Raw genomic sequence first — 54994 nt, forward strand, 5'->3', positions numbered from 1 at the left:
TCAGCTCGTGGGGGATCTGGGAGGTGACGGACTGCGTCTTGGAGACCTTCTTGGACTCCAGGCGCTCGCGCTCCAACATGTTCTTGAAGTCCATGTTGCCGCCGAAGTTGAGCTGGTAGGTCCGGTCGACGATGACGCCGCGGTCCTCGAACAGCTTGGACAGGACGCGGTGGGTGATGGTGGCTCCGATCTGCGACTTGATGTCGTCGCCGACGATCGGCACACCCGCGTCGGTGAACTTCTGTGCCCACTCGGGGTCGGAGGCGATGAACACCGGTAGCGCGTTGACGAAGGCCACACCCGCGTCGATCGCGCACTGGGCGTAGAACTTGTCGGCCTCCTCCGAGCCCACCGGCAGGTAGGACACCAGGACGTCGGCCTTGCTGGCCTTGAGTGCCGCGACCACGTCCACGGCGTCCTCGGGGGACTCCTGGACCATCTCGCGGTAGTACTTGCCCAGACCGTCGTAGGTCGGCCCGCGCAGGACGGACACGCCGGTCAACGGGACATCGCAGATCTTGACGGTGTTGTTCTCGCTCGCCGTGATGGCGTCGGCCAGGTCGTGCCCGACCTTCTTCGCGTCCACGTCGAAGGCCGCGACGAACTCGATGTCGCGCACGTGGTACGGGCCGAACCGGACGTGCATGAGGCCGGGCACCCGGGACTCCGGGTCGGCGTCCTTGTAGTAGTGCACGCCCTGAACGAGTGAGGCGGCGCAGTTGCCGACGCCCACGACGGCTACACGTACCGAACCCATTGGTCCTTGCTCCTTCTTCTCCGCGAACATGGATCCCACAGCGCACGACGGCGGGACCTCCCCGGCCGCGGCCCGGGCACCTCGCCCCGCGTTCGTTATCCGTATGTGGTCAGCAGCACACGCGGCGGTTCTGTTCCCGACCGCAGCTCACAGTCCCGGGGGGAACATGCCTGTCTGGCTGGTTTATCAACCAATGACTCTATCCCCGCACTTCAGCGGAACGGCATGTCGCCGGTCGGGAGGCGGGTCGGGGGAGCGGGCGGCGGCGGGAACCGCCCCCGCGCGCGCGGCCGGAGTAAATTTCGTGGGAGTACACAGAGCCCAATGTCACAGGGTTCTCGAACTGGGGCGATACCGGATTCCCTTGTGCCGCTGGAGGAGCCGGACGCGTGCCCGGCTCGTGTGCGGAAAGCTCTGATCTGCCCCTTCGGTGTGTTCCACATGCGGTGTGTCCATGTGTTCGGTCACACGCGTTACCCTCACTCGTGGGTTGTGCTATACGGTTCCCGCGCTCTACCGTGACCTGTGATTTGCGTGAGCGGTCGGTGGAACCCCCGAAAGGCCGCCCTGCCACGGTGGTGACCGCGCCACGGTGGGGCAGGGGCGTCGGGCCGCGCTCCCGCAGGCCAACGATCAGGAGGAAGTAGCGGCCAACGTCTTCGCGACCCGGTGAAAACCGGCGCCCGGTTTCGGGCGTCTTGTCTACAAGCCTTCAACGAACAGGTGTATCGGTCCGGTCGGTCCCCTCCGTCCTCCAGCCGGTCACCGCGGACGGGTCGCGGATCACCGATCCCCCAGGGGGAGCAACCCCCGTTTCCACCACGGAATCGTCAGGCCGACCGGCCGTGAGAGGCAATCGAGGACCACGTGAGTACCGAACGACGACGGAATGCCGGCGGCGGCCGTCGCAGGGCCCAGGGCCCGGGCGACGGTTCCCGCGGCGGTGGACGACGCAGGGCGGACGGCCCCCCTCCGGGCCAGCGTCGGCGTCCCCCGGAGAGCGAGGGCGGTTTCTTCGGCGGTCCCCCGGAGGAGTTCCGCAGGCGGCCCCGGCCCCAGGACGACCGCGACCCCCTGCGCCCCGAGGGCGGCAGGCGGGCCGAGGGTCCGCCCCCGGGTCAGCGCCGGCGCCCGGAGGACGGGGGTCGGCCGCGTCGCCGTCCCGAGGACGCTCCGCGCCGTCGTCCCGACGACATGCAGCGCCGACGCCCGGAGAGCGCCGCCGCGGCGGGCGGCCGCCGCCGCGCCGACGGCCCCCGGGCGTCCCGTGACCCCCGCGACCCGTACGGGCGTGATCCCCGCGACCCCAGAGACCCCCGCGACCCGTACGGGCGGGGTCCGCGCGACCCCAGAGACCCCAGGGGGCGCGGCCCCCGTGACCCCCGCGACCGGGAGCACGCCGCGCGGGTCGAGGGCCGCCGCGGCCCCGGACGCGGTGCGGGCGGCGGCGGTGGCGACGGGTACGGTCCCGACATCGACGAGGACGACTGGGACGACCGGCCCTGGTGGCAGCGGTTCCTGTCCAAGGCCTGGAAGCCCGCCCTGGCCGTCTGCGGCCTGATGATCATCGGCGGCGTGGCCGCGTTCGCCATCCTGTACGCGATGGCGCCGGACCCGAACGAACTCGACGACAGGGCCGAACAGCAGGCATCCGCCTCCCAGATCCTCTGGGAGGGCGGGGACGTCGCGATGACCACCGGCGAGGTCCAGCGCATCGAGGTCACCCGGGAGGAGATCCCGCAGTCCGTGGTCAACGGGGTGCTCGCCGCCGAGCAGCGCACCTTCTACGAGGACCCGGGCATCAACATCGTGGGTATCGGGCGCGCGGTCCTCTCCGGCGGCCAGTCCGGCGGCGGCTCCACCATCACCCAGCAGATGGCCCGCAACTACTACGGCGACCTCAACAACGAGAACCGCTACATACGCAAGGTCCAGGAGATCTTCATCTCCATCAAGCTCGGCCAGCAGATGGAGCACGACGAGATCCTCACCCGGTACCTCAACACGATCTACTTCGGCCGGGGCGCCTCGGGCATCGAGATGGCCTCCCAGCGCTACTTCGACAAGTCGGTGGGCGAGCTCAACGACGCCGAGGGCGCGTTCCTGGGCATGATCATCCAGTTGCCCAGCACGTTCGAGAACCCCACCGAGAACGACGAGTGGACCCAGAACTACCTGGTCGAGCGCTGGACGTACATGCAGGACCAGTTGGCCCTGATGCATGAGGAGACCGACGGCGAGCGCGGGCTGCCCGAGGCCGAGGCCGAGGCGCTGGAGATCCCCGAGCGCATCCCCTACCAGATCGGTGAGGAGGCGGAGAGCGACCCGTCCATCCCCTACATCCACCAGGCGATCATGGACGAGATCGCCGACCGCTACAACGACTCCGACATCACCGCCGGGGACATCGCCACCCAGGGCTACCGGATCCAGACCTCGCTCAACCCGGACCTGATGGACGCCGCGGCGGAGGCCTTCGCCGCCCTTCCCGAGGGGCCGCCGGAGGACCTCATGCGGGGCCTGACCGCGGTCCGGCCCGGAACCGGTGAGATCGTCGCCTTCTACGGCGGGGCCAACTACACCGAGGAGACCAACCACTCGCTGACCCACCGCACACAGGCCGGTTCGTCGTACAAGCCCTACGTGCTGGCCACGGCGCTCTCCCAGGGCATCGGCCTGCGGACCACGCTCGACGGCTCCAACGCGCGTGAGTTCCCCGGCCTGGCCAGCCCGGTCAACAACGCGGGCAACGGCGACTACGGCGAGGTCAACCTCATCGAGGCGACCGCCAACTCCTACAACACCCCCTACGTGGACCTGGCCACACGGGTCGGCGAGGTGGCCGTCGACGACATGGCGGTGCGGCTCGGGGTGGGGCCGGAGCAGATCGAGACCTCCGCCCGCGGTCCACTCATCGCGCTGGGCACCCACCTGGTGAGCTCGCTGGACCAGGCCACGGCCTACTCCACCTTCGCCAACCAGGGCGTCCACATGCCGGCGCACATGATCGTCGAACTGACCGACGCCGAGGGCGACGTGGTGCCACCGGACGACGCGGGCGAACTGGAGACCGGTACCGAGGTCATCAGCCCCGACATCGCCGCCGACGTCACCTACGCCCTCACCCAGGTGGTGGAGAACGGCGGTGGAAGCAGTGCCGCCCTGCCCGACCGCAGGGTGGCGGGCAAGACCGGTACCTCCTCGAACGCGGTCTCGGCCTGGTTCGTGGGGTACACCCCGCAGTTGACCACGGCCGTGGGGATCAGCCGCAGCAGCGGTGAACCGCTGGCGTTCGACACCCTGGGCAACGCCTCGGTCTTCGGTGGCTCCACCTCCGCGCTGGTGTGGAAGGAGTTCATGACCCGGGCCATGGAGGGCCAGGAGGTCCTGGACTTCCCGCCGCCCGCCTACACCGGTGAGGACCAGAAGTTCTACAGCCCGAGCCCGAGCGAGAGCCCGAGCGAGAGTCCTTCCGCGGACGACTGCGAGGGGGACCAGCGGCCGGGCAACGGCAACGGCAACGATCGGGACTGCCCGGACGACGAGGAGACCCCCGAGTGCGAGATGCCCCAGGACTGGAACAACCCCGACTGTGAGGGCGAGTTCGGCCAGGAGGTGTGCGACGAGTACGGCTGGGTCGAGTGGTGCCAGGACGGGGACCCGTCCGAGCAGCCGACCGACGAGGACTGCGGCGGACTCTTCCAACCCCAGTGCCCGGACCCGACGACGGACCCGACGGACCCCACGACGAGTCCGAGTGACGGCACAGGACAGCCGGGACGGCCGCAGAACAACGCCAGCGTGGTGCTTCTCCGGGAGGACTGACCCGGCCGGGTGAGCCCGAGGGGCCGGTACGCGCCGTGAGGTGCGTACCGGCCCCTCGCCGTCCGCCCCTCGTCCACAGACCAGCCGACACGGTGCGCGGCTGCTGGTAATCTTGGCTTCCGTATGGCTCAGAGCCCGACCGGCACCCTGTGGGGAACGTCCCGGGCTCCTGCCCTCCTGCCATGGAGATTCCATGGCCGCAACAGTCCAGAGGAGGAACGTACGCCTATGCGTCGTTACGAAATCATGGTCATCCTCGACCCCAGCCTCGACGAGCGCACCGTGGCCCCGTCGCTGGAGAACTTCCTCGGTGTCGTCCGCAACGAGGGCGGCTCCGTCGAGAAGGTCGACATCTGGGGCAAGCGCCGTCTGGCCTACGACATCAACAAGAACTCCGAGGGCATCTACGCGGTCATCGACCTGTCCGCGCAGCCCGCCACGGTCAAGGAGCTGGACCGCCAGCTCGGCATCGCCGAGTCGGTCCTGCGCACCAAGGTCCTGCGGCCCGAGGTCCACTAGGCGCCCACCGGAGCCCCCGCCCCCCTCCCGCCGGTCGAGTGTCGGTACCGACACCGATGATCGGGGGGAACAGGCGACCTGCGCCTGAACCGTCTATCTCGAACCGGAGCCGATCCATGGCAGGCGAAACCCAGATCACGATCGTCGGCAACCTCGTCGACGACCCTGAACTGCACTTCACCCAGAGCGGGGTCGCGGTCGCCAACTTCCGTGTGGCCTCCACGCCCCGTACCTTCGACCGGCAGGCAGGTGAGTGGAAGGACGGCGAGTCCATGTTCCTCACCTGCACCGTGTGGCGCCAGTACGCGGAGAACGTGGCCGAGAGCCTTCAGCGCGGCACGCGCGTCGTCGTGCAGGGCCGACTGAAGCAGCGCTCGTTCGAGACCCGCGAGGGCGAGAAGCGCACCGTGTTCGAGGTCGATGTCGAAGAGGTCGGTCCGGCCCTGCGCTACGCCACCGCCAAGGTGACCAAGACGCAGCGCCAGGGCGGCGGCTTCGGCGGCGGTGGCGGTTTCGGTGGCGGCCCGCAGGGGGGCGGACAGCCCCAGGGCGGCGGCTACGGGAACCAGGGCGGCGGCTTCGGCGGCGGCCAGCAGGGCGGCCAGCGCAGCGGTCCTCCGGCCGACGACCCGTGGGCCAACAACAGCGGCGGCGGATTCGGTGGCGGCGGCGGAGGCTTCTCCGACGAGCCGCCGTTCTAGGCGGCCGCACCCGTACACGGCCACGGCGCCAGCCAAGGCGCCGGGCCACCATTCCTGTGTCATAGACCATCCCCGGGAGGACCCCGGGGCTCTTGCGAAGGAGCACCACGATGGCGAAGCCGGCAGCGCGCAAGCCCAAGAAGAAGGTTTGCCTCTTCTGCCAGGAGAAGCAGTCCTACATCGACTACAAGGACACCACGCTTCTCCGTAAGTTCATCTCCGAGCGCGGCAAGATCCGCGCCCGCCGCGTCACGGGTAACTGCACCCAGCACCAGCGCGACGTCGCCACCGCGATCAAGAACGCGCGCGAGGTCGCCCTGCTGCCCTACACCAGCACCGCTCGCTAGCGGGGATTTGTCCGAGGGAGGTTTTTGTCGTGAAGCTGATCCTGACCCACGAGGTCAACGGTCTCGGAGCCCCCGGCGATGTCGTCGAGGTGAAGAACGGCTACGGCCGCAACTACCTGCTGCCCCGCGGGTTCGCCATCCGGTGGACGCGCGGCGGTCAGAAGCAGATCGACCTGATCCAGCGCGCCCGCAAGTCGCGTGACATCCGCAGCCTGGACGAGGCCCGCCAGGTCGCCGGCCAGGTCGGCGCGCTCACCGTGCGCATGAAGCAGCGCGCGGGCGAGGGCGGCCGCCTGTTCGGTTCGGTCACGCCCGCGGACATCGCCGATGCCGTCAAGGCGTCCGGCGGTCCCGAGCTGGACAAGCGCCGGATCGAGATCAAGAGCCCGATCAAGTCCGTGGGTGCCTACAAGGTGCAGGTCCGCCTGCACCCCGAGGTCTCCGCGCAGATCAAGCTGGACATCACCGGGGCCTGAGGCCCGGCGTCCACTGGCCCCGTCCTTCCCCGGGCGGGGCCTTCGTGTGTTCGGGGCCCGTCTTCCGTAGCGTCTGCATGACACGCCCGGGTGGGACGCCTGATCGTTGATTACGCTATGTAATTTATCGTGTTCTCTGTGTCGGTATCGCATATAGCGGTACCCCGCACAGAGAGGACGACCAACGATGTCCGTGCGAAGAGGACCGAACCATCCGCCCCGAATGGGACGCAGGACGATGCTGCGCGGATCCGCACTGGCGGCCGGGGGGGCACTGCTCGGCGGAGCGGTGGGCGCGCTCACGATGGACGCGGCGTTCGCGGCGGGGGCGCCGAAGGTGTACTCAAGGTCGGACTGGCGGGCACGGTCCCCCAAGGTGGCCATCCAGGTCCTGGACCGGGCCCCGACCCACATCGTCGTGCACCACACGGCCACCTCGAACACCTCCGACACGTCGAAGTCGCACGCGGCGGCGCTGTCGCGTGCGATCCAGCGCCACCACATGGACACCAACGGCTGGTCCGACACCGGCCAGCAGCTCACGATCAGCCGCGGCGGCCACGTCATGGAGGGGCGGGACCGCTCACTGGCGGCGATTCGGGACGGCCGGCACGTGCTGGGGGCGCACACCGCGAACCACAACAGCCACACCATCGGGATCGAGAACGAGGGCCTGTACACGTCGGAGGAGCCGCCGGAGGTGTTGTTCGACGCCCTGGCCGACACGTGTGCCTGGCTGTGCTCGGTCTACGGTCTGGACCCCTCGGAGGCGATCGTCGGGCACCGGGACTACAACGCCACGGCCTGTCCCGGCGACGAGCTGTACGCGATGCTGCCCCGGCTGCGCCGCAAGGTGCGGTACCGGCTGGACGGCGCGCTGATCAGGCTCAGCTACTTCGAGCGCCGTGTCGTGGCACCCGAGGAGCTGCCCGGCTATCCGCCCGTTCCCGAGGAGGAGCGCCGGGCGCTGTTCTACCACGGCCCGGCCTGGGGGAGGGGTGACGTGCCCTCCTGACGGTTCGAGGACGCCGTGCCCCCGGAGCACCCGCTACTCCGGGGTCTTGCGCTGCCGTTCCCCTGGCACCCCTCCTCGCGGCGGACGGTGTGCGGGAGGACCGCCCGGTCGGTCCGGGGGACGAGGAAGCGCCCTTGGCGCGGGTTCATCGAGTCGCGGAGAGCGGCGGTGCCACCGGGCACGTCCGCGACCTCGGCGCAGTGGTCGCCGCTGTCGCTGTAGCTGCTCCCGTGGAAGGTGAGCTCGGTGGTGGAGTGGTGATGGTGTCTCCCCGGTCGGTGAGCGTGCCGCGCCTGATCGCTCCGTGGAGCGGTCAGGGACCGTCTTCCACTCTCGGACACCGGACACGTCCCCTGAGAGCACAGGAGCACTGGCTACCGGTTGGTAGTCCTCTCGGAAGGTCCGCTCAGCAGCGGATGAGTACGTGGACGGCCCCGGAGAGATCTCTCCGGGGCCTGTCTGCTGTTCGGCTACACGTCGTCGCCTCGCACGGAGCCCAGGAGTGCCGCCCATTCCGTACCGGGGATGAGGAAGTGGCCGTACTGAGGGTTCATCGAGTCACGTACGGCCGCGTTTCCACCGGGCACGTTCGCGACCTCGACGCAGTTCGACGGGTTGCTGTAGCTGCTCTTGCGGAAGGTGAGTTCGTCGGTGGATGAGTACATGGTTGTGACTTTCTAGGCGGTGAGCGATCGCAGGTAGTCAGGGACCGCATCTGGGTCAAGCGCTTTGGCCAGCAGACGGTCGAAACACCTGCGGTACCGGGTTATCTCTGGCGGCTTCTCCAGATACAGCCCGTCCGTGTTGGTCTCCAAGAAGACCAGAGACGGTGCGGCGTCATAGTCGAGGACGGAGAACGGTCCACCCATGCCAGCGTGTAGGCCAGCTGACACGGGCAGCACCTGGAGAGTGACCGAGTTCGGCGACTCGGCCAGTTGAAGGAGTCGTTCCACCTGGGGCCTGAAGAGATCTGGTGATGCTTTGAGCATCAAGAGTGAACTCTCGTGGATGATCGCCCAGACGTCCGGCGGATCTTCTTTGGTCAAGATCTCCTGCCGCCGTATACGTGCCTCGACGGTCCGCTGGATGTCGTTCGGATCACGGATGAGCGTTGCTTGGGCGATGGCCTCGGCATACTCCGGTGTTTGGAACAGGCCGGGGATGTACTGAGGCTCGAACAAGCGGACGTTCTTCGCTCCGGCCTCCAGAGAGGCGTAAGCACCTCCGAGTACGTCGTCGTAGCGGTTCCACCATCCGCGTTCACGTGACTGCCGTGTGAGGGCGAGGATCGAGTCGCGTTCGCGTGTGTCTGACACCCCATACAGGTCGAGCAGTGCGCGGATGTCGGTCACAGCAGGTTTCTTTGACCGGCCTGTCTCGATGTTCGAGATCTTCGTACTCGACCACTCGATCTCATCGGCTACCTGCTCGATGGTCATGCCCGCATCGAGCCGTTTTGCGCGCATCTGTGCTGACAGTTGGCGCCTGGCTACGGACGGACTGCTCACTTCGGCCTCCTCGCGCGACGTCGCCGATCGTATCGCCGTTGAGCCGGAACCAGACATTTCGCAACTCCTTAATGTGATGATACGAAACACCGTATCGCGACTAGGGTCTTGCTAATTAAAAGTTTCGGATACATGATGGGGCTGTACTCATCCGAGCCGCCTTCATCCAGCGGCACCCTGACGAAGGAGGCGCCCTGTGCGCTGCCTGGAGTTGACCACTGCGGCCTCACGGCCACCCGCCCGTGCCCCGCGCCGCCGGTACGCCCGGAACGTGCGCCCCGCAGTCCCCGCGCTGCCCGGCCTGACCGTCCTGCCCACAGCGCCCACCATGCCCATGGCGCCCGCCCCGACCGACCGCGCGGGGCGGGCGCCCGGTGCCCGCCCCGGGCGGCGGACCGGCGCCCCGCCCGGTGCCCACGGGCGCGCCCTCCCCGAACCGGTGGGCGCCCGGCGACCGCCCAGGCACCCGCACCGGGCGCCACCGGCGCCCCGGGCACGGGTACACCGCCCCCGGGCGGGATGGCCTGTGGGGGGTGGCGGTGTGAGCACCGAGGCACGGGCGCGCACCCTGGACGAGCTGATCGCGGGCCGCTGGATCGTCTCCTTCGATGTCGATGCCCAGGGAGAACGCACCTACTTCGCGGTCCGCCCGGTGGGCTGGAACGGCCCCGGCGACCCCTTCGAGCGCGTGGAGGCGCCCACCCACGCGGGGCTGTACGCCGCACTCGCCCGCCGGTGCGCACGGGCAGGGGGCGCCCGGTGATCCCCCGCCCGCGCACCGTCTGCGACATCCGCACCCTGCCCACCAAGGACGCCCTGCGCGCGTGGGCGCGCGAGCACGGCGCCCGCGTCCGCTGGATGGGCGCCACCCTCGACGGCGGCGAGGTGTGGGGCGCTACCCGGGGCGTGGTGACCCGGGTGTGCGTCACGGCACCGGACGGGCGCCCGCACCCGGCGGTGTGGCGGTCGCCGCTCGAACCCTGACCGCCCGCCCCGACCAAGGGCGCCCGCCCAGGGGGCGGGCGCCCACCGAGAGGACCGCCATGACCAGACGTCCACGGGCGCGGCGGCGCCCCGAGGAAGAGGACGCCCACGACCGCCCGCTCACCGCCGAGGAGGAGCGCGCCGTCGCGCGCCAGGGCGAGACGATCCGCCGCGAACTGGAGTGGGAGGCCCGCCTCCGGGCGCGCGGCGAGCGGCTCCCCGGACCGTTCGAGCGCGCCGAATGGGGCGACCGTGGCTGAGCCCGGTGCCCGCGCGTGCCGGGGACACCGGGGACCCCCGGGCAGGGCGCGGGCACCGCCCGCACACCCCCGCGCCCGGGGGCGCGCCTACGGGCGGCGGGCGCCCGTCACCAGCCAGGCGGTGCCGCGCGCCCGCGCGCCGAGGGTGACGGCGCGGGCCAGGATCCACACCGCGAACGCGCACCACAGCCCGACCAGCCCCCACATCGGTGTGTCCGCCGCCGCGGGCAGCACCAGGGCGAAGGGAAGGAAGGCCAGCATCGTCCACAGCGACGCCCACGCCAGGTACCGCTGGTCCCCGGCGCCCATGAGGACGCCGTCCAGCACCATCGTCACCCCGCTGAGTGGTTGCAGCAGCGCGGCGACCACCAGGGTCGCCGTGATGAGCGCGCGCACCTGCGGATCGGAGGTGAACGGCACAGGGATCCAGGGCAGCAGGACGAACACCAGGGCCAGGAACGCCACGCCCAGCAGGACGCCCCACTCCACCATGCGCCGGGTGGCCTCCCGCGTCCCCCGGACGTCGCCCGCCCCCAGGTACCGGCCGACGATCGACTGCCCGGCGATCGCGATCGCGTCCATGGCGAACACCAGCAGTGCCCAGACGTTGTAGGTGACCTGGTGGGCGGCGATCGACGCGTCGCCCAGGCGCGCGGCCACCGCCGTGGTCACCAGCGCGACCACGCGCATCGACACACTGCGCAGGAACAGGGCGAACCCCGCCGAGGCCGAGGCCCCGACCCCCCGCCGGGTCGGCGCGAGGGGCACCCCCTCCAGCCGGGCCGCGCGGCCGATCGCCGCCACGTACCAGAAGGCCCCGGCCGCCTGTGCGAGCACCGTCGCCCACGCCGAGCCCGCGATCCCCCAGTCGAGGACGAACACGAACACCGCGCACAGCGCCGCGTTGGCCGTGTAGGAGGCGACCGCCACCACCAGCGGGGTTCGAGCGTCCTGGAGCCCGCGCAGCACCCCGGTTCCGGCCATCACGATCAGCAGGAACGGGGTGCTCAGCAGGCTGATCCGCAGATAGGTGAGCGCGAAGGGCCGGATCCGCTCCGACGCTCCCAGGAGGTCGACCAGTACCGGGCCCAGCGGCCAGCCGACCGCGATCGCGGCGACGCCGAGCAGGGCCGCCAGCCACAGTCCGTCGACGCCGTCCCGGATCCCGCCGGACACGTCTCCCGCCCCGAACCGGCGGGCGACCGCCGCCGTGGTGCCGTAGGCGAGGAAGATGCACACCGAGGCGAGGGTCAGCAGCACCTGCCCGGCCACGCCCAGGGCCCCGAGTTCGCGGACACCGAGGGTGCCGACGATCGCCGTGTCGGTGAGGAGGAAGAGCGGTTCGGCCACGAGGGCGAAGAACGTGGGGACCGCCAGGGCGAAGATCTCGCGATCGTGACGGTGGCGGAACGGCGCCGCCGAGAGGAGTTTCGGCATGACAGCGCCACGCTACCGGGCAGACCTCGCAAGTCCGCTGAGAGAAGGCTCGCCCACCGGTGTGATCCTGTGGATAACTTGTGGAAAGGTTGCGCGCCAGAGATCTTTACCCACGTCTTTTCAGGGTGGGTTTCCGCAGATCAGAGGCTATATCCACAGGTGCGCCCCAAGTTATCCACAGGTGATGTGCACAACGTGTGCGGCATTGCCCTGCACAGCACCCCGGACGGGTGTTACGGGCGGGTCCACAACCCGTGGCGCGGCGTCCGTGGCGCGGTGTCCGCAGCGCCCGGCATGGGGCATCCTGGAGGGGTCGGTCCGCACCCGGAGCCGACCCGGAAGCGGTCCCAGGGAGAGTGAGTTCGTGAGTGTTGCCGAGCCACCGCCCGACGTCGGCGGATACGATCGCACGCCTCCGCACGACATCCAGGCGGAGCAGAGCGTTCTCGGCGGCATGCTCCTCTCCAAGGACGCCATCTCCCAGGTCGTGGAGATCATCCGTTCCGCCGATTTCTACCGCCCGGCGCACCAGATCATCTACGACTGCGTCGTCGACCTCTTCTCGCGCGGCGAGCCCGTCGACGCGGTCTCCGTCAACGCCGAACTCACCAAGCGCGGCGAGGGCACCCGGTCCGGCGGCGCCACGTACCTGCACACGCTGACCGAGGCCATCCCCACCGCCGCCAACGCCGGCTACTACGCCAAGATCGTCTCCGACCGCGCCATCCTGCGCCGCCTGGTCGAGGTGGGAACACGGATCGCCCAGATCGGGTACGCGGGTGACGGTGAGGTGGACGACCTCGTCGACCACGCCCAGGCCGAGGTCTTCAAGGTCGCGGAGAAGCGCACGGGCGAGGACTACGTCGTCCTCGGCGACATCATGCCCGGCGCCCTCGACGAGATCGAGGCGATCAGCTCCCAGGACGGCACGCTCACCGGTGTGCCCACCGGGTTCGCCGACTTCGACGCCCTCACCAACGGCCTCCACCCCGGGCAGTTGGTCGTCATCGCCGCCAGGCCCGCCATGGGCAAGGCACTGGCGCTGGACACCCCGGTGCCGACCCCTCAGGGGTGGACCACGATGGGTGGGATCGAGGTCGGCGACGAGGTGCTGGCCGCCGACGGCACCCCCACCCGTGTGGTCGCCGACAGCGGCGTGATGGCTGACAGGCCGTGCTACGAGATCACCTTCGACGACGGCACGAAGGTCGTCGCTGACGCCCGGCACCAGTGGTTGACGGACACGCGCGCCTCAAGGCGGGCCGCCCAGGAGGCACGGAGCCGGGGAGCGGCGCGACCGCGTCTGCTCCCCGCCGTGCGCACGACCGAGGAAATCGCGAGGACGCTGCGCCTGGAGACGGCCGGTGGGCCGAACCACTCGGTGGCCAACGCCCGGGCACTGGAGCTTCCGGACCGGGACCTTCCGCTTCCGCCCTACTTCCTGGGCGTGTGGCTGGCCGGCGGCACTTCGGACGCGGCACGCGTCACCACCGTCGACCCCGAGGTCCTCGTCAACATCGAGGCCGAGGGCCTGGTCACCAAGCCGGTGGGGTCCGGTCGTTCCACTCACGGAGTCTTCCTCCCCAGGGAGGATGCCCGTTCCACCGACCACGGCGGTGTCACCGCACTGCTCCGCTCGATCGGTGTCCTCGGTGACAGGCACATCCCCGACCTCTACCTGCGTGCTTCGGAGCGGCAGCGCCGAGCGCTCCTCGCCGGACTCCTCGACAGTGGCGGCAGGGTCGGTATCGACGGCTCGGTCCAGTTCGCGGTCACCGGCGAACGGCTGGCACAGGGGTTCCGCGAACTCGCGCACAGCCTCGGCTACCGGACGGGGATGTCCGCCGAGCGCGTCCCCAGACGCGACGCGCGGCCATCCGTCCGCCACACGATCACGTTTGGTTCGCGAAGCGGGGTCTTCGGCATCGAACGCAAGCGTGCGGCGCACCGAGAGCGGTCGGAGGGCCGTCACCACCGGCGGATCGGCTCCAGGTTCATCACCGACGTGCGCCGGGTGGACAGTGTTCCGGTCCGCTGTATCCAGGTGGACCACCCGGACCACCTGTTCCTGGTGACCGGGTCCATGATCCCCACCCACAACTCCACTCTGGCCCTGGACTTCGCGCGCTCGGCGTCGATCAAGCACGAGATGACCTCGGTCTTCTTCAGCCTGGAGATGGGGCGCAACGAGATCGTCATGCGCCTGCTCGCTGCCGAGGCGCGCGTGGCCCTGCACACCATGCGCTCGGGCCAGATGACCGACGAGGACTGGACTCGGCTGGCCAGGCGTATGGGCGAGGTGGCCAGCGCCCCGCTGTTCATCGACGACTCCCCGAACATGTCGATGATGGAGATCCGGGCCAAGTGCCGCAGGCTCAAGCAGCAGCACGACCTCAAGCTGGTCGTCGTCGACTACCTCCAGTTGATGAGCTCCCCCGGCAGGGTGGAGAGCCGTCAGCAGGAGGTCTCGGAGATGTCCCGGTCCCTCAAGCTCCTGGCCAAGGAGCTTGAGGTCCCGGTGATCGCGCTCTCCCAGCTCAACCGAGGTCCCGAGCAGCGGACGGACAAGCGGCCCCAGGTGTCCGATTTGCGGGAATCTGGGTCGATTGAGCAGGATGCGGACATGGTGATCCTCCTGTACCGAGAGGACGCCTACGACCAGGAGTCCCCGCGGGCCGGGGAGGCGGACATCATCCTGGCCAAGAACCGCAACGGCCCCACCTCCGACGTGATCGTGGCCTTCCAGGGGCACTACAGCCGGTTCGTCGACATGGCCCCGGGCTGATCCGACCGCGTCTCCATATATCGGACCATCCTTTATTGGCTTTAAGTGCTAGCCGATTTATCGACATAGCGTCAAGTCGACATAGCGTCACCAGCCACCGTGCCCTCCCGCAGTTCCAGGTGCCGCCCCGTGAAACGTGATCTCGTCCTGCGGTCGTGTGTGACGGTCACCAGCGCTCCGGTGTAGTGCGACAGCGCCTCCTCCAACTCCTCCACCAGGCCGGGGGAGAGGTGGTTGGTGGGCTCGTCCAGCAGCAGCAGGTCGTGGGCGCCCGAGGCCAGGCGGGCCACCTCGACCCGTCGGCGCTGCCCGACGGAGAGCAGGGCCAGGGGCCGGTCCAGTTCCTTTGGGCGGAAGAGCCCGAGTGCGGCCAGCGCGTCGCGGTGCTCGTCCGGGTGGCCGGGAAGCCCCGCCGCGAAGGCCTCCAGGACGGTTCGCCCGTCGCCGGGTGCTCCGTCCTCCTGGCGTAGGTGCCCCACACGCCCGGAGACGGACACCGAACCGGAGTCCGGTACCAGCGCGCCGGAGAGCACGTGCAGCAGCGTGCTCTTGCCCGCGCCGTTCGGCCCGGTGACGAGCACGCGCTCGCCCCGGGCGATCTCCAGGCGGGGCACGTGGAGGCGCCGGCCGACGCCGACCCCGTCGAGCACGGCGAGGGGCCCGGCGGCGGTGCCGACACCGGGGCCGGGCGCGGAGAAGTCGGCGCTCATCCGCAGCGGCACCGGCGGGGGCGGTACGGGATCGTCCGTCAGCCGCTGGAACCGTTCCTTGGCGATGCGGATCCGGCTCCGCGCGCCGTGGTCGCGGCCCCGCAGTCTGAACCCGCCGTGCCCGAACGCGGCCTTGGCCATCTTGCGGGGGATGCCGTCGAGCCGCTGGGCGTTGGCGTCGGCGAGTCTGCGCTGCCGTGCCACCTCCCGCTTCCACTCCTCGTACTCGCGGATCCATCGGTTCCGGGCGGCGGCCTTCGCCGCGAGGAACCCGTCGTATCCGTCGCCGTACCGGTGAATCCGGCGGGCGTCGTGGTCCACCTCCAGGACACCGGTGGCCACACGGGAGAGGAAGGCCCGGTCGTGGGTGACGGCTACGACCGTGCCCCGGTGTTCGAGCAGTCGCTCCTCCAGCCATGCGACGGCACGGTCGTCGAGGTCGTTGGTGGGTTCGTCGAGTAGGAGGAGTTCGGGTGAGGCGGCCAGGACGGCGGCCAGGGCCAGGCGTGAGCGCTCCCCACCGGAGAGCGTCCGCAACGGGCGGTCGCGGTCCAGTCCGGGCAGGCCGAGGGCGTGGAGCCCGACGTCGACGCGGAGGTCCGCACCGTAGCCTCCCCGTGCCTCGAACTCGGTGAGCAGATCGCCGTAGGCGGCCAGTTGTTCCGGGCCCGCGGCGTCGAGCCGCTGTTCGGCGGCGCGGATGCGTGTTTCCAGAGCCCGTAGGACCGCGAGGGCGGTGTCGATCGCGTCACGGACCGTTCCGGACGGAACCCCGCCGGGGACCCCCTCCATGGTCTGCGGCAGGTAGCCGACGCCTCCGGGGGCACGGACCACCACTTCTCCGTTGTCCGGTTCCTCCGCTCCGGCCAGGAGCCGCAACAGTGTGCTCTTCCCGGAGCCGTTGTCCCCGATGACGCCGACGCGCTCGCCGGGGCCGACGGCGGCGTCGGCCCGGTCGAGGACGGTGTGGTCCCCGTACCGCTTGGTGACGCGGGTGAGGGTGGTCTGGGACGTGGCTGGGCGTGGGGCGGTGGTCATGAGGGCCTCCCGGTCTGTCGTGCGGCGGTGTGTGCCCGCAGCTCGCCGGAAGCTCTTGTACCGGTGGTTTCCGGACCGCGTGCGCGGAGTGCTCGGGTCCGGGGCGTGGTGATGAGACCTTCCTGGGCGGCCGCGGATGGACGCCCGGCGGAGACGCGCCGCCGTGCGGGGCGCGTGTCCTCGTGAACGCGGGGCGTCCTGTCGCGGTGCTAGAGGAAGAGCAGTCTCATGTGTGGGACGGTACGCCTCGTTCTCTGTCCGGACAACGTGTTTTCGGGTCACGCGCAGTGTGAGACGCGGATCACTTTGTGTGGATGGCGGGGTGGCCCGATGCGGGGCTACTGATTCCCCGGTAACGGATATGCCGATTCCTCGGGGTGAAGGGGCCGGCATAGAGGAGGGCCGCTCCCCTGGAGGGAGCGGCCCTGGTGTCTTGTCCGTCGCGGGACACGGGTCCCGCCGCGGTGGGATGTCCCCGGGACGCGGGTCAGAGCCAGCGTGCCTCGGGGCGGATGCGTCCGCCCTTGTCGACGAGCACCCAGTGCGTGATCGGGTGCTCGGACCGCGTGTTGTCCACGGCCTCGCGCGGCTGCGGGGCCCGGAGGGGCTTGCGCGCAGTCTTGGAGAGTCGGCGGGTCCGGGCCGAAGTGCGCGTGCGGTCTGTGGCGGAGCGAGCTGGGCGCCGTGCACGTTCTGTCTTGCGTGCCATGAGACCCTCCTCGTTTCCGTATCAGATGATCATAGTTAACCGTCCATTCATCAAAAAGTCAAGCTTTGTCCGCTTGTTGGGGTGAGTCCTCCGGAGGGTGGTCTCGCCTTCCCCCAGTTCGGAGGGTTTTTCGTGCGTGCGTCTCAGGTGTGCTCGACGGGGGCCGAGGGGTGTCAGGGCGAGTAAAGGTGAACGGAAGGTGAACAAAGAGGGTTGGGGTGGTGTGCGAACGCGAGAGCGGCACCCGCGATCGTTGCGGGTGCCGCTCGCACACAGATCCCTGTCGGAGTGGGTCACTCCTTGAAGATGAGCCCCACGACCTCCAGGTAGAGCTGTTCCGGATAGGGAATGAAGTTGATCTTGCTCAGCGCCTGGTCCTGGCCGGCGGATTCCATCACGAACGTGCCGTACCCCAGGAAGCGCCCCATCAGAGTCCGCTCGAACCGCATGTCGGTGACCTTGCCCAACGGCATCATGTTCACCTGTCGGGTGATCAGTCCCTGGGTCAGCAGCAGCCGGGCCGACGTGATGACGAAGTAGTCCACGGACCAGTCGGCGATGCGCCAGACGAACCACACCAGCACCAGTAGCCACAACCACCAGACGATCGCCAGGGTGGCGCCGGTCTGGCCGATCTCGGTGTTGCTGAGGATGCCCGCGGCGACGAGTGCGCCGAGGACGGACGCGGCAGGGCCGATCAGCACCGCCGGGTGCTTGCGAATGGTCACCACGTCCTGCTCATGGGGCAGGAGATAGCGGTTGACCGACGCTGGAGCGTTGTTGCTCGACGCTACGAGCCGCATGGCCACGGACCCACCTCCGTTACGGCAGGAGCGCGTTGACGAAGCGGGACAGTGATTCGGCACCGCCCATCAGGCCGCCCAAGGCGCCCTGGATCACTCCGGCTGCGCTTTCGGGTTGCGTGAGCAGATAAAAAGCCACGAAACCGATGAGCGCGTAGCCGCCCCATTTTTTCAACTTCGCCACGACTGGCTCCTTTGGGAATCCGCCTGACCCACCAACCCAGGAGTGATTGTCCCACCGACGACCATGCCCGTAAAGCCTGGGGGTCCTCATCGGCGTGGCGGTTATGCCGGACCTCGGACGGTTGTGGCCTCTGTCCGGTTTCGGTGGTGTAAGTATTGCTGGAGAAGGTGGCCCGGAATGCGTTTCGCCCCCGCTGGGAAGCGGAGGCGAAACAGGGCGGGTCGGAGGAACGGGGACCCCTCCCGCCCGGGTGCGGACCGGCGGCTTCGGCCGGAGGCCGTTCGGGAGCGGGTGTCAGCGTCGTTCGGAGTAGGCCATGGCCAGGACCTGGAGGTGCTGGCGGGCGATCCGCTCCACCAGGTCGGGCGTGGCCCTCCCCGTGACGTCCTCGGCACCGTGTCTGGCGGCGTTCACGCAGCGGGTGACGGTGGAGGTGTGGTGGACGCCCGAGAACTCACCTTCCAGTCGGCTGATGACCGGGGTGAAGTGCGGGTCGTGGGCGTGGCGGGTGGATGCGGGGGTCGTAGGCATCTCGCTCCTCGAAGGCCGTTGGGATCGCTGCACAGGGTACTCAACCCGGGGCTTTGAGTAGTCGTCGGAGAGTTGTCGGAAGCCCCTGTCGGAATGCGGTGGAGTCGGACGCGTCGTGGACGCCCGGCCTCGCTGTGGCGGTTTCGGTGTGGTGGGTCGCCCCGGTTACGGGTGGTCAGTAACCATGATCACTCTCGTCTGTTACGTTCCCGTCTCGAAATGAATTCGGCTAATGCAGCACCGCGCCGAGTCGCCGGACTCGCTGCCAGCAGGGACGACACTGGTGCCTAGGAGGGTGGATGCCCGATTTTCGGGCTTTCATTCACACATGGCCGAAAAGAACCCAAAAAGCGCCCAACCGGGCGTTCCGGTGGGCGCTGGTGCCGGTGAGGCGGGTGCGACGAGTCAGACGGTGCCGTACAGGCGGTCGCCCGCGTCGCCCAGGCCGGGCAGGATGAAGCCCTGGTCGTTCAGACGCTCGTCCACGGCGGCCGTCACCACGTTCAGCCTCGCCCCGTGGTCCGGGGCGAGGCTCTCCTCCAGCGTGCGCTCCACCGCGGTCAGCCCCTCGGGGGCGGCGAGCAGGCAGATCGCCGTGATGCGGTCGGCACCCCGCTCCACGAGGAGCGTGAGCGCCGCGGCCAGGGTGCCGCCGGTCGCGAGCATCGGGTCGAGCACGTAGCACTGGCGGCCCGACAGGTCCCGCGGCAGACGGTCGGCGTAGGTGGCGGGCCGGAGGGTCTCCTCGTCGCGGGCCATGCCCAGGAAACCCACCTCCGCCGTCGGCAGCAGACGGGTCATCCCGTCGAGCATCCCCAGACCCGCGCGCAGGATCGGAACCACGAGGGGGGTCGGGCGGGACAAGTGTGTCCCTCCCGTCTCCATGAGCGGCGTTTCAATGGTGACGTCCGTCACCCGCACGTCGCGCGTCGCCTCGTAGGCGAGGAGGGTCACCAACTCGTCGGTCAGGCGCCGGAAGGTCGGGGAGTCGGTCCGCACGTCGCGCAGGGCGGTCAGCTTGTGCGCGACCAAGGGGTGGTCGACGACCAGGGTTTCCAAGGCGTACTCCGAGTGAGCTGGGACGACGGGTCGTGGCCGGGGGAGGTTTCGGCCAGGCCGAGTGTAACCGTGCGCCCCGTCCGGACCGGCGCCGCGACCGCACCGCTCCGGCCGGAGGGGGACGCGCAGTGCGCGTGGGGAGGGGGCGCGGAGTCGACGACTCGTGAGAGCGTGGGGCACAGTGATGCGCGACAAGGGCGGCGCCCGAAGGACGGTGGTCGTTACCATGGCTGACGCACGGGCGATCGGCGCCGCCTCGTCCGGACCTACTGCACCGCCGGGTTGGAGTGACGATGACAGTGATTGATCATGGTGACGACGACTCGGGCGACTTCGCGGCCGTCGCCTACCGGGAAGAGGAGTACTGGGAGGTCGACCTGCTCCCGGTGGCGCTGACCCATGACATCAAGGGCCTCATCCACGCCCTCCGGCAGCAGCCGAGCATCAGCGGCTCCCTCGGGCTGGTGGCGGTCGGGGACGACTTCTTCATCATCGTCCGGGTGTACGGCGAGGAGGTCTCCCTCTTCCTCTCGGACGTGACCGCCTCCGTGGACTGGCAGGTGGCCCGCGACGTCCTCGACCACCTCGACATCGACGTTCCCGACGACGACGACCTCGACCAGGTGCTGCCCGCCGGGGACCTGTCCATCGTCGCCGACCTCGGCCTGGACGAGATGGAGCTCGGTGCCCTCGCGGGAGACCTCGACCTCTACCCCGACGAGGTGCTGGCCAGCGTGTCCGAGCGGCTGGGATTCGCCCAGTCGTTCCAGCGTGTCCTGGACGGCATGGGGTAGGGAGAGGCTCGAAAGCCACCCCTGGAGAACAGGAGAGCGCGTGGTGTCGACCTTCGCAGCCGTCTTCGCCCCCGACGGGAAGGCGTGGCGGGGAACCGAGGCCGAGCTCGGGGACGTGGAGGCGGTCGACGACGTCGCCGACGTCATGATCGACTTCGCGGCCGAGCGGGGAAGCGATCTCTGCCTGCTCCTCGTCGAGGCCGACGACGAGTGGTTCGCGATCGTGCGGACCGAGGAGAGCGGTGAGCCGCGGATCTACCTTTCCGACGTGCGGGTGGCCGACGACCACCCGCTGGCCCGGGTGCTCTCCGAAGCGAGCGGCCTCTCCGTTCCCGAGCAGCCCGAGAGCGCCGGAGCCCGGCCGGCACCGGCCCCGGAGGGGGACGCCGACCTGCTCACGGACCTCGGTATGACCGGGGACGAGCTGCGCTCCCTGTCGACCGGGGGCGGGGTTCTGCCCGGTGACGCGCTGGCGGCCGTGGCGGAGCGGGCGGGTTTCGGTGAACTCCTCGACGACATGAGGCTGTGACCGGGTGGCCGACCGGGAAGCCCTGGACGCCGCTCTGCGCCTGGCCGTCGACGAGGGCGTGCTGGCACTGGAGACCGGGGACGTCCCGGTGGGTGCCGTGGTCCTCGACCCCGCGGGTGCCGTCATCGGCAGGGGCCGCAACGAGCGTGAGGCGACCGGAGACCCTACGGCGCACGCCGAGGTGCTCGCCCTGCGGGCGGCGGCCAGGGAACGCGGTGAGTGGCGGCTGAGCGGCTGCACGCTCGCCGTGACCCTCGAACCCTGCACGATGTGCGCGGGCGCGCTCGTCCTGGCGCGCGTGGACCGGGTGGTGTACGGGGCCCGGGACCCGAAGGCGGGTGCGGCCGGGTCGCTGTGGGACGCGGTGCGCGACCCGCGTCTGAACCACCGTCCGGAGGTCGTTCCGCCGGACCTGGTCGGAGCGGAGGTCGCGGAGCGGTGCGCCGGTCTCCTCAAAGAGTTTTTCGCACACCGCCGCATCCGGTAGGGTGGCTCGCGGTGGAGTCGCCTAGTGGCCGATGGCGCCCGCCTCGAAAGCGGGTAAGGGGCAACCCTTCGAGGGTTCGAATCCCTCCTCCACCGCCGCAGGCCGGTGTCCACCCAGGTGGACGCGGGGCCTTAGAGGTAGCGAGGGCCGGTTGCTCCGAGCCGGTGCACATATGGTGCACACGGTGAGGAGCGACCGGCCTTCTGCGTGTTCGGGACCGTCTCACGGATCCGGGGTCACGCGGCGGGGGCGAGCGCCAGGACCCGGGCGGCGTCCATGGCTTCGGCGACCTCGTCCAGGCGATCGGGGAAGAGGTGCCCGTACCGGTCCAGGGTCATCGTCGCGGTGGCGTGTCCCAGCATGGCTTGCACGACCTTCACGTCCGCCCCGGCCGCGATGGCCAGGGACGCGGCGGTGTGCCGGAGCTTGTGCGGCGTCAGTCCCAAGCCGTCCAGATCGGCATCCTTCACCGCCTTGTCGAACTCCCTCCGACGCCAGTTGCGCAGACGTAGGGCCGCATCCCGCTTGGTGGCGAATACCAGGGCATCATCCGGTCGTTCGTCGACCAGGGGCCGCAGTTCGGCTACCAGGGACGGAGAAATGGGAACGGTACGACTCTTGCCCGTCTTGGGCGACTGTTCCACGAGTTTGCCCTCGACTTCAGCGAAAGCGGTCGTAACCCGGATCCGGCGTCCCTGGAGATCCACTCTCCCGACGCGGAGCGCGGCGGCCTCGTTGAAGCGTAGGCCGGTATAGGCGAGCAGGAGAATAAGCGCCCGGTTGATCCGAGCGCCCGCCGCCACCTGGTCATACTTGGTGCGCAGTGAACCGGCGGCGGTCGCGAGCGCCTCCACCTGGACGTGATCGAGGTAGACGTGTTCGGCCTCACTCGGCTTGGGTAGCGGCACACCCTTGGCCGGGTTGAAGGGGATCCGGCGCGGCACGCACCAACCCAGGACCATGGATAGAACGCTGTGCACATGCCGGGTCTGGGAGGCCCCGAGGTTCGCCCCGCCCTCGTCCCGCGGCTTCTGCATCTCCGCGATCCACACGGCGATGTCCTCGGTGTGGATTGCCGAAAGGGGAAGTTCACCCCAGCGAGGAAGGAGGTAGAGGTCGAGTAGACCCCGGTATTTCCACCAAGTGGAGCGCTTGATATCGGTCCGGGTGATCAGCCACTTCTCGGCCTGTTCCCCGAATGTGGCCCTCCCGTCGTTGGGGTTGCGGTAGGAGCCCTCGTGGAGGCTGTTCTCGATCTCGGTCTGCTTCTTCTCCGCGTCCGGCTTCCTCTTGAAGGTGCCGCCGCTCTTGATCTTCCCGGTGGGGTCGTAGTAGCGGACCATCCATCGGGCGGGCGGGGTGCGGCGGGCAGCCTTGGCCTTCTTCACAGCCTCGTTGTAGGACTTCTCTTTCGTGCGGTCGTAGACCCACGCGCGAGCCATGGGGTTGTGTTCCTTCCAGGAGTAAAGGGGGGCGAGGGTTCAGCGGGAGCGGACCCAGGCGTGGACCTCGTCAGGCAGGTAGCGCACGTACCGACCCACACGGTGGGAGGGAGGGCCGTCGCCCTTGTAGCGCCACTCGTAGAGGGTCTTGGGCGGTACGCGCAGGTAGGCGGCGGTGTCCTTGACCGACCACAGTTCGGCGCGCGGGTGGGGAGAGGGCGAGGTCGTGGCGGTGGCGGTCATGCGGCCCTCGTCTCGTGGATTGCCGAACGTTCGGGAGTCCGGGCGGCGTCGAGTTGTGCGCGGCGTTTGAGGGACTCGCCGACCGCGCGCAGGAGGCGGCGTTCGCGGGGTGCCACGTCCGGATCGGTGGGACGGGCCAGCTCCCAGGCAAAGGAGCCGCGAGCCGTGGAGAGCAGGGCGAGGGGCCGGTGGTCGCCCTCGCCCTGGTCCTCGTCGGCGGGGTCGATGCCCAGGGTGTCCAGGACCCAGGCGAGCCGGTCCGCCTTGTGATCGGCCAGGGTCTTACCCGACCACTTGCGCGAGACCAGCACCCGGCGTCCGGCGTAGCCCAGGTGTTCGCGGCGGTGGGCCTTGGAGCGGCAGAACCCGGGGCGGAGCCCGGCTTTGGGGTCCTTGGGTTGGAGGCCGTAGCGCAGCCAGTTCGCGCAGCGGGGCGAGCACGGTTCGAACCGCAGCGCGTCCAACAGGCGGTCCACGTGCTGTTCCTGCGACACCGTCTCGACTTGGTGGCAGTCGGCGAGGTCCTTCGTCAGGTACTTGGCCAGGTAGCGCACGCACCGGTCGGCGTCCGCCGAGCCCGCGACGACCCCTTTGGCATCGAGTTGGCGTCCGAACCGCGCCACGTGGTGCGGTTGCGCGTTGGGGTCCTCGTCCAGGGCATCGAGCGCCTCGTCCCAGGTGGGCAGGACCTCGCCCGTGGCGGGGTCGAGGTAGGTGGCGGTGTCCTCGTCCCACACCGGGAGGCGGTCGCCCTCGTAGACGACGCGGTCGGCGTTGGGCCACCACACCTGGTGGTAGGTGGCGGCGGCGATCTGTCGGAGTTCGGCCCGGGGCAGGGTGCCCCGGGTGGCCATGTGCAGGTGCGGGGCCAGACGCCGTTGCGGTTCGACGGAGGCGAAATACTGCACGTCGAACCCGGCCACCCGGCGCAGGTTCTGCACGAACCGGTCGATGAGCTTGGAGAAGTGCAGGGCGTCCCGCGCGGCCCGCCGGTAGTCGTAGGCGGCGGGGTCGACCGGGGTGCCGTCCGACTTCACACGGCCGTAGGAGTCCAGCGTCAGGGTGAGGAACAGCGAGGGCCGGAACGTCCGGCCCGTGTGGGGGTCGGTGTAGGAGCGTCCGACCGTGGTGGGGCGCATCGCGCGCTTGGGCAGGTCCGGCACGTCCTGACGCCGCCTGGTGGAGCGCACCCGACGCGGCGTGGCCCCGGACGGGGAGGATCCCGAACGGGTCACCGATCCCCGCAGGCCGGAGGCGGTGATCTCCTCGTCCAGGTCGGCGATGGCAGCGTCCAGGCGGAACAGGTCCTCGTCCGAGGCGTCCCCGGCAGCGGCGATACGGTCGCGCTGGGCGGTCACTATGGCGCGCTGTTGCACCCAGTCCCGTTGCGTCTGGGTGGGCGGGTCGGGGTCCACGACGGGGTCCTCTGCCAGGTGCCAGCCCTCTTCACACTGGGACCGGCGCAGCGAGCGTTTGCGTTTGGCGCAGGCCGGACAGCGCGATTCCAGCGTGGACCCGCACGGCACGTCCACGATCTCGCTGGTACCGGTGGCCAGGTCGGTGCGTCGGAGGGAGACGGGGCGGATGCACACCCCGTGGTCCGCGGCCACCTGTTCGGCGACCTCACGGGCCAGGGGTTGCGCCAGCCGTTCGGCCCGAGTGGACTTACCGGTCAGAGTCGGCATCAGCCCACCCCGCCGCCCGACGAGGAGGGGTCAGAGCCGTAGACCTGGACCATCGCGGTGATGTTCGCGTCTGAGACGTAGGCGGCCCGCACCCGCACCGGGGCCGGTGAGCCCTCCACCCGCACGAACCCCACCCCCGGAAGGCCGGGGTCGATCAGGTGCGCGTTCGCGCCCCGGTCGCGTGCCCCTTCGCCGAGGACCATGTCCACCTGCGACGCCTCGTCCAACCGCAGAGCCACCTTGTCCGGGAACAGGTTGCGCAGGTTCATCACCTCCTTGCGCGGATCCTGCAACGCCGCCAGCACGCAGAAGCCCACCGACCGGCCCTGTGAGGTGAGGGTGGCGATCGCGTTCTCCGCCCGGCGCCGCACGTCCCGGTCGGGATGGTAGGCGGTCAGGAACGCCACCTCGTCCAGCACCACCACCACGAACGGATCCGCCACCGTGGGCGTGTGCGCCCGCTGCCTGCCCGCGTAGCGTCGGGCGCGTTCCTGCATGGTGCCCACCGCCCGCTCCAACAGGGCCACCGCCGCGCCCGCCTCGTCGGCGTAGTGGGCGAACAACGCCCGCCCATAGGACAGTTCCATGCGTTTGGGGTCGACCGCCCACACCTGCGCCGTCCCCGCATCGATCGCGGGCAGCATCGCGCGCACCGCTGACCAGATCACCGAGCCCTTCCCTGAGCCGGTCACGCCCGCCACTAGGACGTGTGTGCCGTGCAGGCGCAGCGCCCACCGCGCGCCGTCCTCGCGCACACCCACGCCCAGAGCGCCCAGATCCGCCCACTCGCCCACGTCCAGGGCGGGCACGGTGCGGGCGAGGGTGTCCCGGCGCGGGAACTCCAGCGTGATCTTGCGCGGGCCTTCCACCAGCACGCGGCAGGAGGGCGCGCCGAAGCCGTGGGCGAGTTCGGCCACGCGCGTCTCGAAGTGGGCGGGTGAGGTGCCCGCCACGAGGGTGATGCGCACTCGGTCCGCCCACTCCGTGCAGAGGACGCGGCGGATGCGCGGGAGGTAGCGGCGCTCCTGGTAGGACTCGGCCAGTCCGGAGATGACCAGGACGGGTTGCCAGTGGCGGCGGTAGACCATCACGTGCCGCCACCACGCCAACAAGCGCAGGGTGACCCAGGCCCGGAAAGAGGAAGGCCGGATGCGCCACCACACCAGAGAGGCCACGGCCGCCGAGCCCCACAGTCCGGCGAGGCCGGGCCAGTCCAGCCACCACCACGCCCCGCCCGAGAGGACGGCGGAGGCGACCATGACCGGGAAACGGAACGGCAGCGTGACCAGGAACCGCACCAGCCGCCAGATCCAGGATGCCAGGACCACGATCCCGGGGGTCTCCACGATCGGGGTCGTCCAGCGCACCCCCTGGGCCGGAGAGGGCAGGGTCGGGGGCGTCTGCGCGGCCCCCACCTTCGCTGAGCGCATCAGAGCACACCCCCGCCCCGGTTCACACGGTTCTCGTTCTGGTCCAGGGCGCGGGAGCGCATCAGGCGGGCACGGTCGGCGACCTCGACCGCGTCCTGGGTGCCCGCATCGGCCAGGGCATCGAACACCCGCGCCTTGAAGGCGTAGAAGTCCGCCCACTCACCAGGCGAGGTACGGGGGGCCTCGACCGCGTCGAGGTAGGCGTGCACCAGGGCGGTGCCGGTCAGAGTGGACAGGTCATCGGGGTAGGGGGACATACTGGAAACACCTCTTGTGAGAGTTGGGAAGCTTCCGAGGGGTGACAGGGGCGGCTCAGGTGTTGGCGCACCAGGCCGCCCCGCTTACATGTCAGGAGGCCATCAGGCCGCGTCCTTGGCCGGAGAACGACGGGTGCCGCCAGCGGCACCGGCGGTCGGGGGCTTCACACCCCGGGCGCGGAGCGAGTAGGCCACCCGGGGGCGACGGCCGTTGTCGTCCACATAGGGCATGACCGCCATGGATTCGAACTCCACTGGCCGGAACGGCAGCCCGGGAACCTCGTCCGGGAGGGTGGGGCACACTTTCGCGGGGATCTTGACCTTCACACTCTTGGCCTTGCCCCGCGCATCGGGGTCGGCGTCGATCACGTCCACCGCCCACAGCGGCAGGCCCGTGTCCTTGTCGAGCTGGGGCCGCTTGGTCTCGAAGTCGGTGATCGCCTCCACCCCGAGCGCGAACGCGCCGTGGGGGAACACGGCGGCGAACTCCACCGGCAACGCACCCTGAATCGCCATATCGGCAGTCCTTTCTTCTGTGTTCATGCTGGTCACGACTCCTGGAGCGATCGGCGAGCGATCAACCGAACCAGAGAATCGATACATGTATAGCATGTATCGAACTTGGCTTCCAGTCATCAGAGCCGAAGACTTCACCGGGAGCGGTCGGAACCTCGGAGCCGTGGGCGGTGTGGACGGTTACCACCCTGACCGAGGAGGGCCGGACGAGATCACTACATGGCTGGACGTGTTCAGGACGTCTCGATACTGTGAGCGCGTCCTTAGCCATCCTGCGGAGCCCGGGGGACATGCCGAACGAGAGGCTGCGAGCCGCACTACTCCAGCGCGGGGTCACACCGTCCGACCTGGCCGACACCATCGGTGTGGACGCCAAGAGCGTTGAACGCTGGATCACCCAGGGACGCACGCCCTACCGGCGGCACCGCTACGCCACCGCGGCCTACCTCGAAGTCGACGAGGTCTACCTCTGGCCGGACGCCCTACCGCCGGAGCAGGCCAAGGCCGCCTCGCAGAGCGAGATCGTGGAGATCCACCCCCACCGCTGGAGCGTCCCGCCGGACCTGTGGAAGCGCCTGTTCGAGGACGCGCGGGAAGAGATCGCGATCCTGGTCTACAGCGGGTTCTTCATCGCCGACGACCCCGGCATGCTCCGACTGCTCGCCGACAAGGCCCGGGACGGGGTCCGCGTGCGCGTGCTGTTGGGCGACCCCGACAGTGAGGCCGTCGCCCAGCGCGGCAGGGACGAGGGCATCAACGAGTTCATGGCCGCCAAGGTCAGGAACGTGATCCTGATGCACCGGGAGCTGCGCGCCGTGGAGGGTACCGAGTTCCGCTTGCACGGGACCACCCTGTACAACTCGCTCTACCGCGCCGATGACCAACTCCTGGTCAACACGCACGTGTACGGGGTGATGGCCGCCCAGGCGCCCGTCTTCCACCTGCGCAAGGTGCCCGGCGGTGCCATGATGAACACCTACCTGGAGAGCTTCGAGAAGGTGTGGAACCAGGCGACCCCGCTCGACGGAGAGTAGGCCCATGGGCAGGCGGATCGACTACTACGACGACCCCGAGGCACCGGCGGCGAACAGCCTCGTGCCGTCCGTGAACGTGTTCGTGGTCAACGACCGCGACGAAGTCCTGATGATCCGCCGCACCGACAACGACAACTGGGCCGTCCCCGGCGGAGCCGTCGACCTGGGCGAGTCCGTCCCCCAGGCGGCGATCCGCGAGACGCTGGAGGAGACCGGGGTGACGTGCGAGATCACCGCGACCGTGGGCATCTACAGCGACCCCAAGCACATCATCTACTACACCAGCGACGGCGAGGCCCGCCAGGAGTTCTCGATCGCCTTCACCGCCCGGCCGGTATCCGGCCAGCCCAGGCCCAGCAGCGAGTCCAAGGAAGTGGTCTGGATCCCCAAAGGCGAGTTGGCGACCTACCGCATGGACCGGTCCATGCGTCTTCGCGTCGGACACTTCCTCGCAGGCGGACCGATGCACATCGGGTGAGGTCAGCCCACTTCGGCGAGTCTCTGTTCGGTGACGCGCACCGAGGCGGTCAGCAGCGGTGAGGAGCGGGTGATGGAGCGGTGCACGACGTGGTCGGGCTGGTAGCGCTTCAGGATCTCCGCGAGACGGCGTTCGACCGGCAGGTGCACCCCGTCGGGGCCGGTGGTCATGTCCGAGTAGGTCAGCGCGTCCAGCAGCCCGTCCCCGGGGTGGGCGAACTCCCCTTCCAGGAGGCCGGGCATCCCGCGTTCGGCGGCTTCGACCACGGCGCAGGAGTGGTAGGCCACCAGGGACACCAGGGCCGGATCCGCGCCCTGGACGTCGCGCAGGTACCGGGCGCCGTCCAGTGGATGAAAGCCGGTAAGCGCCAGCTCCGGCGAATAGCCGATGTCGTGCAGCCAGGCGGAGGCTTCGACCAGGTCGGCGTCCGCACCGAGCACGCCTTTCAGGGTGCGGGCCTGTTCGGCCACGCCCTGTGTGTGCGCCCACCTTCGGGGCAACGGCTGTTCGAGCAGTTCTCGCGCGAGTTCCCGCGCCCAGTGAACATGTCCCACATGCGCAAGGCTAACCCGTAGCCGTTTCCCCGCCCTTGACGAACCTTCCCTTGCCGCGGACGACGCTGATCAGGCCGGTGCCCTCCAGTTCGGAGAGGGCTTGACGGGCCGTCCCCCGGGAGACCCCGTACCGGTCCACGATCGCGGCCTCACTGGGCAGGGGGTCACCGGGACCGAGTCGGCCGCTGGTGATCTCCTCCCTCAGTTCGGCCGCGATGCGGCGGTACTGGACCGGGGGGCGGCCGTCGTCAGGCCCTTCGCGTTCCTCGACGCTGCACACGATGCGCCCGGTGCCTTGGAGCGCGCGGATCAGCCGTTCCTTCTCCAGAGCCGCCAGAGCCCGCCGGACCGTGGTCCGCGAGACACCGAACTCGGCGCTGAGCGCGGATTCGGAGGGCAGCACATCACCCGGGGCGAACTCCCCGCTGTCGATACGGGTCTTCAACGACGCCGCGATCTGGTGGTAGGTCCCCCATGGGGTGCGCGGGCTCACGTGGGCTCCTCCAGGCAGGACAGCAGACGACAAACGGTGCGTGGCAAGGATAGGCACCGGCCGGTGCCCGGTGGCGAAGGTCAGTCGCCGTAGACGTAGGTGGACTCGGTCAGGGGCGAGGCATCCAGCGCCAGTTGCCAGGCGATCACGTCGCCTTGGCGCACGACGGCCCGGTGTTCCTCGTCGGTGAGATCGTCCGGGACGGGGTCGGCCTCACCGGCCCGAAGGTCGCCGATCACCCTCGTTCCTCCTTCGCCGGGAAGACCGGAGGAACACCGCGTTTACGTAGGCGCTCTTCCAACTGGTCGGGGGTGTACTCAATCTCGGTACGCCAACTGGCACGGCTGTCGTGGGCGGTGGCCACCCACAGGCGACCGGTCCACACGATGCGGTGCGAGCGCCCCCAGCGCTCACGGAACCGCTCCAGGACCACGCGCGGCGGTTCCCAGCGTGCACCGTGGGCATCCATGTGGTCGCCGTCATGGCCGGTTTCGCGTTCGCAGGTGCGCGGGAGTCCCGAGGGGTTCAGGCTGGTCTCACCGCAAGGCGGGGATGTTGTGCTCATGCGGCGACCGCCTCCGGTCGGGACAGCTCCAGAAGCAGGTCCAGGCCGCGGTTGGGTCGCGTGAGGGGACGTGCGAGGGGCCGGACCTTCGGTGTGGTGTGCAGGACGTAGGGGCGGACGATGTCCGCCGAGGCGTGGACCGGGTAGGCCGGCGGCGACGGCGTGAACGGGATCGGCGCCCGGGGGCGAAGGGTGGCCGGCCTACGCGGGGTCGGTTCCCGTGTCCGGAGGTAGGCGAGCAGGTTCCGCATGGGTCCCCCTGGAGAGGTTCGGATGCAGGCCCCGGCGGGATCGACGGTGTGCGCCGGAGCCCTCGTACATGCGGAAACGATGCTCTGAGTAAGCGGACATGTGTACCACGTATCGGACAAGTTCAGGGACGTCTAGGGACGTCTTCTGTTATCGTCGGGTTCCCGACCCCCGAAGGGCACCGCGACGTGAACGCTGCACTGCACCAGGCACTGACCGCGTCCCACCTCACCGAGACCGACGTGGCCGCACACCTGGCCGTCGACCCCAAGACCGTCCGCCGATGGCTGTCCGGACAGCGGCCCTACCCCCGCCACCGCTGGGCACTCGCACAACTCCTCCAGGCCGAGGAGGAAACCCTGTGGCCGCCACAGGAGCCGCCCCGCGACGAGAAGGCCCCCCTGTCCGAGCACGCCCACCGCGTCTACGCCCACCGGTGGCAGGTCTCGCGGGAGGTCTGGCACCGCCTGTTCGAGGAAGCGGAGCAGGAGATCGGGATCCTCGTCTACAGCGGCTTGTTCCTCGCAGACGACGCCGGAATCCTGGACGTCCTCACAGCACGTGCCCGCGCGGGGGTAAGCGTGCGGATCCTGCTCGGAGATCCCGACTCACCCGAACTCCAGCGCCGGGGCCAGGACGAGGGAATCAGGGACGCCCTGTCGGCCAGGGCACGGAACGCGATACTGCTGTTCCACCCACTGGCGGAGGTCGACGGCGTCGAGATCCGGACACACGCGACCGTGCTGTACAACTCCATCTACCTGACGGAGAAGCGGTTGCTGGTCAACCAGCACATCTACGGCCTGCCAGCGGCCAAGTCCCCCGTGGTCGAGATCGACCGCACCACGTCCCCCGAGATGGCCGAGACCTACATGCAGAGTTTCCATTTGGCATGGACGTCCGGGAAGCCCGTCACCGAGTAGTCCCGGCCCTGTGGTTGCCGAGTTGGGCTGTATGGGATCAAGGCGACGGCGCAAGCGCCGTCGCAGCGGCCTACGGCCACTGCTCGGGCTGCGGGCTGCCGCCCGGTCCCGAGCGCGGCCGATGGCCGTACTACTTGGCATCATGACGCGACCCAGGGACGAACGGTTGCCGTTCGAGAGAAATTGGCTTCTGACGTGCTCAGACCCCGAGGCACCCGGTAGCGGAGTGCGACTGTCATGGGTAGCTGACACCAGCGCTACCGGGCACCTCGGACCGGCTGAATCGCAACCCACTGTTGTGGTTACTCAGGGCAGCGCCCCGAGTGCGTGAACGCTCTACCTCGCAGTGGGTACGATTCCCTTCCAACCACAGGAGGCGACGCCTATGTCACTGGTTCGCAAAGGGTCCCGCCATATCACCGTGGACGGCACCGGCTACCGGTGGCGCGTCCGACGTCGGCCGACCTACGCACAGGCCCTCTGCGAGTTCCCCATGACCTTCGCCGTGGAACTGGCGGAGGAGCCAGGGCAGACCCTCGTAGTCGCCACCCAACACCCGCATCCCGGATCCTGGCTGTCGGACGCACCTCCCGTTCCCGTGACGCCGGGTATCGTCTCCACCGCCATCCGAAGCGCTCTCGCGCAGGGGTGGTCCCCGGCCTGCCCCGGATCGGCCCACCACATGAAGCTCTAGCCACCGAAAGTCCGTGCCCGTTGCGTGCCCGTTCGGATGGCGACAGACGGGGACTCACGGTCATTCAGACGGCAACCTTCCACGAAGTGGCAGGTCAGGGGTGCGCAGATCAGCGGGATTCCACGGCCTCGAATTCCCAAGCTGATGACGTGCTCGGATCCCGAGATACCCGACAGCGGAGGCGTCTGTCTTGGGTGACTGACTCCAGCGCTGTCGGGCACCTCGGACCAAAACCGTGGTTGCCGAAGACTGGGGCTGGGGCAGCAGTGGCGAGAGTTCCAGGAGTGCGCGGCCTAGCTGGGGCGAAGGGCTATGGCGGGCATGCAGAGCAATGCACATTCGGTGCACACGGTGTCCGGAGGGCACCGGGAACGTTGGGAACCGATAGGGGTTCCCCCGCAGGTCAGCAACGGTTTTCGGATCCGGACAGCAGATCACTTCCACGCTTCGATAGGTCAACCCTTCGAGGGTTCGAATCCCTCCTCCACCGCCGCAGGCCGGTGTCCACCCAGGTGGACGCGGGGCCTTAGAGGTAGCGAGGGCCGGTGGGTTCCGGATGACGGAACCCACCGGCCCTTTCGCGTGCCCGGGACCGGCCCGGCCCGGCCCGGCCCGGCCCGGCCCGGCCCCCGGAACGGAGAACCGCCCCCGGTCGTCCCGGGGGCGGTCCTCCTCGCACTCAGTGGTCCCAGCACTCAGTGGTCAATACGTCGAGGCGGTCACTTCGCGACGTCGGACCGGGCGGCCTCGACGCGGTTGCGCAGCGAGTCCGCCAGCGGGATGTAGCCCTCGCGGACGTTGGTCCGCTCGGCCGCGACGACCTGGCGCACGTAGGAGCCGTGCGACTTGTAGCGCTCGGCCAGCTCCTCGTCCGAGTACGGCTCGTACGAGCCGAAGAGGACGCAGAAGAAGTCCGAGGGGCTCGCCGCGGTGTTCACACCGGTGTTGAGGGCGGTGGGCGCCTCCACCTGGGAGAGTCGGATGCCGCCGAGCGCGTGGCCGTCCTCGTCCCGGGCGATACCGCCCTCGGCGGTCCGCTGGATCGGGTCGGCCTCCGGCGGGGCGGTGCCGTCGGCCGCCCACGAACTGAGGTGGTCGTAGGAGGCGTTGAGCACGTGGTGCAGCGGTGCGCGGCTGAACGGCGGCCGGGCACAGCTGTAGTCCGGCTGGCCGCCGGGCAGGTCGCGCTCCTCCACACCCTCACGCGCGGCGCGGCCACCCCACCCGGAGTGCGCGGTGCCCGCGACCTCCCAGATGTGCACGTTCTCGCCGACGGGCTGGGCGGGGAACAGACCGAGGTCGGTCTCGGAGAGCACCTGGAAGGCAGGCTCGGGCCGGTCGCTCGTGGGGGCGGAGCCGACGATGAAGCCGTAGCCGTCGAAGACCGGCTCGACGTGGGGCAGCACCCGGTCGTAGTAGGCGGTCATGCGGCCCGCCGACTGCGAGGCGCCGATCGCCAGGAACTGGTCGAGGCGGATCCGGCCGAGCAGCGGGCTGTCGGAGCCGCGGAGCGCCTGGGCGGCCTGGGCGAAGATGTCGTAGGACAGCTGGTCGTCCTCGACGGTGCCGCCGTCGGTGACGTCCAGGTCGCCGTAGCGGGCGGGGCTCCACTCGGTGAGATAGGAGACGCCGACGTTCTGGGCGGAGACGCCGACCCAGGTGTAGCCCTCGCGCATGATGTGCTCGGCGCTGGGCGACCACAGGGCGTCGATGTCGTAGCCGGCGCTGACGTTCTGCCACTCCACCAGCGCGGTGCCGTTGGAGTCCCACCGGTGCTCGGGACGGCGGACGACGACCCTGGTCTTGTAGGGGTGCTCGGAGGCGACCGCGCCGTCGGCGTACTGGTGGGCGGTGCCGGAGATGAAGAACTCTTCTTCGACGTAGTCGTACCGGTCGAGGTCGGCGTCGGTGGCGAAGAAGGGGTAGGTGTCCTCGATGCTGTCCGCGGCGGGGTCACCGGGGGCGGCGCCCGGGAGGGGGCCCTCCACGTCGGGCACGGGGACCGGGATCAGGTCGGCGGAGGGTTCGGCGGGCAGCGGGGCGGCGGAGGCCAGTGGGGCGGTCAGCACGAGGCCGACGCCGATGGCGACGACCGCCGTTCCCAGTCTTCGTGGTAGCACGGGCACGATGACATCCCTTCTCAGCGGGGGTGGGGGGTGGTGCGGGTGGCCCCGGAGGGCCACCCGCACCCTTTATCGACCGACGTCGGACCGGGCGGCCTCGACGCGGTTGTGCAGGGAGTCGGCGAGCGTGATGTAGCCGTCACGCACGTTCTGGCGTTCGGTGCGGGCCACCTGGCGCACGTAGGAGCCGTGCGAGCGGTACAGCTCGTCCAGCTCCGCCTCGGCGTAGGGCTCGTGCGAGCCGTACAGGGTGCAGAAGAACGCGCTCTCCTGGGTGGCGCCGGTGTTCACGCCGGTGTTGAGGGCGATGGGCACCTCGACCTGGGAGAGTCGGATACCGCCGAGCGCGTGGCCGTCCTCGTCCCGGGCGGCGCCGCCCTCGGCGTTGCGGACGATCGGGTCCGCGGCGGGCGGTGCGGTGCCTCCGGCGGCCCACGCGCTGAGGTGGTCGTAGGCGGAGTTGAGCACGTGGTGCATCGGAACCCGGCTGAACGGCGGTCGGGCGCAGTCGGCCGCGGTCTCCTCGCCGAGGTCGCGCGCGACGACGGCTTCCCGGGCCTCGCGGCCGCCGGCGCCGGCGTGGCTGGCTCCGGCGACCTCCCAGCGGCGGAGGGTGTCGGTCTCCTCCGGCAGCACGAAGAAGGGCAGGTTGATGTCGGTCTCGGAGAGCACCTGGAAGGCGGGCTCGGGCCGGTCGTTCACGGGGGCGGAGCCGACCATGAAGCCGTAGCCGTCGAAGACCGGCTCGACGTACGGGAGGATCTCCTCGTAGTAGATCGTCATGCGGTTCGACGACTGCGAGGCGCCGATCGCCAGGAACTGGTCGAGGTCGATGCCGCCCGCGAGGGCGCTGTCGGAGGAGCGCAGCTCCTGCGCGGCCTGGGCGAAGACGTCGTAGGACAGCTGGTCGTCCTCGACGGTGCCGCCGTCGGTGACGTCCAGGTCGCCGTAGCGGGCGGGGCTCCACTCGGTCAGGTGGGAGACGCCGACGTTCTGGGCGGAGACGCCGACCCAGGTGTAGCCCTCGCGCATGATGTGGTCGGCGCTGGGGGACCACAGGGCGTCCAGGTCGTGGCCCGCCGTGACGTTCTGCCACTCGATCAGGGCGGTGCCGTTGGAGTCCCACCGGCGCTCGGGGCGGCGGACCACCACACGCGTCTCGTAGGGGTGCTCGGAGGCGACCGCGCCGTCGGCGTACTGGTGGGCGGTGCCGGAGATGAAGAACTCTTCTTCGACGTAGTCGTACCGGTCGAGGTCGGCGTCGGTGGCGAAGAAGGGGTAGGTGTCCTCGATGCTGTCCGCGGCGGGGTCACCGGGGGCGGCGCCCGGGAGGGGGCCCTCGACCTCGGGGACCGGAACGGGGACGAGACCTTCGGCGGAGGGCTCGGCGGGTGGCGGGGCGGCGGAGGCCAGCGGGGCGGTCAGCACGAGGCCGGCGCCCACGGCGAAGACCGTCGTTCCCAGTCTCCTGGATGTCGCGGACACAGTGGTGTCCTCCTTCGGGGGCTCGGGGGAGGGGCCGGAAACCGACCACTGTCGGCCCCGCGAAGGTATAGCGGTGTGTCAGAGCCCACAACGGTTTGGGGGGGTGCCCGGATATGAACAGGTCATTTTCCTGATATCTCGGCCGGTGGCAGCCGGGTCGACCGGTGTGCCCCCGGATGGACGGCCGACGCTGGACCGCGCCGACGACCGGGGAGGGGTCAGCTCTCCGCAGCGGTGCCGCGGGCCACGCCTTCGAGCCCCTCCAGTTCACCGATCGCCTCGTCCAGCCAGGTGACCCAGAAGCTCTCCAGGTCGATACCGGCTCTGAGCACCAGGCGCTGGACGCGCTCCCGGTCGGTGCCGCGCCGCCGCTCGGTGTCGCGCCGTTCGATCGAGCGGTACTCCTCCAGCCGTGCCGCGTGCAGGCCACGGTGCCGGTGCATCTCCGCCATGAGCCCGCCCAGGCCGACGACCCCCGCCGCGCGCAGGCGCAGCGGCAGGGGGTCGCGGGTCGGCCGCGGCTCCTCGGCCTCGTCCACCCAGCGCTCCAGCTCGGCCCGGCCCTCCGGCAGCACCTCGTACTCCTTGCGCATGCCCCGGCTCGGTACGTCCGAGGGCAGCGCCCGGATCAGCCCCGTCTTCTCCAGCTTGCCCAGTTCGCGGTAGATCTGCTGGTGGGTGGCGGACCAGAAGTAGCCGATCGACCGGTCGAACCGGCGGGTCAGCTCCAGCCCGGAGGACGGCTTCTCCAGCAGGGCGGTGAGGATCGCGTAGGGCAGGGACATGGGCGCATTCTAGGTTCGCCTCACAGGGCGGCGGCCAGTTCCGTGCCCTGGGCGATGGCGCGCTTGGCGTCGAGTTCGGCGGCCACGTCGGCACCGCCGATCAGGTGCGGCCTCCGGCCGGCCGCGGTCAGCGCGTCGGCGAGGTCGCGGCGCGGCTCCTGGCCCGCGCACACCACGACGGTGTCGACGTCGAGCACGCGGGGCTCGTCGTCCACGGTCAGGTGGAGGCCGTCGTCGTCGATGCGCTCGTAGTCGGCGCCCGCGATCATCTCCACCCCGCGGTGGCGCAGTTCCACGCGGTGGATCCAGCCGGTGGTCTTGCCCAGGCCCGCGCCGACCTTGCCGGTCTTGCGCTGGATCAGGTGCACCTTGCGCCGCGGTGCCGGGCGCTCGGGATCGGTGAGCCCGCCCGGGGTGGTGTGGCCGGTGTCCACGCCCCACTGGCGGAAGAACTCCGCGGGGTCGAGGGAGGCCTGCTCCCCGCCGTCGGTGAGGAACTCGGCGACGTCGAAGCCGATGCCGCCGGCGCCGATGATCGCCACCGTGGCGCCGACCTCGGCGCCGCCGCGCAGAACGTCGGTGTAGCCGACCGCCTTCGGGTGGTCGATACCGGGGATCTCCGGGGTGCGGGGGGTGACGCCGGTGGCGATGACGACCTCGTCGTAGCCGTCGAGGTCGTCGGCGGTGACGCGGGTCCCCAGGCGCACGTCCACACCGTGTTCGGAGAGTTGGACGCGGTAGTAGCGGAGGGTCTCGTCGAACTCCTCCTTTCCGGGGATCCGGCGGGCCATGTCGAACTGGCCGCCGATCTCCTCGGCCGCGTCGAAGAGGGTGACCGTGTGGCCCCGCTGCGCGGCGGACACGGAGCAGGCGAGCCCGGCGGGGCCCGCACCGACGACGGCGACGCTCTTGCGGGTCCGGGTGGGGGAGAGGACGAGTTCCGTCTCACGGCAGGCGCGGGGGTTCACCAGGCAGGAGGCGGCCTTGCCGCTGAAGGTGTGGTCCAGGCACGCCTGGTTGCAGCCGATGCAGGTGTTGATCGCCTCGGGGGTGCCAGCGGCGGACTTGGCGACGAAGTCGGGGTCGGCGAGCAGGGGGCGGGCGAGCGAGACCATGTCCGCGTGGCCCTCGGCGAGGATGCGTTCGGCGACCTCGGGGGTGTTGATGCGGTTGACGGCGACGAGGGGGACGCCCACCTCGCCCATGAGCTTGCGGGTGACCCAACTGTAGGCGCCGCGGGGGACGGAGGTCGCGATGGTGGGGACGCGCGCCTCGTGCCAGCCGATGCCGGTGTTGATGATGCTGGCCCCGGCCGCCTCGATCTCCTTGGCGAGCCGTACGACCTCGTCGAAGGTGGAGCCGCCGGGGACCAGGTCGAGCATGGACAGGCGGTAGACGATGATGAAGTCGTCCCCCACGCGGGCGCGGACCCGCCGCATGACCTCCAGGGGGAAGCGGACGCGGTTCTCGTAGGAGCCGCCCCACCGGTCCCGGCGCTTGTTGGTGGCGGGGGCGATGAACTGGTTGATGAGGTAGCCCTCGGAGCCCATGATCTCGACACCGTCGTAGCCGGCCCGCCGGGCGAGTTCGGCGGAGCGCGCGTAGGCGTCGATGGTCCGCTCGATCTCGTCGTCGGTGAGTTCGTGCGGGACGAAGGGGCTGATGGGAGCCTGGATGGGGCTGGGGGCCACCGCGTTCTCGTTGAAGGCGTAGCGGCCGGTGTGCAGGATCTGCATGGCGATCCGGCCGCCCGCCCGGTGGACGGCGTCGGTGACCGCGCGGTGCCGGTCGGCGTCGGCCTCGGTGGTCATGGCGGCCCTGCCGCTGGAGGTGGCGCCCTCGGGGGCGGGGGCGATGCCGCCGGTGATGATGAGGCCTACACCGCCGCGGGCGCGCTCGGCGTAGAAGGCGGCCATCCGCTCGAAGCCGTCGGGGGCCTCCTCCAGGCCGATGTGCATCGAGCCCATGATCACTCGGTTGGGCAGGGTGGTGTGGCCCAGGTCCAGTGGTTCCAGCAGGTGGGGGTACTCGCTCATGTGCCTCTCCTCGCGCGGATGCTCCGTCGGGCCGGTGTCCGGACGGCCCACACCACATTATGCAACGAGTTGCAAAATGGTTCGGAGGGAGCCCCCGGATCCTGGACCGGGCCACGGTCGCCGGTTCGTGGCGGGAACGCCCGGGGCCTCGCACGCGTCGTTCTCCCGGAGCCCCACGACGAAGGGCGAGGAGTACCGACCATGGCCCCCCTCACGCTCCCGCTGAACGCACAGGCCGAGCCGTACGGGCGCTTCCCCCATTCGGACGGTCACCTCGACGGCGCGCCGCTGGTGTACCTGGCGATGATGCTCACCGCCGTGGCCGTCTACCTGCTGTACTGCGCCTACCGGGGGTGGCGCGGAGCCCTGCCGCCCAACCCGCTGTTCGGGATCCGCACCGGGTACACGCGCTCGGGGGAGCGGGCCTGGTACGCAGTCCACCGGCGGATCGCGCCCTGGCTCGGGGGTTCGGGGGCCGTGCTCCTGCTCACCGCGGCGGCCCTCTTCCCCGCCCAGTTCCGGGACGGACAGCTCGTCGTCCTCCCGGCGGGTGCGGTTCTGGCCGGTGCCCTGGCGGTGGTCGGCACAGCTCGGGCGACCCGGTCCGCCCGCCGGGAGGAGGGCCCGGAAGAGGCCGACTGAGACCAAGAATGAGACCACGCACGACGAAGGCCCGGGGCGCTGGTGCGCTCCGGGCCTTCGTTTCGGCTGGTGAGCCGTGGCGGAGGATAGGGGATTTGAACCCCTGAGGGATTGCTCCCAACACGATTTCCAATCGTGCGCCCTAGGCCACTAGGCGAATCCTCCGCCGACAACTCTACAGGCTCACGGGGGATGGTTCGAACGGTCGCCCCGTGGCCGGTCCGCGCGGGTCAGCTCTGGCTGGACAGGACGCCCTTGATGGTGTTGTTGCGGAAGGCGTCGACGAACAGCGCGTGGTCGGCCCGGGCCTGCGCGGCGTAGGCGTGCGCGAAGTCCACGCACCACGACGCGAACTCCTCGTCGCGTCCGTCGAGGACACCGGCCACGGCCTCCTCGACCACGCCGCTCACCAGGCCGGAGTCCGCGTGCGAGTCCGACACGCAGTGCGCCTTGGCGGTCGCGCGGCCCAGGTAGTCCAGCACGGGGGCGATCTCCGACGGCTCGGTGAGCCCGCTCCAGTCCAGGTCGTTGGTGTAGGGGGAGATCTCGCTGACTACGAAGCCGGCACCGTCGATACTGGTGTGGCCCAGCAGCGGGTCGGCGTGTGCCTGGAGCGCCCGCTGGGACACGGCGGTGCGGTGGCCGTGGTGCTCGAAGGCGTCCATGATGTACTGGTCGGTCACCACCCGTGACGGTGCGGCGACGTTCCCCTGCTTCATGGACAGGACGATGTCGTTGTCCCACGCCTCCGAGCGGCCCTCGATGAGCAGGGTGTAGGCGGGCAGCCCGGCGGAGCCGATGCCGAAGCCGCCGCTGCCCACGACGTCCTTGACCGCGTACTCCAGCGAGGAGAAGCGCTGGTCCTCGGGGATGGTCCCCAGGTAGGCGTCGTAGGCGGCGAGGGTCCTCTCGCGCTCCTCGCCGCCCAGGCGGCGCACACGCGGCCCCTCGCGGAACCGGCGGTCGTACCCGTCGCGCTCGGTCATGGACGACAGCATCGCGGCGCGGCTGTTCAGCCGGGTCTGCTGGAGGACGTCGTGCACGGTGCCGTCGGTGTTGCCCAGCTTCAGGGAGAACTCCGAGTCCCCGCCCCGGTCGGCGAACTCGCGCACCTGGGTGGTGTAGGCGCGGACGTAGCGCCGCACCAGGGCGGAGATGTCGTCGTCGGACAGGGCCTTCTGCCACCCGATGAGGGCGATGCTGGCCGCGAAGCGCAGTACGTCCCAGGTGAAGTGGCCCAGGTAGGCCTCGTCGAAGTCGTTGACGTCGAAGACCAGGCGGCCCGTGGAGTCCATGTACGTGCCGAAGTTCTCCGCGTGCAGATCGCCCTGGATCCACACGCGCGAGGTCTGCTCGTTCGCCCACGGGTCGGGCATGCCGGCCACGTCGGCGTAGTAGAGCGGTGCGGTGCCGCGGTAGAAGGCGAAGGGATTGGCGGCCATCTTGCGGAACTTGACGCGGAACGCGGCGGGCGCGTCGCTCATCAGGTCGGCGAAGGCCGTCTCCAGGGTGTCCACGATGAGTTCGCGGCGCCCAGGCGAGTGGTCGGTGGGTGATTCAGGGGTGAACATGGTGCCCATGATGGAATGAGATGTCCCTGTTCCTCCACATGTTCAGGCGCGTTTGGCCACATGTTCACAGGCATGGCGGCACGGGTGGGCCGAGGGGTGACGGAGGGCCTCCGGGTTCGGTTACACTCGGATTCAGACCCCTCGTGCGGCGTCATCCTATGAACCTCCCCAGGGCCGGAAGGCAGCAAGGATAAGTAGGCTCTGGCGGGTGCGCGGGGGGTCCTTCGCTTTCCCTCCTCTCCTCCGCGGGCCGAACCCCACACGTCTTCCGGATTCGAACCCGAGCTGTCATCGTGTGCGGGTTGAATGGGGGCGTGGCAGGGACCAGGGGAGTGATCACACCGTGAGCATCGCGCTGTACCGCAAGTACCGTCCGGCGACGTTCGGTGAGGTGCGCGGACAGGAGCACGTGACCGACCCTCTGCGCCAGGCGCTGCGCAGTGGCCGGATCAACCACGCCTACCTCTTCAGCGGCCCGCGCGGCTGCGGCAAGACCACGAGCGCCCGCATCCTGGCGCGCTCGCTGAACTGCGTGGAGGGCCCCACCCCCGACCCCTGCGGCGCGTGCGAGTCCTGTGTGGCGCTCGCCCCCGACGGCGGCGGCAGCATCGACGTCATGGAGATCGACGCCGCCTCCCATGGCGGTGTCGACGACGCCCGCGACCTGCGGGAGCGGGCCTTCTTCGCGCCCGTCGGATCGCGCTACAAGATCTACATCATCGACGAGGCGCACATGGTGACCCGGGAGGGGTTCAACGCGCTGCTCAAACTCGTCGAGGAGCCCCCCCCGCACCTGAAGTTCGTCTTCGCCACGACCGAGCCCGAGAAGGTCATCGGGACCATCCGGTCGCGCACGCACCACTACCCCTTCCGGCTCATCCCGCCGAGCACCCTGAAGGAGCTCTTTGAGGACCTGCTCGGGCAGGAGGGGATCCCCTACGATCCGGCGGCGCTCCCGCTGGTCGTGCGGGCCGGGGCCGGTTCCGCGCGGGACGGGCTCTCCGTGCTCGACCAGCTCATCGCGGGTTCGGGCGAGGAGGGGATCACCCGTGAGGGCGCGGTGTCCCTGCTCGGCTACACCGATTCCCACCTGCTCGGCGAGATGGTCGACGCGCTTGGGGCACGGGACGGGGCCGCTGTGTTCGGCCTCATCGACCGCGTGGTCGAGGGCGGCCACGACCCGCGCCGGTTCACCGCCGACCTCCTGGAGCGCTTCCGCGACCTCGTCGTCCTGGCCGCCGTCCCGGACGCCCTGGACAAGGGGCTGGTCAACGTCGCGCCGGAGGCGGCCGAGCGGATGCGGGACCAGGCGTCGCGGCTGGGTCCGGCCGAGCTCACCAGGGCCGCGGAGATCCTCAACCAGGGGCTGACCGAGATGCGGGGGGCGACCGCTCCCCGCCTGCTCCTGGAGCTCATGTGCTCACGGGTCCTGCTCCCGGCCGTGTCCGGGGACGACGCCGCGGCCCTCATCGCGCGCCTGGAGCAGGTGGAGCGCCGTCCCGCCGCGAGCGCGGCTCCGTCGGCGTCCCTGGCCCCGCAGACGACCGCGCCCCCGGCCCCCGGAGCCGCGGCCTCCGCGCCGACCGCGACTCCCGCTGGTCCGCCGCAGCCGCCCTCCGAGCCGGCGCCCCCGGCCCCCGCACGGCAGTCACCGCCGCGGCCCCAGACCCGGTCGTCCGAACCCGACGGTTGGTCCGCGCCGAGGCAGGCCCCTGCGGCCCCGGAGGCCCCTGCCCCCTCCCCCGGCGGGGCCGTGGACCTGAACACGCTCCGAGGTGCCTGGGAACAGGTCCTGGAGGCGGTCAAGGGCCGCCGCAGGTTCACTTGGATGGTCCTGACCGGCAGCAACGCCCACCCGGTCGGGGTGGAGGGCAGCACCGTCCTGCTGGCCTTCAACCGCCCCAACGACGCCAAGGGATTCACCAACAGCGGGGGCGACCAGCTCGTCGCCGACGCGTTCCGGCAGGTGCTGGGGATCGAGGTGCGCGTCGCGGCGGCCGGGTCGAACCCCGGGACCGCACCCGCGCGCCGTCCCGCGCCCGCCGAACCCGTCGGCTGGGACCCGCCCGCGCAGCGGCCCTCCGCGCCGCCCCGGCCCGAGCCCGCACCGGCCGGGCCCCCGCCGGACAAGGTGGTCCCCGGGCTTCAGGCACCCCCGCCCGACCCGTTCGAGGACCCCTCGGCCGCGCCGCCGCCGGAACACGTGGATCCACCGGAGCCGACCCGGAAACCGGCGCCGACAGCTCCGGGACCCGCCCCCGCGGCACCGTCGGCCGGCGCCTCCCGGAGCGGCACCGGAGCCGGTGGGACCTCCGCCGCCTCGTCGGCGGGCGGGGCCTCTCTCATCGAGTCCGAACTCGGCGGCCGCGTGATCGAGGAGATCGAACACGAGGCCCCCGCCGAGTAGCGGTCCGGCCGGGGCGTCCGGCGCCGCTGGGGATCACGACCGGACGGGCGGTCCGATCCGCCAGCTCCGGCCGTCGGGGGAGTCCAGCCACACCCGGTGGACCCCTTCGCCGTCCACTGACAGCCCGAAACGCTCCGGGGGCGGGCAGCCGAGCCCCCGCCACGTGTCCAGGGCGTCCTCGAACTCGTCCCAAATGCTGCGCGGCCCGCCCTGCTCGATCATCCACGAGGTTCCGTAGGGGTAGATGCGCACCCAGGAACGCCCCGCCCGGTCGCACGCCCAGAGCCCGGCCCCCGTGCCGATCCACCTCTGCCGGATCCGCCAGTCCGGCACCATCACGGACAGCGCGAACGCGGACGGGAATGCCATCAGCGCCACGAGGGGGTCGCTCTGGGTCAGCCGGTACTCGTCCGGCTGCTGACCGGAGTCCCGTGCCGACGGGCGGGGCGGCCCGGGGGTACGCAGGGGTACGAATCCCACGCCTCCCCGGAACGTGCCGACGGCGGAGCCGTCCCGGCCGCGTGTCACACGGGTGAGGACTCCCGCGCCCTCCAGCAGGCCCCAGGGGCAGACGATCAGCCCGCCGGGACGGGTCTGCCGCAGCCAGGCGGGCGGGATGCGGCGCACACCGCAGGTGGAGGTGATCCGGTCGTAGGGCGCGTCCGGCGGCCAGCCCTCGTAGCCGTCGGCGTGGTGGACGGCGGGCAGGTAGCCCTCCGCCCTCAGCGTCGTTCGGGCGGCCTCCGCCAGGCGCTCGTCGACCTCCACGCTGGTGACGGCGGAGTCCCCTAGCCGGTGGGCGAGCAGCGCGGTGTTCCAGCCGGTACCCGTGCCGATCTCCAGGACCCGCTGGCCCCGTGCCAGGTCCGCCGCCTCCAGGATGTGCGCCAGGACCGTCGGAGCGGCGCTGGAGGAGGTGGCCGAGCGCGCCACCGCGGCACGCCGGGCGGCGCGTGCGGACCCCCGTTGGCGGGGGAGCCTGCGTTCCTCGACCCGGGTGCCCACCGCGTCGTCGGTGTAGACCGCGGAGAGCCACCGCTCCGGGTTGGTGGCGGCGTTGAGCGGGGTGCCGTGCGGGGTCAGGACGCCGGAGCCGGGCACGTAGCGGTGCCTGGGGACGGCACGGAAGGCCTCGATGAGCGCTGGGTCGCTCAGAGTGCCGTCCGTGATCATCGCCTCGATCAGAGCCGTGTGGCGCTCTTTGGCGGTCAACACGTCGTCCCCCGTGACTTTCGGTGCTGTCGGTGCCAGTGGGGCGCCAACGGCACCGTTGTGCCCAGATGGACGTACCCTCAACCGAAAGTGACACCGAGGCTACTCTTCGGGAGTCTGTGGGGGCGGTGGCGGGGCCGGGAACGGAAGGGACGTTCCCGGCGCGTCCGAGCGGTTACCCTCACAGCGAGAGCCACACCCAGCACCACGAGTGCGACGAGGAGTACGGACGTGAACCCTGGCGGAATGGACATGCAGGCCCTGCTCCAGCAGGCCCAGCAGATGCAGCAGCAGCTCGCCGAGGCCCAGAGGGCGCTCGACGAGGCCGAGGTCGAGGGGAGTTCCGGCGGCGGCCTGGTCAAGGTCAAGCTGAGCGGGCGCGGGCAGGTGGAGGATGTCACGGTCTCCGCCGAGGCGGTCGACCCCGGCGACGCCGAGGAGAGTGCTCAGACGATCGCGGACCTGGTCCTGGCCGCCATCCGCGACGCAGAGTCGCAGGTCGAGCGGATCCAGCAGGAGAAGATGGGGCCGCTCGCCGAGGGCATGGGCGGGATGCCCGGCGGGGGGATGCCGGGTCTGCCCGGCTTCTGAGACGTCGGCCGCGGGGCGGCGGTCCGGCCGGGTACACGGCGGGTCGCCGCTCCGGATACGGTGGGGAGCGGACTCCCGTTCTCCGGGAACCGGGCCCGTCGGCGGGGTGCCGCGGGCACCGTTCGGCGGGGGCGGGTTCCCGCGACACACTGATCGACGAGTGGGCGGCGATGTACGAAGGCGTTGTGCAGAATCTGATCGACGAGCTCGGGCGGCTGCCCGGCGTCGGTCCGAAAAGCGCGCAACGCATCGCCTTCCACGTGCTGGCCTCGGAGGACGCCGACGTCCGGCGCCTGGCGGGCGCGCTGACCGAGGTCAAGGCGAAGGTCCGCTTCTGCTCCGTCTGCGGCAACATCGCCCAGGAGGAGCAGTGCCGCATCTGCCGTGACGCTCGGCGCGACGCCGCCGTCATCTGCGTGGTCGAGGAGTCCAAGGACGTCGTCGCCATCGAGCGCACCCGTGAGTTCCGCGGGCGCTACCACGTGCTGGGCGGCGCCATCAGCCCCATCGAGGGCATCGGCCCCGACGACCTCCGCGTCAAGGAACTCATGACCCGTCTGGCGGACGGCCAGGTGATCGAGCTCATCCTGGCGACCGACCCCAACCTGGAAGGGGAGGCCACCGCGACCTATCTGGCGCGGCTGGTCAAACCCATGGGGCTCAAAGTGACCCGTCTGGCCAGCGGCCTGCCGGTCGGCGGCGACCTGGAGTACGCCGACGAGGTCACCCTGGGACGTGCTTTCGAGGGCCGTCGCAGTCTGGAGTTCTAGCTCACATTTCGCCGTAATCCGCCGGAAACGCGAGTAACCTCCGCTTTCCGGGGTAGGCCCGAGTGCTGGCGTGTGAAGCCGACACGCGCCCTCGTTGCAGGTCGGACGGGGTGCGGCGAAGGTGGCTGGCTACACTCCCATTGTTTATCCGACTTGATCCCAACTCCTCAGGAGCATCGATCGTGGCCCTAATCGTGCAGAAGTACGGTGGGTCTTCCGTGGCTGACGCGGAAGCCATCAAGCGAGTAGCCCAGCGGATCGTCGCTCAGAAAAAGGCGGGATATGACGTGGTCGTCGTCGTGTCCGCCATGGGTGACACGACCGACGAACTGCTGGACCTGGCCGAGCAGGTCTCCCCGATGCCGCCGGCCCGCGAGCTCGACATGCTCGTGACCGCGGGTGAGCGCATGTCCATGGCCCTCGTGGCGATGGCCATCGAGAACCTCGGGTACGAGGCCCGCTCCTTCACCGGCTCACAGGCCGGTGTCATCACCACGTCGTTGCACGGCAACGCCAAGATCATCGACGTGACCCCCGGACGCATCAGCGAGGCCGTGGACGAGGGCGCCATCTGCATCGTCGCCGGTTTCCAGGGTGTCTCCCAGGACACCAAGGACATCACCTCCCTCGGGCGCGGCGGCTCCGACACCACGGCCGTCGCCCTGGCGGCGGCCCTGGAGGCCGACGCCTGCGAGATCTACAGCGACGTCGACGGCGTCTTCACGGCCGACCCGCGCATCGTGCCGAGCGCGCGCCGCATCCCCCAGGTCTCCTACGAGGAGATGCTGGAGATGGCCGCCTGCGGCACGAAGATCCTGCACCTGCGGTGCGTGGAGTACGCGCGGCGGTACAACATTCCCCTGCACGTCCGTTCGTCGTTCAGTCAGAAGCCCGGGACCTGGGTCGTTTCGGAAGTCGAGGAAAGCGAAGGCATGGAACAGCCGATCATCTCCGGGGTCTCCCACGACCGGAGCGAAGCCAAGATCACCGTCGTCGGCGTGCCGGACAAGGTCGGTGAGGCGGCCACGATCTTCAGGGCCCTCGCCGACGCCGAGATCAACATCGACATGATCGTCCAGAACGTGTCGGCGGTCTCCACGTCCCGCACCGACATCTCCTTCACCGTTCCCAAGGAGTCGGGCAAGACCGCCGTCTCCTCCCTGAAGAAGGTGCAGGACAAGGTGGGCTTCGAGTCCCTGCGCTACGACGACAAGATCGGCAAGGTGTCGCTGATCGGCGCGGGCATGCGCTCCTACCCGGGCGTCACCGCCCGTTTCTTCGACGCGGTCGCCGGATCCGGCACCAACGTCGAGATGATCTCCACCTCGGAGATCCGCATCTCGGTGATCGTCGAGGAGTCCCAGATCGACGCGGCCGTCCAGGCCGCCCACAGTGAGTTCCAGCTCGACGCCGACCAGGTCGAGGCTGTCGTGTACGGAGGTACCGGCCGATGAGCAACCGTCTTCCCACCCTCGCCATCGTCGGCGCCACCGGCGCTGTCGGCAGCGTCATGCTCGACATCCTCACCCAGCGTCAGAACGTGTGGGGCGAGATCCGCCTGATCGCCTCCCCGCGCAGCGCGGGCAAGGTCCTGAGCGTGCGCGGCGAGGACGTCGTCGTGCAGGCCCTGGCGCCCGAGGTCTTCGACGGCGTCGACGTGGCCATGTTCGACGTGCCCGACGAGGTCTCCAAGGAGTGGGCCCCCGTCGCCGCCGCCCGCGGTGCGGTCGCGGTCGACAACTCCGGTGCGTTTCGCCTGGACGAGGACGTTCCGCTCGTGGTGCCCGAGGTCAACGCGGACCAGGTCCGCAACCGCCCGCGCGGCATCATCAGCAACCCCAACTGCACCACGCTGTCGATGATCGTGGCCATCGGCGCCCTGCACCGCGCCTACGGGGTCACCGACCTGGTGGTCTCCTCCTACCAGGCCGCCTCCGGGGCCGGCCAGGAGGGCATCGACACCCTGCGCGACCAGATGGCCAAGGCCGGCGCTGACCGCAGCCTCGGCGAGAAGGCCGGCGACGTGCGCGCCGCCGCCGGCGAGCTGGGGCCGTTCCCGGCGCCGCTGGCCTACAACGTCGTGCCGTGGGCGGGCTCGCTCAAGGACGGCGGCTGGTCCTCGGAGGAGCTGAAGGTCCGCAACGAGTCCCGCAAGATCCTGGGCCTGCCCGGCCTGCGCGTCTCCGCGACCTGTGTGCGCGTCCCGGTCATCACGACCCACGCGCTCACCGTCCACGCCACCTTCTCCGAGGAGGTGACCGCCGACGCCGCGCGCGAGCTCCTGGGCTCCGCCGAGGGCGTGGTGGTCCAGGACGACCCGGCCAAGGGCGAGTTCCCGACCCCGGCCGACGTCGTGGGCACCGACCCGACCTGGGTCGGCCGTATCCGGCAGTCGCTCGACCACACCAACTCCCTCGAACTGTTCCTGTGCGGGGACAACCTGCGCAAGGGCGCCGCGCTCAACACCGCGCAGATCGCGGAGGTCGTGGCCGAGGAGTTCACCCAGGCCTGACACGCGTAATCCGATGCACGGGGCCGTGGCGCTTGTCGCCGCGGCCCCGTCCGCTCGTGTCGGACAGGGCCGCTCAGTCCTCGCCGGGGTCGTCCGGGCTCCGCGGCCGGGCGAGCGTGAGGTTGTAGAGGAGACTGCAGTGCTCCGCGACGGCGATGAGGTCGGAGGTCTCGACCGGTCGCCCGCCGCTGTAGTGCGTGCGCTCGATGACCAGCACGGGAACCCCCGGTGCGGATCGCAGTAGCACGGCCTCGGAGTCGCGGAGGGCACGCGTGCGCACCTCCTCGACGATCCGGTCGACGGGGTGGCCCGCCGCGTCGAGGCGATTGACCAGGGAGTCCCCGGAACCGGCGTCGAACGGCGTGTTCGGGGTGCCGACCGTGAGCGCGGCGGGCTCCCAGGACCGGTGCAGGGTGACCGGTACGCGTGTGGACAGTCCGCACGAGGTGGTCCGGTACACGGGGTCGCCTTCGCGTATGCGCAGCCGCGAGTTCAGGGGCGGGGTGCACCGCTCCTGTTCGGTGCCGATGTTCTCGTAGCCGAGCCGTTCCGCTCCGGACCCCGAGGAGGCGTTCGTGCGGCACAGCCGGAACGCCTTGGGCGGGGAGCGCACGAAGTAGCCGGAACCGGGGCGCGCCTCGACCAGTCCCTCGGTGACCAGGAGTCGGAGCGCGGTGCGGGAGATCTGTTCGCTGACGCGGTAGGTGCGCGCCAGGCGGGTCCGGGAGGGGAGCCGGGTTCCCGGGGGCATCTCCCCGCGCAGGATCGGGTCGCGTAGTTGCTCTGCCAGCCAGAGATACCGGGGTTGCCTGGTCACGGTCATACGGCCCCGGGTGCCGCACCCCCCGCGCCCGAGGCCGTTCTGTGTTTCCGGCACGGTGTGGGTCGGTGCTCTCGGGGGCCGGTGCCCGGTGGGGTTGAGGGAGTGAACCTGCCAGATCGCCGAAGCTCGCCCATGTCCCCAGTAAAGCAGCGGTAGGGCCGGGCGGAGGGCGATACCGGGGAGTAGCCGGTCTCGGACGTCGGTGGACCGTGGAAACGGAACCGTGTTCTGCCGTGGAGAAACACCGGCGGAGTGCGGTGGTGGGAGGGCGTCCACTCATTACACTGACGCTGAGTGTCGTTATTGCTCCCGTATGTGAGGATGTCAAGGTGGAATACTTCGCAGATGCCACAGGCGCCACGGATGCCTGGTTCGCCGGAACCGGCGGTGTGGTCGCGTTGGTCGTCGGCTTGGCGGTGCTGGCTCTGCTGGCCCTGTCGATCGCCGCGATCCTCTCCACACTGGTGGACCGGAGGACGACGGCGGGCGGCAAGTTCCTGTGGATCGTCTTCGAGGTCTGGTTCCCGGTGTTCGGAGCCGTCGCCTGGTTCGCCGTCGGCAGGAAGGGGCACCTCAACCGCTTCCTCGGCATCGCCAAGGGCAGTGGGCGCCACTCCGCTCCGGCCAGCGTCGGCCAGCACAGCGACGCGGCCGTCGACCAGGTCGGCCTGGGTCACGCCTGAGGGCGAGGGGCGCGTCCTCCCGGGAGTCTTCCGTCCACAGGCTGTGGACGCGGGGCCGCGCCTCGCGCGAGGCGGCTCCGGAAACAGCGGGACGCCCCGACCGTCACCGGCCGGGGCGCCTGCGTGTACCGGGCGTGCTAGAGGATGATCCGCATCGGCTCCTCCAGGATCTCCGCGAGGTCCTTGAGGAACGCCGCGCCCACGGCGCCGTCCACGGCGCGGTGGTCCACCGACAGCTCCAGCGAGATGCGGTTGCGCACCGCGACCTCGCCGTCCACGACCGCGGGCTCCTGGCGCATCGCGCCCACCGCCAGGATCGCCGCCTCGGGCGGGTTGATCACCGCGGAGAAGCTGTCCATGCCGAACATGCCCAGGTTGGACACGCTGAACGTGCCGCCGCTCATTTCCTGCGGCTTCAGCTTGTTGTCGCGCGCCTTGCCCGCCAGCTCACGGGTTCGGGTGGAGATCTCCGACAGCGTCGCCTTGTCCGTGTCGTGCAGGACCGGCACGACCAGCCCCGCGTCCACCGCCACGGCCACGCCGACGTTGATGCGGTGGTGCTGGAGGAGCGTGTCGTTCACCCACGAGGTGTTCACCGCCGGGTGCAGCTTCAGCGCGGTCGCGCTGGCCTTGACGATGAGGTCGTTGAAGCTGACCTTGGTCCCGGTGCTCTCCAGCTGCCCGTTGATCTGGGAGCGGAAGGACTTCAGCGCCTCGGCGTCGATCGTGCGGCGCAGGTAGAAGTGCGGTACCTGCTGCTTGCTCTCGGTCAGGCGGCGCGCGATCACCTTGCGCACGTTGCCGACCTTGACCTCCTCGGAGGCCCGGAGGTCGTCGGCGGCCGGGGCCTGCGGCGCCGTTGCGGCCGGGGCGGCGGCGGGCTCCTCCCGCGCGGGAGCGGACGCGGCCGGGGCCTCGGCGCCCCCGGACTCCCGGGCCGCCTCGATGTCGGCGCGCACGATCCGGCCCTTGGGCCCCGAACCCTGGATCTTCGTGATGTCCAGGCCGTACTCCTTGGCCAGACGGCGGGCCAGGGGCGAGGTGCGCGGACGCTCCCCGGACGGCGGCGTGGCGGGCGCCTCGCCGGCGGGCTCCGGAGCGGGGGCCGGTGCCTGCTCCGGCTCCTCCTTCTCGGACTCCTCCTCCGCCTTCTCCTCGGCGGCGGGCTCCGGGGAGCCGGACTCCTCGGGGACGGCGTCGGGGCTGTCAGCGATCACGCCGATCACCTCGCCGATCGGCACGGTGTCGCCCTCGGAGAACGCTTGTTTGACCAGGAAGCCGTCCTCGTAGGCCTCGTACTCCATGACGGCCTTGTCGGTCTCGATCTCGACCAGGACGTCACCGGTGGCGACCTTGTCGCCCACCTTCTTGACCCAGCTGCTGATGACGCCTTCCTCCATGGTGTCGGAGAGGCGCGGCATGTGGATTTCGCTCATGTGTGGGAACTCCTCTACCCGACCCGCTTGCCGACGGCGCTCAGGGTCTCCTTGATGGCGGTGCTGATCGATGCGACCGACGGCAGTGCGGCCGTCTCCAGGGGCTTGGCGTAGGGCATGGGGACCTCGGCCATGGCCACCCGGCGGACCGGAGCGTCCAGGTAGTCGAAGGCGCCCTCCTGGATGGAGGCGGCGATCTCCGCGCCGATCCCGTAGGTGAGCCAGTCGTCCTCGCAGATCACGGCGGCACCGGTCTTCTTGACCGAGTCCACGAACGTCTGCCGGTCCAGGGGGCGCAGGCTGCGCAGGTCCACGACCTCGACGCTGATGTCCTCCTCGGCCAGCTTCGCGGCGACCTGGTCGGCCACCATCGCCATCCGGGAGTAGCCGATGAGGGTGATGTCGGTGCCCTCGCGGACGATGCCCGCCCGGCCGATCGTGGCGACGGTGTCGCTGCCCGCCTCGGCGTAGTCCTCGGGCACCTCGCCCTTGGAGTTGTACAGTCCCAGGTTTTCCAGGAACAGGACAGGGTCGTCGTCGCGGATGGCCGCGCGGAGCATGGCGGAGGCCTCCGCCGGGGTGCTCGGGGCGAGCACCTTCAGGCCGGGGATGAAGGAGTAGAACAGTTCGATGTTCTGGGAGTGCGTCGCGCCGAGCTGCTGGCCGCCGCCGCCGGGCGTGCGGATGACCATGGGGACGCTGGTCTGGCCGCCGAACATCCCGTAGATCTTGGCGGCGTGGTTGATGATCTGGTCGATGGCGATGAGGGAGAAGTTGATCGTCATCAGCTCGACGACCGGGCGCAGGCCCAGCATCGCGGCACCGACGGCCGCGCCGACGAACCCCTCCTCGGCGATGGGGGTGTCCTTGACCCGCCGGGGGCCGAACTCCTTGAGCAGGCCTTCGGTGATCTTGTAGGAGCCCTCGAAGACACCGATCTCCTCGCCCATGACGAGGACGTTCTCGTCACGGACCATCTCGGCGCGAAGGGTGTCCCGCAGAGCCTGGCGGTAGGTGATCACAGACATGTGGCTGGTTCCTTCTCTACTCCGCGAACACCGGGTCGGCGGGCATGCGCCGCGACTCGTTGGGCACCGGGGTGGCGTACGTGTAGTCGAAGAGCGTGGACACGTCCGGCTTCGGGCTGTTCTCCGCGAAGTCGGCGGCCTCGGCGACCTCGGCCTTGACCTCGGCGGCGATCTCGTCGCGCTTGTCGTCGGTGAGGACGCCCGCCTCCGTGAGCTTGGCCTCGAACAGGGCGATGGGGTCGTTCTCCTCCGCCCGGGCGGTGTCCTTCTGCTCCTGGGTGCGGTACTTGGCCGGGTCGACGACCGAGTGCCCCTTCTGCCGGTAGCTCCAGGCCTCCAACAGGAACGGGGTCTGCTCCTGGCGGGCGCGCTCGACCAGCCTGCTGGCGGTGTCGCGGACGGCGAGGACGTCGCGGCCGTCCACGCGTTCGCCCTCGATGCGGAACGCGGCTCCGCGCTTGTACAGGTCGGGCTCGGCGGAGGACATCTCGACGGTGGTGCCCATGCCGGTGAAGTTGTTGACCACCACGAAGACGATGGGCAGGTCCCACAGTTTGGCGATGTTGAGCGACTCGTGCCAGGCGCCGATGTTGGTGGTGCCGTCGCCCATCTGGCACATGACGACCTCGTCGCCGCCCTTGTACGAGACGGCCAGGGCCGCGCCCGTGGCCAGCGGAAGCTGGCCGCCGACGATGCCGTAGCCGCCGAGCATGCGGGTCTCGGTGTCGTACATGTGCATGGAGCCGCCCCAGCCCTTGGAGACGCCGTCGGAGCGCCCGTAGAGCTCGGCCATGACGCGCTTGGGGTCCATGCCCTTCTCGATCGCGTACCCGTGGTCGCGGTAGTTCGTGAAGAGGTAGTCGCGCTCCTGGAGGGCGGTCATCAGGCCGACGACCGTGGCCTCCTCGCCCAGGTTCAAGTGGCAGTAGCCGCCGATCCGGGCCTGGGTGTAGGCCTGGGCGGTGCGCTCCTCGAACCGGCGCACGAAGAGCATCCGGCGGTAGTAGTCCAGGAGGGTGTCGGGTTTCTCATCGGAGACGCCCGGCGCGGTCTCCTTGCGGGTGCGCCGCCGGGTCGCGGTGGACCTGGCGGCACCGGTCCTCGGCTTGGCTTTGTCAGCCATGGTGTGCCTTTCTACGTGGTGAGGGCCCGCCGCCCCGGCCTGTGGGCCGTGGTGCGGGCCTGCCGCGGCCCGCTGTGGGGCGGGGACGCGGCGTGCGCCGCCGCCGGGCTCGATCGGCGGTGGCGCGTGCGTGGCTGTCGCGGGGCGCGTCCGGGAACCGTGGCTGGTCCCTCCCGGGCGCGGGGCGATGGCGGGTCACGTGTGCAGTTGTCGACCGGACCCTTGACCGCATTGCTTCCCGGTCCGGACTCCGCGTATGCGTGGGCCCGAGGTGTCCGGTGACCCGGGTTCGTCCACCGGCCGGACGGACGACACCGGGTTCTTCCGAGGATGGTGCGTGTGACACGGGTCTCGCATACTCTACGGACTGATCGATGATCGATCAATACGACTTTACGGCAGATTCCGGAAGAAACGCGCGCGGCCCCGGCGCGCCTACGGCGGGTCGGGAATCAATGCCCCAGGGTGCTCTCGTGGGTCTTGAGGGCGGCCTCCACGTAGTCGAGGACGTGGTCGCTCACCATCTCGCCCACCGACGGGTCGCCGTCGCGGAACGCGCGGGTGATCCGGTCGTGGTCGGCGGCCTTGGCGTGCAGTTCCATGTCCAGCCACCGCACCGACAGGGTCGTCCACACCTCGACCCCCAGTGACTCCCATGTGTGCAGTAGCACACTGTTGTCGGCGGCGCGCACGATCTCGCGGTGGAACTCCACGCTGTGCCGGATCTGCTCGTCGACGTCGCCCCGCGCGGTCGCCTCCTTGAGGGCCTCCACCTCGCGCGCCAGCGGAGCGGGGTCCGCCGCGAGCCGGGGCGCCGCCAGGCGCGCGGCGACCAGTTCCAGGCCGGCGCGGACCGGATAGATCTCCGCCATGTCCTGGACGCCGAAGGCGCGCACGCGGGCGCCCTTGTTCGGGACGGTCTCGATCAGGCGCAGGCCCTCCAGTTCGCGCAGGGCCTCACGGACGGGGGCCTGGCTCACCTTCAGTTCCGTCGCCACACGGCGCTCCACGATCCGCTCGCCGGGTTTCCACCGGCCGGACAGCAGTCCCTCGACCAGTACCCGTCGGATCTGCTCCCTGAGCGGCTCACGGGCCAGCTTCGAGGGATCATCCGGCAACTGTGGGAGGTCGACCATCCGGAGCCCTTCCGTTCCATGGCCCGCGCACGGTGTGCGCGCGGACTCGACCGCTCGGCGTCATAGGCGCCCACTGAAGGGTGCCACACGTGCACGGGTCGCCCGAACGGCGTGCATCGAAACCTCAACGGAACGCTCACGAAGGTGTTGCGCCGGAGTGAACCCGAAGGGTCCGTGGCGGGGGATCCGGGGAAAGCCGGTGGTCGCGGGAGCCGTGCGCGGCCGACCTGGCCGATCGCGGTTCAGGCTGCCCGGGTAGGCTCAAGAGTCGACAACGTTCACTCATGCGTTGGGCGGGGGTGCCCCACAGAAGGCGAGACAACCGAGGTAGACCCCGACGAGAGCGCCCTGACCTGCGCTGACCTTATTTTGGAAGACGGCCGGCGCACAGTCGGCGCTTCCGGACGTCCAGTCAGCTCCTCGGATTCCGGGCCTCGCGGACACGGTGTGGTGAAACCGCCGGCCGGGCCGGGCCGTCGAACGGGTAACAGTCGGGGAACCCCGGCGAGCACCAGCCCCGTATCGGCCCTGAGGACGTCAGGATCAGTACCGACAACCACGGCTAGCCCCGTCCACCGCGCTCCAGAGAGCGTCCGGGTGAGCCCCGACG

Annotated in this window: 57 protein-coding genes, 2 tRNA genes and 1 other RNA gene (1 of these 60 only partly in view); 26 read left to right on the forward strand and 34 right to left on the reverse strand. The window is 70.1% G+C overall.

The window, feature by feature from the left end; translation table 11 throughout:
• Positions 1-757, reverse strand: the 5' portion of a protein-coding gene (locus tag ACFHWE_RS04955) for an inositol-3-phosphate synthase (protein ID WP_416599401.1). The gene continues 320 nt to the left of window position 1, outside the view; 757 of the gene's 1077 nt are visible here — the first part of the coding sequence; the start codon lies at positions 755-757; the stop codon falls past the left edge of the window.
• A 1560-nt stretch (positions 758-2317) separates the two neighbouring features.
• Between ACFHWE_RS04955 and ACFHWE_RS04960 the strand changes: the two genes are divergently transcribed.
• From ACFHWE_RS04960 to ACFHWE_RS04985, 6 genes are all read left to right on the forward strand, one after another.
• A complete protein-coding gene (locus ACFHWE_RS04960; protein ID WP_416599470.1) occupies positions 2318-4582 on the forward strand; it encodes a transglycosylase domain-containing protein in 2265 nt (754 codons plus the stop codon).
• Positions 4583-4810: 228 nt separating this feature from the next.
• Positions 4811-5101 carry a 30S ribosomal protein S6 gene (gene rpsF / locus ACFHWE_RS04965; protein ID WP_416599402.1) on the forward strand — a complete coding sequence of 97 codons (291 nt, stop codon included), beginning with the start codon at positions 4811-4813 and terminating at the stop codon, positions 5099-5101.
• 116 nt (positions 5102-5217) lie between these two features.
• Complete coding sequence (locus ACFHWE_RS04970; RefSeq protein ID WP_416599403.1) at positions 5218-5802, forward strand: single-stranded DNA-binding protein; 585 nt, start codon at positions 5218-5220, stop codon at positions 5800-5802.
• 110 nt (positions 5803-5912) lie between these two features.
• Entirely contained in the window at positions 5913-6149 is a 237-nt protein-coding gene (gene rpsR, locus ACFHWE_RS04975; protein WP_013155832.1) for a 30S ribosomal protein S18, read from the forward strand.
• 29 nt (positions 6150-6178) lie between these two features.
• Positions 6179-6625: a 50S ribosomal protein L9 gene (gene rplI, locus ACFHWE_RS04980; RefSeq protein WP_416599404.1), complete on the forward strand. Its 447-nt coding sequence runs from the start codon at positions 6179-6181 to the stop codon at positions 6623-6625.
• 223 nt (positions 6626-6848) lie between these two features.
• Entirely contained in the window at positions 6849-7640 is a 792-nt protein-coding gene (locus tag ACFHWE_RS04985; protein ID WP_416599405.1) for a peptidoglycan recognition family protein, read from the forward strand.
• On the opposite strand, the gene ACFHWE_RS04990 is transcribed toward ACFHWE_RS04985, so the two are convergent.
• The 3 genes from ACFHWE_RS04990 to ACFHWE_RS05000 all read right to left on the reverse strand — a co-directional run bounded on the left by ACFHWE_RS04990 (position 7598) and on the right by ACFHWE_RS05000 (position 9205).
• Positions 7598-8011 (reverse strand): DUF397 domain-containing protein, encoded by a 414-nt coding sequence (locus tag ACFHWE_RS04990; RefSeq protein ID WP_416599406.1) that lies wholly within the window; start codon positions 8009-8011, stop codon positions 7598-7600. The genes ACFHWE_RS04985 and ACFHWE_RS04990 overlap by 43 nt on opposite strands.
• A gap of 99 nt (positions 8012-8110) precedes the next feature.
• Positions 8111-8305, reverse strand: a complete 195-nt coding sequence (locus ACFHWE_RS04995; RefSeq protein WP_416599407.1) for a DUF397 domain-containing protein — start codon at positions 8303-8305, stop codon at positions 8111-8113.
• A gap of 12 nt (positions 8306-8317) precedes the next feature.
• Entirely contained in the window at positions 8318-9205 is an 888-nt protein-coding gene (locus ACFHWE_RS05000) for a helix-turn-helix domain-containing protein (protein ID WP_416599408.1), read from the reverse strand.
• Between the two features lie 484 nt (positions 9206-9689).
• Between ACFHWE_RS05000 and ACFHWE_RS05005 the strand changes: the two genes are divergently transcribed.
• Genes ACFHWE_RS05005 through ACFHWE_RS05015 form a run of 3 tightly spaced genes read left to right on the forward strand, consistent with a single transcriptional unit; the run spans position 9690 to position 10392 of the window.
• Positions 9690-9911 carry a hypothetical protein gene (locus ACFHWE_RS05005; RefSeq protein ID WP_416599409.1) on the forward strand — a complete coding sequence of 74 codons (222 nt, stop codon included), beginning with the start codon at positions 9690-9692 and terminating at the stop codon, positions 9909-9911.
• Complete coding sequence (locus ACFHWE_RS05010; RefSeq protein WP_416599410.1) at positions 9908-10132, forward strand: hypothetical protein; 225 nt, start codon at positions 9908-9910, stop codon at positions 10130-10132. The genes ACFHWE_RS05005 and ACFHWE_RS05010 overlap by 4 nt, the downstream gene beginning before the upstream one ends.
• A 59-nt stretch (positions 10133-10191) precedes the next feature.
• Positions 10192-10392, forward strand: a complete 201-nt coding sequence (locus ACFHWE_RS05015) for a hypothetical protein (protein ID WP_416599411.1) — start codon at positions 10192-10194, stop codon at positions 10390-10392.
• Between the two features lie 87 nt (positions 10393-10479).
• Here ACFHWE_RS05015 and ACFHWE_RS05020 read toward each other — a convergent pair whose 3' ends face one another.
• Positions 10480-11829 (reverse strand): MATE family efflux transporter, encoded by a 1350-nt coding sequence (locus ACFHWE_RS05020; protein ID WP_416599412.1) that lies wholly within the window; start codon positions 11827-11829, stop codon positions 10480-10482.
• A 364-nt stretch (positions 11830-12193) separates the two neighbouring features.
• Here ACFHWE_RS05020 and dnaB point away from each other — a divergent pair, with 364 nt between their 5' ends.
• Positions 12194-14614: a replicative DNA helicase gene (gene dnaB, locus ACFHWE_RS05025; RefSeq protein ID WP_416599413.1), complete on the forward strand. Its 2421-nt coding sequence runs from the start codon at positions 12194-12196 to the stop codon at positions 14612-14614.
• Between the two features lie 71 nt (positions 14615-14685).
• On the opposite strand, the gene abc-f is transcribed toward dnaB, so the two are convergent.
• The 6 genes from abc-f to upp all read right to left on the reverse strand — a co-directional run bounded on the left by abc-f (position 14686) and on the right by upp (position 19648).
• Positions 14686-16362 (reverse strand): ribosomal protection-like ABC-F family protein, encoded by a 1677-nt coding sequence (gene abc-f, locus ACFHWE_RS05030; protein WP_416599414.1) that lies wholly within the window; start codon positions 16360-16362, stop codon positions 14686-14688.
• A 487-nt stretch (positions 16363-16849) separates the two neighbouring features.
• Positions 16850-17071 carry a hypothetical protein gene (locus tag ACFHWE_RS05035; protein ID WP_416599415.1) on the reverse strand — a complete coding sequence of 74 codons (222 nt, stop codon included), beginning with the start codon at positions 17069-17071 and terminating at the stop codon, positions 16850-16852.
• Positions 17072-17364: 293 nt separating this feature from the next.
• On the reverse strand, positions 17365-17874 hold the full coding sequence (locus ACFHWE_RS05040) for a PH domain-containing protein (RefSeq protein ID WP_416599416.1): 510 nt from the start codon (positions 17872-17874) through the stop codon (positions 17365-17367).
• A 19-nt stretch (positions 17875-17893) separates the two neighbouring features.
• On the reverse strand, positions 17894-18058 hold the full coding sequence (locus tag ACFHWE_RS05045; RefSeq protein WP_197024203.1) for a hypothetical protein: 165 nt from the start codon (positions 18056-18058) through the stop codon (positions 17894-17896).
• A 294-nt stretch (positions 18059-18352) separates the two neighbouring features.
• Positions 18353-18589: a hypothetical protein gene (locus tag ACFHWE_RS05050; RefSeq protein ID WP_028647891.1), complete on the reverse strand. Its 237-nt coding sequence runs from the start codon at positions 18587-18589 to the stop codon at positions 18353-18355.
• A gap of 405 nt (positions 18590-18994) precedes the next feature.
• A complete protein-coding gene (gene upp / locus ACFHWE_RS05055; RefSeq protein WP_416599417.1) occupies positions 18995-19648 on the reverse strand; it encodes a uracil phosphoribosyltransferase in 654 nt (217 codons plus the stop codon).
• Between the two features lie 293 nt (positions 19649-19941).
• Between upp and ACFHWE_RS05060 the strand changes: the two genes are divergently transcribed.
• The 4 genes from ACFHWE_RS05060 to ACFHWE_RS05075 all read left to right on the forward strand — a co-directional run bounded on the left by ACFHWE_RS05060 (position 19942) and on the right by ACFHWE_RS05075 (position 21553).
• Positions 19942-20442, forward strand: a complete 501-nt coding sequence (locus ACFHWE_RS05060) for a tRNA adenosine deaminase-associated protein (protein ID WP_416599418.1) — start codon at positions 19942-19944, stop codon at positions 20440-20442.
• A gap of 43 nt (positions 20443-20485) precedes the next feature.
• Complete coding sequence (locus ACFHWE_RS05065) at positions 20486-20971, forward strand: tRNA adenosine deaminase-associated protein (RefSeq protein WP_416599419.1); 486 nt, start codon at positions 20486-20488, stop codon at positions 20969-20971.
• Positions 20972-20975: 4 nt separating this feature from the next.
• Complete coding sequence (locus ACFHWE_RS05070) at positions 20976-21458, forward strand: nucleoside deaminase (protein ID WP_416599420.1); 483 nt, start codon at positions 20976-20978, stop codon at positions 21456-21458.
• 10 nt (positions 21459-21468) lie between these two features.
• Positions 21469-21553, forward strand: a tRNA-Ser gene (locus ACFHWE_RS05075).
• Between the two features lie 141 nt (positions 21554-21694).
• On the opposite strand, the gene ACFHWE_RS05080 is transcribed toward ACFHWE_RS05075, so the two are convergent.
• The 6 genes from ACFHWE_RS05080 to ACFHWE_RS05105 all read right to left on the reverse strand — a co-directional run bounded on the left by ACFHWE_RS05080 (position 21695) and on the right by ACFHWE_RS05105 (position 27031).
• A complete protein-coding gene (locus tag ACFHWE_RS05080) occupies positions 21695-22900 on the reverse strand; it encodes a tyrosine-type recombinase/integrase (RefSeq protein WP_416599421.1) in 1206 nt (401 codons plus the stop codon).
• 39 nt (positions 22901-22939) lie between these two features.
• Complete coding sequence (locus tag ACFHWE_RS05085; protein ID WP_416599422.1) at positions 22940-23143, reverse strand: helix-turn-helix transcriptional regulator; 204 nt, start codon at positions 23141-23143, stop codon at positions 22940-22942.
• Positions 23140-24828, reverse strand: a complete 1689-nt coding sequence (locus tag ACFHWE_RS05090) for a replication initiator (protein ID WP_416599423.1) — start codon at positions 24826-24828, stop codon at positions 23140-23142. The genes ACFHWE_RS05085 and ACFHWE_RS05090 overlap by 4 nt, the downstream gene beginning before the upstream one ends.
• Positions 24828-26261, reverse strand: coding sequence for an FtsK/SpoIIIE domain-containing protein (locus tag ACFHWE_RS05095; protein WP_416599471.1), 1434 nt, complete (start codon positions 26259-26261; stop codon positions 24828-24830). Before ACFHWE_RS05095 ends, ACFHWE_RS05090 begins: the two co-directional genes overlap by 1 nt.
• Complete coding sequence (locus ACFHWE_RS05100) at positions 26258-26515, reverse strand: hypothetical protein (protein WP_416599424.1); 258 nt, start codon at positions 26513-26515, stop codon at positions 26258-26260. The genes ACFHWE_RS05095 and ACFHWE_RS05100 overlap by 4 nt, the downstream gene beginning before the upstream one ends.
• A 102-nt stretch (positions 26516-26617) precedes the next feature.
• The gene (locus tag ACFHWE_RS05105) at positions 26618-27031 is read right to left on the reverse strand and encodes a plasmid replication, integration and excision activator (protein ID WP_416599425.1); all 414 of its coding nucleotides are present in this window, start codon (positions 27029-27031) and stop codon (positions 26618-26620) included.
• 290 nt (positions 27032-27321) lie between these two features.
• Here ACFHWE_RS05105 and ACFHWE_RS05110 point away from each other — a divergent pair, with 290 nt between their 5' ends.
• Both ACFHWE_RS05110 and ACFHWE_RS05115 read left to right on the forward strand, forming a co-directional pair.
• Positions 27322-28065, forward strand: coding sequence for a DUF5919 domain-containing protein (locus ACFHWE_RS05110; RefSeq protein WP_416599426.1), 744 nt, complete (start codon positions 27322-27324; stop codon positions 28063-28065).
• A gap of 4 nt (positions 28066-28069) precedes the next feature.
• Positions 28070-28543 carry an NUDIX hydrolase gene (locus ACFHWE_RS05115; protein WP_416599427.1) on the forward strand — a complete coding sequence of 158 codons (474 nt, stop codon included), beginning with the start codon at positions 28070-28072 and terminating at the stop codon, positions 28541-28543.
• 2 nt (positions 28544-28545) lie between these two features.
• Here ACFHWE_RS05115 and ACFHWE_RS05120 read toward each other — a convergent pair whose 3' ends face one another.
• The 5 genes from ACFHWE_RS05120 to ACFHWE_RS05140 all read right to left on the reverse strand — a co-directional run bounded on the left by ACFHWE_RS05120 (position 28546) and on the right by ACFHWE_RS05140 (position 30406).
• Entirely contained in the window at positions 28546-28983 is a 438-nt protein-coding gene (locus ACFHWE_RS05120) for a phosphohydrolase (RefSeq protein WP_416599472.1), read from the reverse strand.
• Positions 28984-29107: 124 nt separating this feature from the next.
• The gene (locus ACFHWE_RS05125) at positions 29108-29590 is read right to left on the reverse strand and encodes a GntR family transcriptional regulator (RefSeq protein ID WP_416599428.1); all 483 of its coding nucleotides are present in this window, start codon (positions 29588-29590) and stop codon (positions 29108-29110) included.
• Positions 29591-29670: 80 nt separating this feature from the next.
• Positions 29671-29829, reverse strand: a complete 159-nt coding sequence (locus ACFHWE_RS05130) for a hypothetical protein (RefSeq protein ID WP_416599429.1) — start codon at positions 29827-29829, stop codon at positions 29671-29673.
• Positions 29826-30155 (reverse strand): hypothetical protein, encoded by a 330-nt coding sequence (locus ACFHWE_RS05135; RefSeq protein ID WP_416599430.1) that lies wholly within the window; start codon positions 30153-30155, stop codon positions 29826-29828. Before ACFHWE_RS05135 ends, ACFHWE_RS05130 begins: the two co-directional genes overlap by 4 nt.
• Positions 30152-30406 carry a hypothetical protein gene (locus tag ACFHWE_RS05140; RefSeq protein ID WP_416599431.1) on the reverse strand — a complete coding sequence of 85 codons (255 nt, stop codon included), beginning with the start codon at positions 30404-30406 and terminating at the stop codon, positions 30152-30154. Before ACFHWE_RS05140 ends, ACFHWE_RS05135 begins: the two co-directional genes overlap by 4 nt.
• Positions 30407-30592: 186 nt before the next feature.
• Between ACFHWE_RS05140 and ACFHWE_RS05145 the strand changes: the two genes are divergently transcribed.
• Positions 30593-31327: an XRE family transcriptional regulator gene (locus ACFHWE_RS05145; protein ID WP_416599432.1), complete on the forward strand. Its 735-nt coding sequence runs from the start codon at positions 30593-30595 to the stop codon at positions 31325-31327.
• Positions 31328-31712: 385 nt separating this feature from the next.
• Complete coding sequence (locus ACFHWE_RS05150; protein ID WP_416599433.1) at positions 31713-32021, forward strand: hypothetical protein; 309 nt, start codon at positions 31713-31715, stop codon at positions 32019-32021.
• 719 nt (positions 32022-32740) lie between these two features.
• Here ACFHWE_RS05150 and ACFHWE_RS05155 read toward each other — a convergent pair.
• From ACFHWE_RS05155 to ACFHWE_RS05170, 4 genes are all read right to left on the reverse strand, one after another.
• Positions 32741-34141: an alpha/beta hydrolase domain-containing protein gene (locus ACFHWE_RS05155; protein WP_416599434.1), complete on the reverse strand. Its 1401-nt coding sequence runs from the start codon at positions 34139-34141 to the stop codon at positions 32741-32743.
• 72 nt (positions 34142-34213) lie between these two features.
• On the reverse strand, positions 34214-35629 hold the full coding sequence (locus ACFHWE_RS05160; protein WP_416599435.1) for an alpha/beta hydrolase domain-containing protein: 1416 nt from the start codon (positions 35627-35629) through the stop codon (positions 34214-34216).
• 218 nt (positions 35630-35847) lie between these two features.
• Positions 35848-36414 carry a PadR family transcriptional regulator gene (locus ACFHWE_RS05165; RefSeq protein WP_416599436.1) on the reverse strand — a complete coding sequence of 189 codons (567 nt, stop codon included), beginning with the start codon at positions 36412-36414 and terminating at the stop codon, positions 35848-35850.
• A gap of 20 nt (positions 36415-36434) precedes the next feature.
• Positions 36435-38450, reverse strand: coding sequence for an FAD-dependent oxidoreductase (locus ACFHWE_RS05170; protein WP_416599437.1), 2016 nt, complete (start codon positions 38448-38450; stop codon positions 36435-36437).
• A 201-nt stretch (positions 38451-38651) separates the two neighbouring features.
• Between ACFHWE_RS05170 and ACFHWE_RS05175 the strand changes: the two genes are divergently transcribed.
• On the forward strand, positions 38652-39092 hold the full coding sequence (locus ACFHWE_RS05175) for an SdpI family protein (RefSeq protein WP_416599438.1): 441 nt from the start codon (positions 38652-38654) through the stop codon (positions 39090-39092).
• Between the two features lie 77 nt (positions 39093-39169).
• Here the strand turns inward: ACFHWE_RS05175 and ACFHWE_RS05180 are convergent.
• Both ACFHWE_RS05180 and ACFHWE_RS05185 read right to left on the reverse strand, forming a co-directional pair.
• Positions 39170-39257, reverse strand: a tRNA-Ser gene (locus ACFHWE_RS05180).
• Positions 39258-39322: 65 nt separating this feature from the next.
• A complete protein-coding gene (locus ACFHWE_RS05185) occupies positions 39323-40663 on the reverse strand; it encodes a DUF2252 domain-containing protein (RefSeq protein ID WP_416599439.1) in 1341 nt (446 codons plus the stop codon).
• A gap of 132 nt (positions 40664-40795) precedes the next feature.
• On the opposite strand from ACFHWE_RS05185, the gene ffs reads away from it, so the two are divergent.
• Together ffs and ACFHWE_RS05195 are read left to right on the forward strand one after the other, a co-directional pair.
• An RNA gene (ffs, locus tag ACFHWE_RS05190) (signal recognition particle sRNA small type) lies at positions 40796-40891 on the forward strand.
• Positions 40892-41006: 115 nt separating this feature from the next.
• On the forward strand, positions 41007-43070 hold the full coding sequence (locus ACFHWE_RS05195) for a DNA polymerase III subunit gamma and tau (RefSeq protein ID WP_416599440.1): 2064 nt from the start codon (positions 41007-41009) through the stop codon (positions 43068-43070).
• A 33-nt stretch (positions 43071-43103) separates the two neighbouring features.
• On the opposite strand, the gene ACFHWE_RS05200 is transcribed toward ACFHWE_RS05195, so the two are convergent.
• Complete coding sequence (locus tag ACFHWE_RS05200) at positions 43104-44282, reverse strand: rRNA adenine N-6-methyltransferase family protein (RefSeq protein WP_416599474.1); 1179 nt, start codon at positions 44280-44282, stop codon at positions 43104-43106.
• Between the two features lie 246 nt (positions 44283-44528).
• Between ACFHWE_RS05200 and ACFHWE_RS05205 the strand changes: the two genes are divergently transcribed.
• The 4 genes from ACFHWE_RS05205 to ACFHWE_RS05220 all read left to right on the forward strand — a co-directional run bounded on the left by ACFHWE_RS05205 (position 44529) and on the right by ACFHWE_RS05220 (position 48155).
• A complete protein-coding gene (locus ACFHWE_RS05205; protein WP_416599475.1) occupies positions 44529-44873 on the forward strand; it encodes a YbaB/EbfC family nucleoid-associated protein in 345 nt (114 codons plus the stop codon).
• Between the two features lie 170 nt (positions 44874-45043).
• Complete coding sequence (recR, locus tag ACFHWE_RS05210; protein WP_416599441.1) at positions 45044-45643, forward strand: recombination mediator RecR; 600 nt, start codon at positions 45044-45046, stop codon at positions 45641-45643.
• A gap of 182 nt (positions 45644-45825) precedes the next feature.
• Positions 45826-47097, forward strand: coding sequence for an aspartate kinase (locus tag ACFHWE_RS05215; protein WP_416599442.1), 1272 nt, complete (start codon positions 45826-45828; stop codon positions 47095-47097).
• Complete coding sequence (locus tag ACFHWE_RS05220) at positions 47094-48155, forward strand: aspartate-semialdehyde dehydrogenase (protein WP_416599443.1); 1062 nt, start codon at positions 47094-47096, stop codon at positions 48153-48155. The genes ACFHWE_RS05215 and ACFHWE_RS05220 overlap by 4 nt, the downstream gene beginning before the upstream one ends.
• A gap of 73 nt (positions 48156-48228) precedes the next feature.
• Here ACFHWE_RS05220 and ACFHWE_RS05225 read toward each other — a convergent pair whose 3' ends face one another.
• On the reverse strand, positions 48229-48972 hold the full coding sequence (locus ACFHWE_RS05225) for a GntR family transcriptional regulator (RefSeq protein ID WP_416599444.1): 744 nt from the start codon (positions 48970-48972) through the stop codon (positions 48229-48231).
• Positions 48973-49307: 335 nt separating this feature from the next.
• Here ACFHWE_RS05225 and ACFHWE_RS05230 point away from each other — a divergent pair, with 335 nt between their 5' ends.
• Positions 49308-49661 (forward strand): PLD nuclease N-terminal domain-containing protein, encoded by a 354-nt coding sequence (locus ACFHWE_RS05230; protein ID WP_416599445.1) that lies wholly within the window; start codon positions 49308-49310, stop codon positions 49659-49661.
• A gap of 137 nt (positions 49662-49798) precedes the next feature.
• Here ACFHWE_RS05230 and ACFHWE_RS05235 read toward each other — a convergent pair whose 3' ends face one another.
• The 4 genes from ACFHWE_RS05235 to ACFHWE_RS05250 all read right to left on the reverse strand — a co-directional run bounded on the left by ACFHWE_RS05235 (position 49799) and on the right by ACFHWE_RS05250 (position 54384).
• Positions 49799-51097 (reverse strand): dihydrolipoamide acetyltransferase family protein, encoded by a 1299-nt coding sequence (locus ACFHWE_RS05235; RefSeq protein WP_416599446.1) that lies wholly within the window; start codon positions 51095-51097, stop codon positions 49799-49801.
• A gap of 14 nt (positions 51098-51111) precedes the next feature.
• Positions 51112-52125 carry an alpha-ketoacid dehydrogenase subunit beta gene (locus ACFHWE_RS05240; RefSeq protein ID WP_416599447.1) on the reverse strand — a complete coding sequence of 338 codons (1014 nt, stop codon included), beginning with the start codon at positions 52123-52125 and terminating at the stop codon, positions 51112-51114.
• 16 nt (positions 52126-52141) lie between these two features.
• Positions 52142-53248 (reverse strand): pyruvate dehydrogenase (acetyl-transferring) E1 component subunit alpha, encoded by a 1107-nt coding sequence (gene pdhA, locus ACFHWE_RS05245; RefSeq protein WP_416599448.1) that lies wholly within the window; start codon positions 53246-53248, stop codon positions 52142-52144.
• Positions 53249-53700: 452 nt separating this feature from the next.
• On the reverse strand, positions 53701-54384 hold the full coding sequence (locus tag ACFHWE_RS05250; RefSeq protein WP_416599449.1) for a GntR family transcriptional regulator: 684 nt from the start codon (positions 54382-54384) through the stop codon (positions 53701-53703).
• Between the last annotated feature and the right edge of the window lie 610 nt (positions 54385-54994).

Origin of the sequence: Nocardiopsis sp. LOL_012 (assembly GCF_048060475.1) — a bacterium.
Taxonomy (GTDB): Bacteria; Actinomycetota; Actinomycetes; order Streptosporangiales; family Streptosporangiaceae; genus Nocardiopsis.

Coding starts and splice junctions, on each gene's coding strand:
- ACFHWE_RS05135 (WP_416599430.1), bottom strand. CDS start 30,155: ATGAGCACAACATCCCCGCCTTGCGGTGAGACCAGCCTGAACCCCTCG.
- ACFHWE_RS05080 (WP_416599421.1), bottom strand. CDS start 22,900: ATGGCTCGCGCGTGGGTCTACGACCGCACGAAAGAGAAGTCCTACAAC.
- ACFHWE_RS04985 (WP_416599405.1), top strand. CDS start 6,849: ATGGGACGCAGGACGATGCTGCGCGGATCCGCACTGGCGGCCGGGGGG.
- ACFHWE_RS05085 (WP_416599422.1), bottom strand. CDS start 23,143: ATGACCGCCACCGCCACGACCTCGCCCTCTCCCCACCCGCGCGCCGAA.
- rpsF (WP_416599402.1), top strand. CDS start 4,811: ATGCGTCGTTACGAAATCATGGTCATCCTCGACCCCAGCCTCGACGAG.
- ACFHWE_RS05110 (WP_416599426.1), top strand. CDS start 27,322: ATGCCGAACGAGAGGCTGCGAGCCGCACTACTCCAGCGCGGGGTCACA.
- ACFHWE_RS05050 (WP_028647891.1), bottom strand. CDS start 18,589: ATGCCTACGACCCCCGCATCCACCCGCCACGCCCACGACCCGCACTTC.
- ACFHWE_RS04960 (WP_416599470.1), top strand. CDS start 2,318: ATGATCATCGGCGGCGTGGCCGCGTTCGCCATCCTGTACGCGATGGCG.
- ACFHWE_RS04995 (WP_416599407.1), bottom strand. CDS start 8,305: ATGTACTCATCCACCGACGAACTCACCTTCCGCAAGAGCAGCTACAGC.
- abc-f (WP_416599414.1), bottom strand. CDS start 16,362: ATGACCACCGCCCCACGCCCAGCCACGTCCCAGACCACCCTCACCCGC.
- ACFHWE_RS05015 (WP_416599411.1), top strand. CDS start 10,192: ATGACCAGACGTCCACGGGCGCGGCGGCGCCCCGAGGAAGAGGACGCC.
- ACFHWE_RS05090 (WP_416599423.1), bottom strand. CDS start 24,828: ATGCCGACTCTGACCGGTAAGTCCACTCGGGCCGAACGGCTGGCGCAA.
- recR (WP_416599441.1), top strand. CDS start 45,044: ATGTACGAAGGCGTTGTGCAGAATCTGATCGACGAGCTCGGGCGGCTG.
- ACFHWE_RS05235 (WP_416599446.1), bottom strand. CDS start 51,097: ATGAGCGAAATCCACATGCCGCGCCTCTCCGACACCATGGAGGAAGGC.
- ACFHWE_RS05150 (WP_416599433.1), top strand. CDS start 31,713: ATGTCACTGGTTCGCAAAGGGTCCCGCCATATCACCGTGGACGGCACC.
- ACFHWE_RS05185 (WP_416599439.1), bottom strand. CDS start 40,663: ATGTTCACCCCTGAATCACCCACCGACCACTCGCCTGGGCGCCGCGAA.
- ACFHWE_RS05220 (WP_416599443.1), top strand. CDS start 47,094: ATGAGCAACCGTCTTCCCACCCTCGCCATCGTCGGCGCCACCGGCGCT.
- ACFHWE_RS05060 (WP_416599418.1), top strand. CDS start 19,942: ATGACAGTGATTGATCATGGTGACGACGACTCGGGCGACTTCGCGGCC.
- rpsR (WP_013155832.1), top strand. CDS start 5,913: ATGGCGAAGCCGGCAGCGCGCAAGCCCAAGAAGAAGGTTTGCCTCTTC.
- ACFHWE_RS05165 (WP_416599436.1), bottom strand. CDS start 36,414: ATGTCCCTGCCCTACGCGATCCTCACCGCCCTGCTGGAGAAGCCGTCC.
- ACFHWE_RS05035 (WP_416599415.1), bottom strand. CDS start 17,071: ATGGCACGCAAGACAGAACGTGCACGGCGCCCAGCTCGCTCCGCCACA.
- ACFHWE_RS05140 (WP_416599431.1), bottom strand. CDS start 30,406: ATGCGGAACCTGCTCGCCTACCTCCGGACACGGGAACCGACCCCGCGT.
- ACFHWE_RS05175 (WP_416599438.1), top strand. CDS start 38,652: ATGGCCCCCCTCACGCTCCCGCTGAACGCACAGGCCGAGCCGTACGGG.
- ACFHWE_RS05020 (WP_416599412.1), bottom strand. CDS start 11,829: ATGCCGAAACTCCTCTCGGCGGCGCCGTTCCGCCACCGTCACGATCGC.
- ACFHWE_RS05100 (WP_416599424.1), bottom strand. CDS start 26,515: ATGTCCCCCTACCCCGATGACCTGTCCACTCTGACCGGCACCGCCCTG.
- ACFHWE_RS05170 (WP_416599437.1), bottom strand. CDS start 38,450: ATGAGCGAGTACCCCCACCTGCTGGAACCACTGGACCTGGGCCACACC.
- ACFHWE_RS05115 (WP_416599427.1), top strand. CDS start 28,070: ATGGGCAGGCGGATCGACTACTACGACGACCCCGAGGCACCGGCGGCG.
- ACFHWE_RS05240 (WP_416599447.1), bottom strand. CDS start 52,125: ATGTCTGTGATCACCTACCGCCAGGCTCTGCGGGACACCCTTCGCGCC.
- ACFHWE_RS04970 (WP_416599403.1), top strand. CDS start 5,218: ATGGCAGGCGAAACCCAGATCACGATCGTCGGCAACCTCGTCGACGAC.
- pdhA (WP_416599448.1), bottom strand. CDS start 53,248: ATGGCTGACAAAGCCAAGCCGAGGACCGGTGCCGCCAGGTCCACCGCG.
- ACFHWE_RS05250 (WP_416599449.1), bottom strand. CDS start 54,384: ATGGTCGACCTCCCACAGTTGCCGGATGATCCCTCGAAGCTGGCCCGT.
- ACFHWE_RS05205 (WP_416599475.1), top strand. CDS start 44,529: ATGGACATGCAGGCCCTGCTCCAGCAGGCCCAGCAGATGCAGCAGCAG.
- ACFHWE_RS05105 (WP_416599425.1), bottom strand. CDS start 27,031: ATGGCGATTCAGGGTGCGTTGCCGGTGGAGTTCGCCGCCGTGTTCCCC.
- ACFHWE_RS05040 (WP_416599416.1), bottom strand. CDS start 17,874: ATGCGGCTCGTAGCGTCGAGCAACAACGCTCCAGCGTCGGTCAACCGC.
- ACFHWE_RS05000 (WP_416599408.1), bottom strand. CDS start 9,205: ATGTCTGGTTCCGGCTCAACGGCGATACGATCGGCGACGTCGCGCGAG.